At 69.4% G+C, this 54,121-nt stretch carries 60 protein-coding genes (1 of these 60 cut by a window edge); 22 read left to right on the plus strand and 38 right to left on the minus strand.

Annotation, left to right across the window (positions count from 1 at the left end):
- On the plus strand, window positions 1-318 hold a 318-nt coding region (locus RTY13_RS08160), incomplete at its 5' end, for a hypothetical protein (RefSeq protein ID WP_312782545.1).
- 134 nt (window positions 319-452) lie between these two features.
- Here RTY13_RS08160 and RTY13_RS08165 read toward each other — a convergent pair.
- Window positions 453-1,292, minus strand: coding sequence for a hypothetical protein (locus RTY13_RS08165; RefSeq protein WP_312782546.1), 840 nt, complete (start codon window positions 1,290-1,292; stop codon window positions 453-455).
- Window positions 1,293-1,384: 92 nt separating this feature from the next.
- On the opposite strand from RTY13_RS08165, the gene RTY13_RS08170 reads away from it, so the two are divergent.
- From RTY13_RS08170 to RTY13_RS08180, 3 genes are all read left to right on the plus strand, one after another.
- On the plus strand, window positions 1,385-1,717 hold the full coding sequence (locus tag RTY13_RS08170) for a DUF1491 family protein (protein ID WP_312782547.1): 333 nt from the start codon (window positions 1,385-1,387) through the stop codon (window positions 1,715-1,717).
- Window positions 1,718-1,984: 267 nt separating this feature from the next.
- Window positions 1,985-2,365, plus strand: coding sequence for a hypothetical protein (locus RTY13_RS08175; protein ID WP_312782548.1), 381 nt, complete (start codon window positions 1,985-1,987; stop codon window positions 2,363-2,365).
- Window positions 2,366-2,435: 70 nt separating this feature from the next.
- The gene (locus RTY13_RS08180) at window positions 2,436-4,010 is read left to right on the plus strand and encodes a tetratricopeptide repeat protein (RefSeq protein ID WP_312782549.1); all 1,575 of its coding nucleotides are present in this window, start codon (window positions 2,436-2,438) and stop codon (window positions 4,008-4,010) included.
- Between the two features lie 13 nt (window positions 4,011-4,023).
- Here the strand turns inward: RTY13_RS08180 and RTY13_RS08185 are convergent, their stop codons facing one another.
- The gene (locus RTY13_RS08185; protein WP_312782550.1) at window positions 4,024-4,161 is read right to left on the minus strand and encodes a hypothetical protein; all 138 of its coding nucleotides are present in this window, start codon (window positions 4,159-4,161) and stop codon (window positions 4,024-4,026) included.
- A gap of 145 nt (window positions 4,162-4,306) precedes the next feature.
- Here RTY13_RS08185 and RTY13_RS08190 point away from each other — a divergent pair, with 145 nt between their 5' ends.
- Window positions 4,307-5,953 carry a peptide chain release factor 3 gene (locus tag RTY13_RS08190; RefSeq protein ID WP_312782551.1) on the plus strand — a complete coding sequence of 549 codons (1,647 nt, stop codon included), beginning with the start codon at window positions 4,307-4,309 and terminating at the stop codon, window positions 5,951-5,953.
- 9 nt (window positions 5,954-5,962) lie between these two features.
- Here the strand turns inward: RTY13_RS08190 and RTY13_RS08195 are convergent, their stop codons facing one another.
- Window positions 5,963-6,448: a hypothetical protein gene (locus tag RTY13_RS08195; protein WP_312782552.1), complete on the minus strand. Its 486-nt coding sequence runs from the start codon at window positions 6,446-6,448 to the stop codon at window positions 5,963-5,965.
- A gap of 64 nt (window positions 6,449-6,512) precedes the next feature.
- Window positions 6,513-7,277, minus strand: coding sequence for an SDR family oxidoreductase (locus tag RTY13_RS08200; RefSeq protein WP_312782554.1), 765 nt, complete (start codon window positions 7,275-7,277; stop codon window positions 6,513-6,515).
- 150 nt (window positions 7,278-7,427) lie between these two features.
- Here RTY13_RS08200 and RTY13_RS08205 point away from each other — a divergent pair, with 150 nt between their 5' ends.
- A complete protein-coding gene (locus RTY13_RS08205) occupies window positions 7,428-8,936 on the plus strand; it encodes a DUF1570 domain-containing protein (RefSeq protein ID WP_312782556.1) in 1,509 nt (502 codons plus the stop codon).
- On the opposite strand, the gene RTY13_RS08210 is transcribed toward RTY13_RS08205, so the two are convergent.
- Entirely contained in the window at window positions 8,928-9,530 is a 603-nt protein-coding gene (locus RTY13_RS08210; RefSeq protein WP_312782558.1) for a hypothetical protein, read from the minus strand. The two genes, RTY13_RS08205 and RTY13_RS08210, sit on opposite strands and share 9 nt — an antisense overlap.
- 68 nt (window positions 9,531-9,598) lie before the next feature.
- Here RTY13_RS08210 and RTY13_RS08215 point away from each other — a divergent pair, with 68 nt between their 5' ends.
- Window positions 9,599-11,050 (plus strand): PLP-dependent aminotransferase family protein, encoded by a 1,452-nt coding sequence (locus RTY13_RS08215; protein WP_312782560.1) that lies wholly within the window; start codon window positions 9,599-9,601, stop codon window positions 11,048-11,050.
- Here RTY13_RS08215 and RTY13_RS08220 read toward each other — a convergent pair.
- The gene (locus RTY13_RS08220; protein WP_312782562.1) at window positions 11,047-12,192 is read right to left on the minus strand and encodes an MFS transporter; all 1,146 of its coding nucleotides are present in this window, start codon (window positions 12,190-12,192) and stop codon (window positions 11,047-11,049) included. The genes RTY13_RS08215 and RTY13_RS08220 overlap by 4 nt on opposite strands.
- Before the next feature lie 56 nt (window positions 12,193-12,248).
- Here RTY13_RS08220 and RTY13_RS08225 point away from each other — a divergent pair, with 56 nt between their 5' ends.
- The 5 genes from RTY13_RS08225 to RTY13_RS08245 all read left to right on the plus strand — a co-directional run bounded on the left by RTY13_RS08225 (window position 12,249) and on the right by RTY13_RS08245 (window position 15,908).
- Window positions 12,249-13,163 carry a LysR substrate-binding domain-containing protein gene (locus RTY13_RS08225; protein ID WP_312782564.1) on the plus strand — a complete coding sequence of 305 codons (915 nt, stop codon included), beginning with the start codon at window positions 12,249-12,251 and terminating at the stop codon, window positions 13,161-13,163.
- A 109-nt stretch (window positions 13,164-13,272) separates the two neighbouring features.
- A complete protein-coding gene (locus tag RTY13_RS08230; RefSeq protein WP_312782566.1) occupies window positions 13,273-13,638 on the plus strand; it encodes a hypothetical protein in 366 nt (121 codons plus the stop codon).
- 148 nt (window positions 13,639-13,786) lie between these two features.
- Window positions 13,787-15,037 carry a hypothetical protein gene (locus RTY13_RS08235; protein ID WP_312782567.1) on the plus strand — a complete coding sequence of 417 codons (1,251 nt, stop codon included), beginning with the start codon at window positions 13,787-13,789 and terminating at the stop codon, window positions 15,035-15,037.
- An 88-nt stretch (window positions 15,038-15,125) separates the two neighbouring features.
- On the plus strand, window positions 15,126-15,476 hold the full coding sequence (gene grxD / locus RTY13_RS08240; RefSeq protein ID WP_312783139.1) for a Grx4 family monothiol glutaredoxin: 351 nt from the start codon (window positions 15,126-15,128) through the stop codon (window positions 15,474-15,476).
- Window positions 15,477-15,482: 6 nt separating this feature from the next.
- Entirely contained in the window at window positions 15,483-15,908 is a 426-nt protein-coding gene (locus RTY13_RS08245; RefSeq protein WP_312782569.1) for a thioesterase family protein, read from the plus strand.
- A gap of 176 nt (window positions 15,909-16,084) precedes the next feature.
- Here the strand turns inward: RTY13_RS08245 and RTY13_RS08250 are convergent, their stop codons facing one another.
- Complete coding sequence (locus RTY13_RS08250) at window positions 16,085-16,480, minus strand: hypothetical protein (RefSeq protein ID WP_312782570.1); 396 nt, start codon at window positions 16,478-16,480, stop codon at window positions 16,085-16,087.
- Window positions 16,480-16,608, minus strand: a complete 129-nt coding sequence (locus RTY13_RS08255; RefSeq protein WP_312782571.1) for a hypothetical protein — start codon at window positions 16,606-16,608, stop codon at window positions 16,480-16,482. The genes RTY13_RS08250 and RTY13_RS08255 overlap by 1 nt, the downstream gene beginning before the upstream one ends.
- A gap of 146 nt (window positions 16,609-16,754) precedes the next feature.
- Here RTY13_RS08255 and RTY13_RS08260 point away from each other — a divergent pair, with 146 nt between their 5' ends.
- On the plus strand, window positions 16,755-17,870 hold the full coding sequence (locus tag RTY13_RS08260; protein ID WP_312782572.1) for an NADH:flavin oxidoreductase/NADH oxidase: 1,116 nt from the start codon (window positions 16,755-16,757) through the stop codon (window positions 17,868-17,870).
- Here RTY13_RS08260 and RTY13_RS08265 read toward each other — a convergent pair.
- From RTY13_RS08265 to RTY13_RS08280, 4 genes are all read right to left on the minus strand, one after another.
- Window positions 17,840-20,224, minus strand: a complete 2,385-nt coding sequence (locus RTY13_RS08265) for an EAL domain-containing protein (RefSeq protein WP_312782573.1) — start codon at window positions 20,222-20,224, stop codon at window positions 17,840-17,842. The two genes, RTY13_RS08260 and RTY13_RS08265, sit on opposite strands and share 31 nt — an antisense overlap.
- A 117-nt stretch (window positions 20,225-20,341) precedes the next feature.
- Window positions 20,342-20,731 carry a hypothetical protein gene (locus RTY13_RS08270; protein ID WP_312782574.1) on the minus strand — a complete coding sequence of 130 codons (390 nt, stop codon included), beginning with the start codon at window positions 20,729-20,731 and terminating at the stop codon, window positions 20,342-20,344.
- Window positions 20,732-20,870: 139 nt separating this feature from the next.
- Window positions 20,871-21,488, minus strand: coding sequence for a 30S ribosomal protein S4 (gene rpsD / locus RTY13_RS08275; protein WP_207825770.1), 618 nt, complete (start codon window positions 21,486-21,488; stop codon window positions 20,871-20,873).
- A gap of 168 nt (window positions 21,489-21,656) precedes the next feature.
- Window positions 21,657-22,268, minus strand: coding sequence for a superoxide dismutase (locus RTY13_RS08280; RefSeq protein WP_312782576.1), 612 nt, complete (start codon window positions 22,266-22,268; stop codon window positions 21,657-21,659).
- A 189-nt stretch (window positions 22,269-22,457) separates the two neighbouring features.
- Here RTY13_RS08280 and RTY13_RS08285 point away from each other — a divergent pair, with 189 nt between their 5' ends.
- From RTY13_RS08285 to RTY13_RS08295, 3 genes are all read left to right on the plus strand, one after another.
- Window positions 22,458-22,646, plus strand: coding sequence for a hypothetical protein (locus RTY13_RS08285; RefSeq protein WP_312782577.1), 189 nt, complete (start codon window positions 22,458-22,460; stop codon window positions 22,644-22,646).
- 317 nt (window positions 22,647-22,963) lie between these two features.
- Window positions 22,964-23,146: a hypothetical protein gene (locus RTY13_RS08290; RefSeq protein WP_312782579.1), complete on the plus strand. Its 183-nt coding sequence runs from the start codon at window positions 22,964-22,966 to the stop codon at window positions 23,144-23,146.
- A gap of 297 nt (window positions 23,147-23,443) precedes the next feature.
- Window positions 23,444-24,133 (plus strand): IPTL-CTERM sorting domain-containing protein, encoded by a 690-nt coding sequence (locus RTY13_RS08295; RefSeq protein WP_312782580.1) that lies wholly within the window; start codon window positions 23,444-23,446, stop codon window positions 24,131-24,133.
- A 156-nt stretch (window positions 24,134-24,289) separates the two neighbouring features.
- Here the strand turns inward: RTY13_RS08295 and cckA are convergent, their stop codons facing one another.
- The 4 genes from cckA to fliQ all read right to left on the minus strand — a co-directional run bounded on the left by cckA (window position 24,290) and on the right by fliQ (window position 28,726).
- The gene (gene cckA, locus RTY13_RS08300) at window positions 24,290-26,383 is read right to left on the minus strand and encodes a cell cycle histidine kinase CckA (protein ID WP_312782581.1); all 2,094 of its coding nucleotides are present in this window, start codon (window positions 26,381-26,383) and stop codon (window positions 24,290-24,292) included.
- Window positions 26,384-26,612: 229 nt separating this feature from the next.
- Entirely contained in the window at window positions 26,613-27,689 is a 1,077-nt protein-coding gene (flhB, locus tag RTY13_RS08305; protein ID WP_312782583.1) for a flagellar biosynthesis protein FlhB, read from the minus strand.
- Window positions 27,682-28,452, minus strand: coding sequence for a flagellar biosynthetic protein FliR (fliR, locus tag RTY13_RS08310; protein WP_312782585.1), 771 nt, complete (start codon window positions 28,450-28,452; stop codon window positions 27,682-27,684). The genes flhB and fliR overlap by 8 nt, the downstream gene beginning before the upstream one ends.
- A 7-nt stretch (window positions 28,453-28,459) precedes the next feature.
- Window positions 28,460-28,726, minus strand: a complete 267-nt coding sequence (gene fliQ / locus RTY13_RS08315; protein ID WP_199183609.1) for a flagellar biosynthesis protein FliQ — start codon at window positions 28,724-28,726, stop codon at window positions 28,460-28,462.
- 335 nt (window positions 28,727-29,061) lie between these two features.
- Between fliQ and folE the strand changes: the two genes are divergently transcribed.
- Window positions 29,062-29,649, plus strand: a complete 588-nt coding sequence (gene folE / locus RTY13_RS08320) for a GTP cyclohydrolase I FolE (protein ID WP_312782587.1) — start codon at window positions 29,062-29,064, stop codon at window positions 29,647-29,649.
- Window positions 29,650-29,658: 9 nt separating this feature from the next.
- Here the strand turns inward: folE and RTY13_RS08325 are convergent, their stop codons facing one another.
- Both RTY13_RS08325 and RTY13_RS08330 read right to left on the minus strand, forming a co-directional pair.
- Window positions 29,659-31,467: a M56 family metallopeptidase gene (locus tag RTY13_RS08325; RefSeq protein WP_312782589.1), complete on the minus strand. Its 1,809-nt coding sequence runs from the start codon at window positions 31,465-31,467 to the stop codon at window positions 29,659-29,661.
- Window positions 31,464-31,856: a BlaI/MecI/CopY family transcriptional regulator gene (locus tag RTY13_RS08330; protein WP_312782591.1), complete on the minus strand. Its 393-nt coding sequence runs from the start codon at window positions 31,854-31,856 to the stop codon at window positions 31,464-31,466. The genes RTY13_RS08325 and RTY13_RS08330 overlap by 4 nt, the downstream gene beginning before the upstream one ends.
- A 177-nt stretch (window positions 31,857-32,033) precedes the next feature.
- Here RTY13_RS08330 and RTY13_RS08335 point away from each other — a divergent pair, with 177 nt between their 5' ends.
- Complete coding sequence (locus RTY13_RS08335) at window positions 32,034-33,137, plus strand: acyltransferase (RefSeq protein WP_312782592.1); 1,104 nt, start codon at window positions 32,034-32,036, stop codon at window positions 33,135-33,137.
- A gap of 171 nt (window positions 33,138-33,308) precedes the next feature.
- Here RTY13_RS08335 and RTY13_RS08340 read toward each other — a convergent pair whose 3' ends face one another.
- The 4 genes from RTY13_RS08340 to flgB all read right to left on the minus strand — a co-directional run bounded on the left by RTY13_RS08340 (window position 33,309) and on the right by flgB (window position 35,062).
- Window positions 33,309-33,686 carry a VOC family protein gene (locus RTY13_RS08340; protein WP_312782593.1) on the minus strand — a complete coding sequence of 126 codons (378 nt, stop codon included), beginning with the start codon at window positions 33,684-33,686 and terminating at the stop codon, window positions 33,309-33,311.
- A gap of 201 nt (window positions 33,687-33,887) precedes the next feature.
- Window positions 33,888-34,199, minus strand: a complete 312-nt coding sequence (gene fliE / locus RTY13_RS08345; protein ID WP_312782594.1) for a flagellar hook-basal body complex protein FliE — start codon at window positions 34,197-34,199, stop codon at window positions 33,888-33,890.
- A 10-nt stretch (window positions 34,200-34,209) separates the two neighbouring features.
- A complete protein-coding gene (gene flgC, locus RTY13_RS08350) occupies window positions 34,210-34,644 on the minus strand; it encodes a flagellar basal body rod protein FlgC (protein WP_312782596.1) in 435 nt (144 codons plus the stop codon).
- Window positions 34,645-34,657: 13 nt separating this feature from the next.
- Window positions 34,658-35,062 carry a flagellar basal body rod protein FlgB gene (gene flgB / locus RTY13_RS08355; protein ID WP_312782598.1) on the minus strand — a complete coding sequence of 135 codons (405 nt, stop codon included), beginning with the start codon at window positions 35,060-35,062 and terminating at the stop codon, window positions 34,658-34,660.
- A gap of 144 nt (window positions 35,063-35,206) precedes the next feature.
- Between flgB and RTY13_RS08360 the strand changes: the two genes are divergently transcribed.
- From RTY13_RS08360 to RTY13_RS08370, 3 genes are all read left to right on the plus strand, one after another.
- The gene (locus tag RTY13_RS08360) at window positions 35,207-35,482 is read left to right on the plus strand and encodes a flagellar biosynthetic protein FliO (RefSeq protein ID WP_312782600.1); all 276 of its coding nucleotides are present in this window, start codon (window positions 35,207-35,209) and stop codon (window positions 35,480-35,482) included.
- Window positions 35,483-35,673: 191 nt separating this feature from the next.
- On the plus strand, window positions 35,674-36,483 hold the full coding sequence (fliP, locus tag RTY13_RS08365; RefSeq protein WP_312782602.1) for a flagellar type III secretion system pore protein FliP: 810 nt from the start codon (window positions 35,674-35,676) through the stop codon (window positions 36,481-36,483).
- Window positions 36,484-36,597: 114 nt separating this feature from the next.
- Window positions 36,598-36,876 carry an HU family DNA-binding protein gene (locus RTY13_RS08370; RefSeq protein ID WP_105564062.1) on the plus strand — a complete coding sequence of 93 codons (279 nt, stop codon included), beginning with the start codon at window positions 36,598-36,600 and terminating at the stop codon, window positions 36,874-36,876.
- 53 nt (window positions 36,877-36,929) lie between these two features.
- Here the strand turns inward: RTY13_RS08370 and RTY13_RS08375 are convergent, their stop codons facing one another.
- Window positions 36,930-39,830: a hypothetical protein gene (locus RTY13_RS08375; RefSeq protein WP_312782605.1), complete on the minus strand. Its 2,901-nt coding sequence runs from the start codon at window positions 39,828-39,830 to the stop codon at window positions 36,930-36,932.
- Window positions 39,831-40,001: 171 nt separating this feature from the next.
- Here RTY13_RS08375 and RTY13_RS08380 point away from each other — a divergent pair, with 171 nt between their 5' ends.
- Window positions 40,002-40,454, plus strand: coding sequence for a DUF983 domain-containing protein (locus RTY13_RS08380; protein WP_312782607.1), 453 nt, complete (start codon window positions 40,002-40,004; stop codon window positions 40,452-40,454).
- Window positions 40,455-40,615: 161 nt separating this feature from the next.
- Here RTY13_RS08380 and RTY13_RS08385 read toward each other — a convergent pair whose 3' ends face one another.
- The 15 genes from RTY13_RS08385 to RTY13_RS08455 all read right to left on the minus strand — a co-directional run.
- On the minus strand, window positions 40,616-42,991 hold the full coding sequence (locus RTY13_RS08385) for a TonB-dependent receptor (RefSeq protein WP_312782609.1): 2,376 nt from the start codon (window positions 42,989-42,991) through the stop codon (window positions 40,616-40,618).
- Window positions 42,992-43,132: 141 nt separating this feature from the next.
- On the minus strand, window positions 43,133-43,459 hold the full coding sequence (locus RTY13_RS08390; RefSeq protein ID WP_312782611.1) for a hypothetical protein: 327 nt from the start codon (window positions 43,457-43,459) through the stop codon (window positions 43,133-43,135).
- Window positions 43,404-43,880 (minus strand): hypothetical protein, encoded by a 477-nt coding sequence (locus RTY13_RS08395; protein WP_312782613.1) that lies wholly within the window; start codon window positions 43,878-43,880, stop codon window positions 43,404-43,406. Before RTY13_RS08395 ends, RTY13_RS08390 begins: the two co-directional genes overlap by 56 nt.
- 112 nt (window positions 43,881-43,992) lie before the next feature.
- Window positions 43,993-44,409 carry a helix-turn-helix domain-containing protein gene (locus RTY13_RS08400; protein WP_409450296.1) on the minus strand — a complete coding sequence of 139 codons (417 nt, stop codon included), beginning with the start codon at window positions 44,407-44,409 and terminating at the stop codon, window positions 43,993-43,995.
- 137 nt (window positions 44,410-44,546) lie between these two features.
- A complete protein-coding gene (gene gspM, locus RTY13_RS08405) occupies window positions 44,547-45,023 on the minus strand; it encodes a type II secretion system protein GspM (protein WP_312782616.1) in 477 nt (158 codons plus the stop codon).
- On the minus strand, window positions 45,023-46,111 hold the full coding sequence (gspL, locus tag RTY13_RS08410; protein ID WP_312782618.1) for a type II secretion system protein GspL: 1,089 nt from the start codon (window positions 46,109-46,111) through the stop codon (window positions 45,023-45,025). The genes gspM and gspL overlap by 1 nt, the downstream gene beginning before the upstream one ends.
- Window positions 46,108-47,094 (minus strand): type II secretion system minor pseudopilin GspK, encoded by a 987-nt coding sequence (gene gspK, locus RTY13_RS08415; protein WP_312782620.1) that lies wholly within the window; start codon window positions 47,092-47,094, stop codon window positions 46,108-46,110. The genes gspL and gspK overlap by 4 nt, the downstream gene beginning before the upstream one ends.
- Window positions 47,091-47,693 carry a type II secretion system minor pseudopilin GspJ gene (gene gspJ / locus RTY13_RS08420; protein ID WP_312782622.1) on the minus strand — a complete coding sequence of 201 codons (603 nt, stop codon included), beginning with the start codon at window positions 47,691-47,693 and terminating at the stop codon, window positions 47,091-47,093. The genes gspK and gspJ overlap by 4 nt, the downstream gene beginning before the upstream one ends.
- On the minus strand, window positions 47,690-48,064 hold the full coding sequence (gspI, locus tag RTY13_RS08425; protein WP_312782624.1) for a type II secretion system minor pseudopilin GspI: 375 nt from the start codon (window positions 48,062-48,064) through the stop codon (window positions 47,690-47,692). Before gspI ends, gspJ begins: the two co-directional genes overlap by 4 nt.
- Window positions 48,057-48,512: a GspH/FimT family pseudopilin gene (locus RTY13_RS08430; RefSeq protein ID WP_312782626.1), complete on the minus strand. Its 456-nt coding sequence runs from the start codon at window positions 48,510-48,512 to the stop codon at window positions 48,057-48,059. Before RTY13_RS08430 ends, gspI begins: the two co-directional genes overlap by 8 nt.
- A 175-nt stretch (window positions 48,513-48,687) precedes the next feature.
- Entirely contained in the window at window positions 48,688-49,221 is a 534-nt protein-coding gene (gene gspG / locus RTY13_RS08435; protein ID WP_312782628.1) for a type II secretion system major pseudopilin GspG, read from the minus strand.
- Between the two features lie 14 nt (window positions 49,222-49,235).
- Entirely contained in the window at window positions 49,236-50,450 is a 1,215-nt protein-coding gene (gene gspF, locus RTY13_RS08440; protein WP_312782630.1) for a type II secretion system inner membrane protein GspF, read from the minus strand.
- A complete protein-coding gene (gene gspE, locus RTY13_RS08445; RefSeq protein WP_312782633.1) occupies window positions 50,450-51,946 on the minus strand; it encodes a type II secretion system ATPase GspE in 1,497 nt (498 codons plus the stop codon). The genes gspF and gspE overlap by 1 nt, the downstream gene beginning before the upstream one ends.
- Before the next feature lie 5 nt (window positions 51,947-51,951).
- Window positions 51,952-54,072 (minus strand): type II secretion system secretin GspD, encoded by a 2,121-nt coding sequence (gene gspD / locus RTY13_RS08450; protein WP_312782635.1) that lies wholly within the window; start codon window positions 54,070-54,072, stop codon window positions 51,952-51,954.
- Window positions 54,072-54,121: the 3' end of a type II secretion system protein N gene (locus tag RTY13_RS08455; RefSeq protein ID WP_312782637.1), read on the minus strand. The gene runs 826 nt beyond the window's last position; the window shows 50 of its 876 coding nt (coding positions 827-876); its start codon lies off the right edge, out of view — the gene reads right to left on this strand; the stop codon is at window positions 54,072-54,074. The genes gspD and RTY13_RS08455 overlap by 1 nt, the downstream gene beginning before the upstream one ends.

A 54,121-nucleotide genomic window follows, 5' to 3' on the forward strand; every position in this document is an offset into this window, starting at 1 on the left:
CACGTGACCCTGACCGCGCCCCTCTGGTCGGGCGGGGTTCGGTTCCAGGGCTATGAGGCCAGCCCCTCAGCGGAGGCACTGGCCGACAAGCCCTTTGAGGTCCTGCCGGCCATGCCGACGGAAGATGATTTTGTGGCTCTCGCGCCGCGGTCGCAAATCCAGTTCGAAGCGCGCTTCGACCTCCCCCTTGATCTCGATCAGGCGGTCGTCGCCGTGGAGACGCCCGTGGCGGAAATTCATCTCCTGGCGCCCCTGTCGGGCGGGGAGTTCATGGCGCCCCAGGACCGCTGCAGCGACGACTGGCTGCTCGCCGGATGACAAACCCCCGCCGCTTGCGCGACGGGGGCCTACCCGCTGGCTGGCGGGCATGGACTGACGGGACCTTTGAAACGTCAGCCCGGGGATAGAATTCCGCCCCTTCGGCGACGGTTCCAAACAGCCGAGGTTGGCGCCTAGATCCCGCCCATGGCCAGGAAGGCCCGGCCGGCGGCGAAGTCGCCAGCCTCGAAGCGGGCCTCGGCCACGCTGTCGTCGCGGAACAGGAATTCGATCACGAAGGTCTCGCGCGGGTCCAACTGGGCCAGGGCCTCGGCGGCCTCGGCGGGAAAGATCCAGGCCTCGCCCTGGCGCGCGCCCTCGGTCAGCAGGCCGGGCGCAGCGGCGTGGGACCAGCCGGCGAAAAAGACACGGCGCACGGACTCGGGCGGCAGACCGCCTCCGGTCAGCCACACGCGCGGGGTCTTGTCGCGGTCGCGCATGACCAGCCGCGCCGCATAGGGCCGAGGCCGTCCGACGAAGGAGACGGCGGCGGTCGGCACGGTGACCTTGGGCCCCGTACCCGCCAGGCCGAAGCGAACGGGCGAGCCGCCGGTCGTGCTGTCCTGCACCAGCCGCCAGCCGGTCGCCTCGCTTTCATAGCGATCGCCGCGCCAGGCGGCGCGGTCGCCGGGGAAGCTCATTCGGGCAGCGCGCGACCAGCCGGCGAAGCCCGCCTGCACCCGCGCCTGAACCCGGCCCAGGTCGCCGTCGTCGCAGGCGGTGCGGGAGGCCTTGGACCGGGCACGCGCCGCCGCCGCCGTCAGGTCAGCCGCAGGCGTCCCTGCCCGCAGCGCCGCGTTGCGGGCCTGCAGGGCGGCGGCGTCCAGGGCGGCGATCAACTGGGGTTCGAACAGGTCGCACTTCTGATGCGCGGCCAGCATGAAGGCGCGATCATAGAAGGCGTCGGTCACCGCCGCGCGCGCCGCGCCGCTCGGCGCCGCCAGCATGGCCAGCAGGGCCGTCGCGGCCAGCATTCTGCTGGCGGATCGGGGGGAAAAGCCTATCCTCATGACCCCGACCTTAGGGCCGCATGGTTCCGGTCCCGTGTCCAAGCAGGGTTAGCGAATTGCTTCTTTCCACCGATGTCTGGGCCGGCGCCCTGATCCGCCGCGCCGAACTGGAGGGCGCCTACGCCACCGTGGTCAAGAAGGGCGACGCGCGCGGCGGGGCCGTAATCGTCAAGGCCTACAACACCGCTGATCGCTCGGCGCGGCTCTATACCGAGGCCACCGGCCAGGACGGCGAGCCCCTGTGGATCCAGCCCGTCGTCAGCGACACGGAGAGCGAGCTAGACGCCTATATCGAACGCCAGCGCCGCTATGACCCCGACCTCTGGGTGGTGGAGATCGAGGACCGCCAGGGCCGGCACTTCCTGACGGAGAAGGTGCAGGAGAGCTGACGCCTCACCCTCCCCGTTCGGGGAGGGTGGTCGCGCAGCGACCGGGTGGGGAGGGCGTGGCGATGCTGGGCGCGGCGCTTGATTTGCCTTGCCGCCCCCACCCGTCTGACGCTGCGCGTCAGCCACCCTCCCCATGAAGGGGAGGGAGAGACGTCAGCTCATCATCCCTAACCGCACGTTCACCGCGTTCGTGAACGGGACCGCAAGCGAGACGGCCGTAAACCTGTCTCATCGGGCCAGAAGGGCCTGGGTAGCGGTGGACGGCCCATGCTGTTTCTCTTGAACGACGTCGTGTTCGATCTGGACGAGGCCTGCCCGGCCCCGAGCCATGACGTGCGACGCTTCGAGAAGCTGGACTTCGACTATGTGCTGGAGATGGGCTGCGACCTGTTCGCCGAGGACCCCATGCTGCACCGGAACGATCCGGCCCGCGCCCGGCGTCTGGCCTGGCTGATCGCGCACAAGACCGAGGGCGTGAACGCCGCCCTGTTCGCCGCCCCTGACGCCGGCTGCGCGCCCGAACTGGTCGAGCCGCGGTTCTGCGCCCTGCCCGAAATGATCATGCGTCAGCTTCAGGCCCGCGCCGCCCACGGCCGCCTCAGCGCCGTCGCCGCCGACAAGGCCGTCTGGGGTCGCCTGGCGGCCTGACGCCGCAGCCCCTTTCGCAAGACAACGACGTTCGCTATCCCTGGACCATGGCTATTCCGGGGTGTCGGTCGTGAAGCTTTTCAATCCCTTACTGCAAGGCTTACGTCGCAGCGGCGCACTGGCGGCCTTCGCCCTCCTGGCCAATGCCCTGGCCGGGGCGGCGCCGGTCCATGCCGACTGGCTGAAGGCCGAGAGCGAGCGCTTCATCGTCTACAGCGACGGCGGCGAGGGCAAGCTGCGCGACTTCGTGCAGGAACTGGAGGCCTATGACCGTTTCCTGCGGCTGCGCATGGGGCTGGATGTCAATGAGGCGCCGCCGCGCAAGCTGCCCATCTATCTGGTCGCGTCACGGCGTGGACTGGCCCAGGTGCGCCCCGACCTGCCCGAAAACGTCGCGGGTTTCTACATGGCCACCGACGAGGACATCTTCGGCATCGCCCTGCGCGATCAGACCGTCGACACGCTGAAGCACGAATACGCGCATCACTTCATGATGCAGAACTTCTCCTACCCCTATCCGGGGTGGTTCGTGGAAGGCTTCGCCGAATACTACGCCACGGTCGAGGTCGAGAAGTCGCGGATTCTGGTCGGCAAGTACAATGAGAACCGCGCCTACTGGCTTCAGGCGGCGTCGTGGATGCCGATGGCCGAACTCTTGTCCAAACGTCCGCTCGAGCGCGCGCGCAACCGCGACACCTATTACCCCCTGGCCTGGCTCCTGACCCACTGGTTCATCGGCGACGCCGACCGGCAGAAGGCGCTGGACGCCTATCTGCGCGACGTCGGGGCGGGCGGCGATCCGGTCGAGGCCATGGAAAGGGCCACCGGGCTGAACCCGACCGACCTGCAACGCACCCTGCGCCGCTACATGAATGGACGGATCCCCTATCAGGCTGTCACCGTGGCCTACCCCCCGACGCCATTGACCGTGACCCGCCTGCCGCGGTCAGCCGACGACCTGCTGCTGCTGAACCAGAGGCTCAAGATCGGCGTGTCGGAAGACAAGCGGGCCGCCACCGCCGAGGAGGTGCGCCGCGCCGCCGCACGTCATCCTGACGATCCCCTGGCCCTGCTGGCGCTCGGCCACGCTGAACTGCATTTCGGCGATCCCGCCGCCGCCGAGGCGCCGCTTCAGCGCCTGCTGACGCTGGACCCCAACCATGTCGAGGCGCTGCAATACCTGGCCCGCGCCCGCTTGAAGGCCGCCGACGACGCCGAAAATCTGGAGGACAGCGATCGTCTGAACGCCGAGGCCCGCGCCTTCCTCGCCCGCGCCTATCGCGCCGACGACGCCAACTACGCGACCTTGTTGCTGATCGCCGAAAACCGGAACGGCGGGGAAGGCTATCCCAACGACAACGACGTCGCCGTGCTGGAACAGGCCTTCGCCCTGGCCCCGCAACTCGGAGAGGCCCGGATCAACCTGGCCCAGGTGCTGATGATCCGCGACCGCAACGCCGAGGCCGTGCCCCTGCTGGAGCCCCTGGTCAACGACCCGCACCGCCCCTCGGCGGGCGCCCGTGCCTTGCTGCTGCGCGCCAAGGGCATGACCGAGGCCGAGGCGGACGCCGAAGAGGCTGAAATCCTGCGCAAGGGCGAAGCCGAGGGCGAAGCCCCGCCGCAAGACCGTCCCGCCGCGGATTGAACCTGAGGAGGGGCTAGAGCAGTCCGAACAGGATATGCACCCCGGTCGCCAACAGGGCGATCAGGGCGAAGCCCGCCACAAGACAGATTGCAGGGTGAACCTCCCGTTCGCTGCGCGCGGGCGGGACCTTGCCCGGAAGCACCAGAGCCATGTCGTTTCCTTTCCCTTGCGGCGTCGATCTCATGGACCGGCGTCTCACAGAAACGAGCATGCCCCTAAAAGCTCCGCTTCGCGAAGGGTCTTTCACGGCATCGTGACAATCGACTTTCGGCGCTGCGCGCTGTAGGTCCCGCGCCATGTCGAAACTGACCCTGCCCGAAGAAGCTGCGCGTCGTCGCACCTTCGCCATCATCGCCCACCCGGACGCCGGCAAGACGACCCTGACCGAGCACATCCTGCTGGCGGGCGGCGCCGTGCGCGCGGCTGGCGCGGTCAAGGCGCGGGGCGACAACCGGCGCGCGCGCTCGGACTGGATGAAGATCGAGAAGGAACGGGGCATTTCGGTCACCGCCTCGGTCATGACGTTCGAGCACGACGGCAAGATGTTCAACCTGCTGGACACGCCGGGCCACGAAGACTTCTCGGAAGACACCTATCGCACCCTGACCGCCGCCGACTGCGCCATCATGGTGCTGGACGCCGCCAAGGGCATCGAGCCGCAGACGTTGAAGCTGTTCGAGGTCTGCCGCCTGCGCGACATCCCGATCATCACCTTCATCAACAAGCTGGACCGCGAAGCCCAGGACCCGATGGCCCTGCTGGACGAGATCGCCAACCGGCTGCAACTGGACCCCTCGCCCATCTGGTGGCCGGCCGAGAGCGGCAACCGCCTGCGCGGCATGGTCCAGGTCGGCGGCGATGGCCGCTTCCAGCCCTATGCGAAGAAGCCCGCCGGCTCGACGGAGGACGTCCCCCACCCCGCCGCCCTGCCCCTGGGCGAGGCGGAGCAGTATTTCGAAGGTTCGGAACAAGCCGACCTGACCGACGCCCTGGAGCTGGTCGAGGCCGGCTACAAGCCCTTCGACCGCCAGGCCTTCCTGGAAGGCCACATGACCCCCGTGCTGTGGGGCTCGGCCCTGCGCCACTTCGGCATCGAGGAACTGCTGAAGGCCATCGGCGAATGGGCCCCCGCGCCCAAGGTCATGTCGGCCCGCAAGGAGGCCCCGCCCGAAACCCGCAACGCCCCGACGCCCGAAGACATCACCGTCGAGCCGGGCCGCGACGAGGTGACGGGCTTCGTCTTCAAGGTCCAGGCCAATATGGACCCCAACCACCGCGACCGCATCGCCATGTTCCGCATGGCCTCGGGCAGCTTCAAGCGCGGCATGAAGCTGAAGGTGCAGAACACGGGCAAGTCGCTCAGCGTCAACGCCCCCATCATGTTCTTCGCCTCGGACCGTGAACTGGCCGAGGACGCCTTCGCCGGCGACGTGATCGGCATTCCCAACCACGGGGTCCTGCGCGTCGGCGACAGCCTGTCGGAAAGCGGTCTGGTGCGCTTCGCGGGCCTGCCCAACTTCGCCCCGGAAATCCTGCAGCGCGTCCGCGTCAAGGACCCGTTGAAGGCCAAGCACCTGAAGAAGGCGCTGGAAGGCCTGGCTGAGGAAGGCGTGACCCAGCTGTTCCGCCCCGAACTGGGCTCGGACTTCATCGTCGGCGCCGTCGGCCAGCTGCAGTTCGAGGTCATGGCCGACCGACTGGGCGAGGAATACAACCTCGACGTCGTCTTCGAGCCCAGCCCCTACGCCGAGGCTCGCTGGATCGCCCCCGCGGCGGACGGGACCAAGGCCGATCTGGAAGACTTCGCCAGCAAGTACCGCCCGCAGATGGCCGTCGACATCGACCAGAACCCGGTCTTCCTGGCCAAGTCGTCGTGGGAGACGGGCTATGTCGCCGAACGCTTCCCCAAGATCAGCCTGACCAAGACCAAGGAACGCGGCTGACGGCTCGCGTCAGCCGCCGACGATCAGGGCCTCAGGCACCTCGTAGCGCTCCTTTGTGCCGAGCGCGATCTTGTAGAGGTCCTCAACCTTCTCGACCTTGAAGCCCTGTGCGTCAGGGCCGTCGGCCTGGCTGACGTCGGCGCCCACCGCGCCTGTCCGGTCGAAGAAGAGGTTGCGCGAGCGACCATCGGGCCACTTGACCCTGACCACCGCCGTCCCGTCGGCGTTGCGGATCACACCGGCCTCGCACTGGCTCATCGGCTGGGCCGCCGCGAGGGCGCACGGCACCGTGCTGACCGCGTTGAACTCCGTCCCCGGCACCAGGGCGTCGCCAGACCCAGCCTGAACCGGCGCGGAGGGGACCGGCGGAGCCTCGGCGGTCTGCGCCGGGGTCGCCTCGATCGGCGCCGTCGCCTTGCCCTGATCGCCCTGGCCACAAGCCGCGAGGGCCAGAATCCCGATCACAGCCGCACTCGTTACGAGAATACGCTTCACGTCAGCCTCCTGCTTCACGGTGGAGAACCCAGCCTCCGCCTCCGCCGGAACCCCGTCAAGCGGCTCAGGTCTTGCTGATCGACACCCCGCCGTCGACCAGCATGGCCGTTCCCGTCATGAAGCTGGAAGCGTCGGACGCCAGGAACAGAGCGGCGCGGGCGATCTCTTCAGGCGTCGCCATCCGCTTGAGGGCGTGCATCCCTTCGACAAAGGCGATGATCTCGGGCGTGTGGGCGAACGCGCGCCCCGCCTCGGTGTCCGTGCCGCCGGGCAGCAGGCAGTTGCTGCGCACCCCGCGCGCCCCGAACTCGGCGGCGATGACCCGCGACAGGCCAACCAGACCCGCCTTGGCCGCCGCATAGGCCGCCATGCCGGGCATGCCGATGGCGTGACCGACGAAGGTCGAGGTGAAGATCAGCGAGCCGCCGCCGCGCGCCAGCATCGCCGGAATCTGATGCTTGGCGCCGAGGAAAGCCGCCGTCAGGTTGACGTCCAGGGTGTCCCGCCAGCGCTCCAGCGCGATCTCGGGCGTCGGCTCATTGGCGCCGATGGCGCCCGCATTGTTCAGGGCCACGTCCAGCCCGCCGAAGCGCTCGATCGCCGTGCTCACCAGCCGCTCGGCCAGGGCCTCGTCGCGGATGTCGCCCGGCACGGCGATGGCGCGCCCGTCCTCGGCCTCGATGGCCGCGACCAGGGCCGCAAGCTGGGCCTCGCGCCGGGCGGTGACGACCACCGCCGCCCCCTCCCGCGCAAACAGGCGGGCGGCGGCGGCCCCGATGCCGGAACTGGCTCCGGCGATGATGGCGACCTTGTCAGCGAGAGCAGGCATGACGACCTCGTGCGTGAAAGAGCTCGCCTTCCTTTCATGGCCCGACGCCTAGGTCTGGCGGTCTTCGGACGCGGCGTTCAGCCTGCGGCCAACCGTCGTTTTGCGATTGTCACGCGCGGTCGGTAATCTGTGAAACAGGGGGATGCCGACATGATGATTCAGCGAGATGGCGCGCGCGGCCGCCGGTCGGCCTCGGCCTGGCGCAGCCTGCTTCTGGGCGGCGCCGCCCTGCTGCTTTCGGCGCAAGCGGTTCAGGCCGAGTGGCGGCGCGCCGAGACGGCCAACTTCCTGGTCCATGGCGAGGGCTCCGAGGGCGACCTGCGTCGCCACGCCGAGCGGCTGGAACGGTTTGACGCCCTGCTGCGCCGCCAACTGAGCGTGCCGCCGATGGACGGGGCGAGAAAGCTGCCCGTCTATCTGGTCTATACCAACAAGGAGCTGCGGCAGGTGAACCCCAACCTGGCCGAAGGGGTCGCCGGCTATTCCGCCAGCGCGACCGACGTCTATGCCGTGCTGAACCGGCGCAGCGGCGACGACATCCTGTTCCACGAATACGCCCACCACTTCATGTTCCAGAACTTCCCCGGCGGCTATCCGGGCTGGTTCACCGAAGGCTTCGCCGAGTTCTTCATGACCGCCTCGGTCGATAACGCGGACAAGGTGACGGTCGGCTATTTCAATCCGGGCCGCCTTCGGACGTTGAACGAAGTCGACTGGATTCCGGTCGAGCAGTTGCTGACCAGTCGCCCCCGCGACCTTGAAAACCGACGCGCGCGCAGCGCCTTCTACGCCCAGTCCTGGCTGCTGACCCATTACATGTTCATGGACGCCGGGCGGCGACGGGGGCTGGACGCCTATCTGGCGGCCGTGGCGCGAGGAACGCCGCCGGTCGAGGCGCTTCAGACCCATCTGGGACACACGCCCGACAGTCTGGAGGCCGCGCTGAAGGCCTATCTGCGCGGAACCATGAACTATGCGGAGATCCGCATGGCTGAAACCGGTTCGGCGATGCGCTTCCAGACCCTGCCCGCCAGCGCCGACCGGATGCTGCTGGACAGCCTGAACATCCGCTATCCCAAGGACGAGGCCGAAGGTCAGGCCCTGCTGCAAAAGGTGCGCGCCGACGCCGCTCGCCATCCTGCCGACCGACTGGCCCTGGTCACCCTGGGGCGGGCAGAACTGAACTGGGGCGACGCCACCGCCGGCGAGGCCGCTCTGGAACAGGCGCTGGTGGTCGCGCCTGAAGATTCAGAAGCGCTGCAACTGCTGGCCGGCGCCCGCATCAAGGCCGGGAACGACGCCCCCGACATGCGGGCTCAGAGATACGTCGAGGCGCAAGCCTATCTGGCGCGGGCGCTGCAGGCCGACCCGACCGACTACCGCATCTACCTGGCCCTGGCCCGCATCCGGCGGATCTCGGACACCTATCCCAACGACAACGACCTGCAGACCTGGCGCCTCGCCGTGGCCTATGCGCCCCAGGTGATGAGCGCTCGCGCCCAGGCCGCCGACGCCCTGCTTCAAGTCGGGCGACGCGAGGAGGCGGCGGCCATGCTGACCCCGGTGGCCAACAACCCTCACGGCGGCGAGAATGTGGAGCGCGCCCGCGCCCTGCTGGATCAGATCCGAGCCGAGACGGACGAAGTCGCCTCAGACTGACGGCGCGAGCTCGGTCTCCCGCTTCGGGGCGATCTCGAAGCGGGCCATGAACCACTGGACTAGAGGCCCGTTGGCCAGGGCGTAGAGGACGGTGCCGACCCCGGCCACGCCGCCCAGCAGCCAGCCCATGGCCAGGACCGCCACCTCGATCGTCGTGCGCGCCCAGCCGATGCGCCAGCCGGTGATGCGCACCAGACCCGTGGTCAGGCCGTCGCGCGGACCGGGGCCGAGGCCTGCGCCGATATAGGCCGCCGTCGCTGCTCCGTTCAGCACGATGGCCGCGGCCAGGAAGGCGATCCGCAGCGCCATCCCCTCGATGGGCGGCAGGGCCCACAGGGCCACATCCGCCGCCGTGCCGATCAGCAGGACATTGCAGATGGTGCCCACGCCCGGCTTCTGGCGCAGCGGAATCCAGACCAGCAGGACCAGCAGTCCGACAAGGTTGACGATCATGCCGAGACTGATCCCCGTCCGCTCCGACAGGCCCTGATGCAGGACGCTCCATGGATTGAGGCCGAGATCGGCTCGGACCATGAGGGCCAGTGACGCCCCGTAGAGCAGAAGACCGATCTGAAGCTGGATGAAACGACGCATGAACATGGGGCGCCATACAGTCGATAATTGGCCTTGTTTTATAGAGCCGCTTTCGTGACGATGGCCTTATGCGCGACCTCCTCGTCAGTCCCGCCTCCTTGTCGCGTCAGCTGAACGGCTGGCGCGGGCCGGACGGCGAGCCCGCCTATCGCCGCCTGTCCGAGGCGCTGAAGCTGCTGATCCTGGACGGGCGGCTGTCGCTGAACGCGCGCCTGCCGGGCGAGCGGCGGCTGGCCGAGACGCTCGGCGTCAGCCGCATCACCGTCAGCGCGGCGCTGGACCGGCTGCGGGCCGAGGGCTTCGTCGTCAGCCGCACCGGCTCGGGCAGCGTCACCGCCCTGCCCGCCAGCGCCGCCTCGCGACCCGTGCGGCTGGACGGGCCGATGCAGGGCGACGACACGCCCGGCGTCATCGACATGGCCACCGCCTCCATGCCCGCCGACGAACAGGTCCACGCCGCCTACGCCCGGGCGCTGGAGGCCCTGCCCGCCCACCTGCCGGGCCGGGGCTATGAGCCGGTGGGGATCGAGGCCCTGCGCCGCGTCGTCGCCGACCGTTACGCCGCCGAGGGTCTGGCCACCGCCCCCGATCAGATCGTGGTCACGGCGGGGGCGCTGGGCGCTCTGGCCATCCTGCTGCGGGCGACCACCCGGCCCGGCGACCGGGTGGTGGTCGAGCATCCCGGCTATCCCCACGCGCTGGACGCCCTGGTGCAGGCGGGGCTGGACCTGACGCCGGTGGCCATGACGCCGCAGGGCTGGGACCTGGACGGGATGCTGGCGGCCATCGCCCGCGTCAGGCCCCGGCTGATCTATCTGATCGGGGCGCACCAGAACCCGACTGGCCACGTCCTGTCGGCTGCGGACGAGGCGGCCCTCGCGCTGGCGGCGTCCCGCGTCGGCGCGCTTCTGGTGCTGGACGACACCCTGCGCGAGCTGTGGTTCGACCGCCCGCCGCCGCCGCCCGTAGACCACGGCCCGCACGTGGTCCGGCTGGGCTCGACCAGCAAGCCCTACTGGGGCGGCCTCAGGGTCGGCTGGCTGCGCGCCCACGCCGACGTTATCGATGTGGTCATCCGCCGCCGCCCGTCGCTGGACCTCGGCGTGCCGGTCATGGAGCAGCTGGCCGCCGCCGTTCTGTTGAGCGGCGATCCCGCCCCGCTGGACGCCCGACGCCGGACCATCGCGCGGCAGGAGGCCCATCTGCGCGCCCGCCTGGCCGAGGCCCTGCCCGACTGGCGGACGCGCCGTCCCGAGGGCGGCCTGTCGCTCTGGGTCGAACTGCCCCGGGCCGACAGCACGCGGCTGGCGGTGGCCGCGCCGGAGCACGGGGTGCGCATAGCGCCGGGCGTGCGGTTCGGGATCAACGGGGCCTATGAGCGCTTCCTGCGCCTGCCCTTCAGCCGTCACGAAGCCGATCTGGACCGCGCCGTCGAAGGGCTGGCTGCTGCGTGGAACAGGCTGGACCGCCGCGCGCCGCGCTCGGCGGTGAAGCGCGTCGACGCCGAGCCGGTGATCTAGGCCCGCCGCTCCAGCCCGAAGGTCATGGCGAACATCAGGACGCAGACGGCGCTGGAGGCCGCCAGCGCCAACCCGGCCGAGCGGTCCAGCACCATGCCGTAGCTGAGCGGGGCCGCCGCCTGAAGGAAGCGGGCCGGGGTCAGGATCAGGGCCTGACGCGTGGCGTAGTTCTCCTTGCCGAACAGATGCAGCGGCAGGACGCCCGAGGCCACGGACAGCAGGCCGTTGCCCGCCCCCTGTCCCAGAGCCACCGCCCCGGCCAGCGACTTGCCGCCGAAGAAGGCGGTGGCTGCGCCCAGCGGGTGCAGCAGGGTGGCCAGCCTGAGGACCGCGACCGGCGAGCCCTTGCCCGACATCAGAAAGGACAGCAGCCGCACGACCACCGCCGCCCCGGCCATCAGGCTGGCCGCGCCCGCCGCCTGGGCCGGGTCCAGCCCCAGCCGTCCCAGCAGACGCGGCAGGTGGGCGCTCATGGCCGTGGCGATCCACCAGGCCCCGGCGAACAAGACCGCCAGCCGGATCATCCGCCCGTCCCAGCGCACCGGCTCGCCGATCGCCGAAGGGCGCGGCCCGGCGCGCCCGTCCGGCAGCAGGGTCAGATAGAGCGGCAGGCAGACCAGCAGGTGCAGCCCCGCCCAGCCGAAACAGGCCCCGCGCCAGCCGACCGTCTCGATCATTGCCAGGGTCATGGGCCAGCCCACGGCCCCGCCGAAGGCCCCGATCAGGGACACCGCCGTGATCGGCTTTTTCGCCTCCTCGCCGTGGATGGCGACCAGAACCGCGAAGGCGGGTCCATAGAAGCCGACGCCCATGCCGACCCCCAGCATCAGGATCGACGCGACCACGCTGACAGGGCCCTGCGACAGGCCCAGCCCCGCCAGCCCCGACGCAAAGACCACCGAGGCGACGGTCAGCACCTCGCGCCCGCCGCGCCGGTCGACCCAGCGCCCGCCGAAGGGACTGAGCGCCGCCGAGACCAGAAAGGCCCCCGACAGCCCGGCGAACACCAGAGACGGCGTGGTCCCCGTCCCTGCCGCCAGCGGCTCGGCCAGCACCCCCAGCAGGTAGTAGCTGGAGGCGAAGGCGACGATCAGGCCGAAGCCGAGGACGGGAACGATCAGGCGAGAAGCAGGGGACGACATGGGCCGCTCTGATCCCCGCATTGCCGTCCGCGCGAAAGCGACCTATCGGAAGAGGCATGTTCGAAAACCTCACACCCGGCGCCGCCCTGCCCTCGCTGAACGCGCTGCGGGCCTTCGAGGCCATGGCGCGAACCGGCAGCGCCACCCTGGCGGCGGCTGAACTGAACGTGACCCACAGCGCCGTCAGCCGTCAGGTCAAGGCGTTGGAGGCCCAGATGGGAGTGCGGCTGTTCGAGGGGCCGCGCCACGCCCTGACGCTGACGCGGGCGGGCCGCGACCTGCTGCCCGGCCTGACCGCCGCCTTCGACGGGCTGGCCGCCGCCGTGGCGCGCGCCCGCAGCGAGGGTCAGGACCTGCACGTCGCCGTCAACGCCAGCCTGTCGGTCAAGTGGCTGATCCCGCGCCTGGCCGACTTCGGACGGCGCCACCCCGAGATCCGGGTGCATCTGGTCGAACTGGCGCCTCATGCGGTCAGCCGACGCGGGGCCGACGTGGTGCTGCGCCTGCTGGACCCCGACCGGATCGAGACGTTGCACGCCGAGCGGATCATCCCCAACGCCGTCGGTCCGGTCATCGCGCCTTCTCTGGTCGGGGCTCTGACGGGCGATGACCCGCGCGCGGCGGTGCTGCACGCGCCGCGCCTTGTGGCCCGGACCCACCTCAGCGGCTGGAAGGACTGGGCCGAGCTCAGCGGCCATCGCTCGACCGCCCCCTCCGAACGCCCCGTCGCCCATCTGCATTTCGCGCTGGACGCGGCCCTGGCCGGCTGGGGCGCAGCGGTCCTGCCCTGGGTGCTGGCGACGGAGGCGGTCGAAGACGGGCGGCTGCTGGCCCCCTTCGGATTTCAGGCCGACAGCGGGGCGGTTGCGGCCATCCCCGGCGCCGGCGAGCCGTCGCGAGCCCGGCGCGCATTCGTCCGCTGGCTGGTCGAACAGGGCCGCGCCACGCCGTCCGCCCCGCCGCCGAACTGAGCGCAACCTGAAGTTTGGCTGAACGCGTCTTTCATCCGACACATGACCGTGGTTCTCTACGGAGCATGCGGCGCCGGGTTCACCTCGTCGGGGCGTCGTGGAGTCCTTGATGTTCATCGCTGTCGTCACCGCCGCCCTTGCGGTTCTGGGTCCGCCCCAGAGTCTGGCCCAAAATCCGGTCCAGACGACCCGGCTCGTCTCCTATGACGAGGCGGTGCGGTGCGCCGGGTTGACCCAGGCGGCGTCTGAATTGGAAGGCGGCGAGAGCCGCTATGGCCGCAGCCTTTACGACGCCGCCCTCTACTGGTCGCTGGCGGCCATGCAGGCGGCCACCGCCGCCGGACGCCATCCGAACGCCGCCGAAAACGACCAGACGCGCGCCCGCGTCGATTCGGTGAAGCGCCTGTCCGCCGGCGAGGCCGAGGCCCGCGCCGTCCTGGCGCGCTGCCGTCAGAAGACCCCGCGCCTGGGGTAGGACCGCCCCTGCCGGCGGGAAAGGCTTGAGGCGCGTCGCCTCAGTGTCCCCAATATAGTGAAGCCGAACCCTTCCGGCGGCGCTGCGTTTGCTTGTGCGTCTGCAGGATCGCCCTCGCGATCCCGAAGCGGGACGATGAAGGCCAGCGATGTTCGAATTCGGCAGAGATCTGCGACGGCTGTTCGAGAAGGCGCGCGACAGCGACGATCTCGGCTGGCTGGAGCTGATCGGCGTCGGCCTGGTCGAGGTCGAGGCCCGACAGCAGTCGGTCGACGCCGGCCGCGTCTCCTGCGCGCGGCCCCACGAGGCGGCGCTGCGCGCCTCGGCCCTATGGCGCGAGCACGCGCGCCGCTGCGGCGCCGCGTCCAGTTTGGACAAGGCCGAAGCCGCCGCTCGCGACGCCGCCCGCCATTCCCGCAACGACGACGAGACCATCCGCGCCGCGCTGGAACTGGCCCAAACCGGGATGCTGGCCTTCGACCTGTGCGGCGAGCCCGCGCGTCTGGACGCCGTCCTGGCTCTGCTGGTCGCCCTGCCTGCGGCTCGACGCAGCGACACGGCGTCGGCCGTCGCCGCCCTGCACGCCCGGCTGCGGGCGCGTCAGGCGTCGATCGCAGGCGAGACCGTCGCCCTTCAGGACGCCGCCGCCCTGTTGGACGGCGCTCTGCACGGATTGAAGGGCCAGCAACGCCCGCTGGAGGACGAGTTGCGGCTGGACCGCGCCGCCCTGATGCTGGAGGCCGGGCTGGCCGCGCGCGACCCACGGATGCTGGATCAGGCCGGCGCTGACCTGCGGGTTCTGGTCGAGTCCGCCACGCCGGAGCAGCGCCCGCTCAGCCGCGCCCGCGCCCTGGCCCTGTGCGCGGCGGGCATGGCGGCGCTCGCGGCCATCGCCGACGACGTTCTGGCCCGCGATCAGGCCCAGGCGTTGTTCGACGCCGCCGCCGACCAGTTCACCCCCGACCACAGCCCGCTGGACTGGGCCGCCATCCAGGTGCTGCGCGCCGAACGCGAGACCCTGCCCCTGCTGGTTCTGGTCCAGGCCGAAGCCCTGACCGAGGGCGGCGGGCTGGTGCTGGGCGCCCTGGCCCATGAACGCCGCGTGGCTCAGGAAGCGTCGCGCGCCGGGTCGGTCGGCGACCTTTCGGCCCTGCTGGAGATCGAAAGCGGCCTGCGTCGCCGCCTGACCCGCCCCTCGGTGCTGGCCACGCCGCTGGACTGGGCCTCGGACCAGATCGGCATGGCGCGGATCGCCCTGGCCCGCGCGCGCTGGACCGGCCAGCCTCCACGAGAACTGGGGCTGGTCCTGACCGAGGCCGCCGCCACGGCCCGCGAATACGGCGCGCCCGCCCTGGCCCAGCGCGCCGAACGCCTGGCCCGGGCGCCGGAAACCGCCTGAGTTCTTACGCCGCAGCGGCCTTGACCCGGCCCCATTGGGCGCCTAGCTGACGGGCTTCGCTGAAAGGCCCCTTACCGTGACCGATCAAATGACTGCAGACGCCGCCGCCGACCCCGTCCACGCCTTCATCGCCCAGACCGTGGCCGAGCATGACGTGGTCCTGTTCATGAAGGGCACGCCGGATTCGCCGCGCTGCGGCTTCTCCTCGCTGGCGGTTCAGATCCTCGACCACGTGGGCGCGGCCTTCGTCGGCGTCGACGTGCTTCAGGACGAAGCCCTGCGCGACGGCATCAAGAGCTTCACCGACTGGCCGACAATCCCCCAGCTCTACGTCAAGGGCGAGTTCGTCGGCGGTTCGGACATCGTGCGCGAGATGTTCCAGGCCGGCGAACTGCAGGCCCTGATGGTCGAGAAGGGCGTCGCCCTCGGCGAGGCTTAAAGCCGGATGGCCCGGCCGCAACTGACCCCGCGTGAAGACCGCGAGGTCTTCGTCGTCCCTCTGGACGTGCGGCCGGAGCACATCGACGAGAACAACCACGTCAACAACGTCGTCTATGTCGGCTGGCTGCAGGACGTCGGGACGGCCCACTGGAACGCGCGCTTCGACGAAGCGACGCGGGCGAAGTGGTCCTGGGTCGCCCTGAGACACGAGATCGACTACCTGCGCGCCATCGCGCCCGGCGCTGTCGGCGTCATCGCCCGCACCTGGGTCGGCGACCCGCAGGGACCGCGCTTCAACCGCTATGTCCGCATCGAGGACGGCGAAGGCCGCCTGTGCGCGCAAGGCGTGTCGGAATGGTGCCTGGTCGACGCCGCCACCCTGCGCCCCGCCCGCATCCCGACGGAGATGCTGGGAGCGTTTGCGGCCTGATTCCCTTCCCCCCTTGAGGGAGAAGGTGGCCCGTCAGGGCCGGATGAGGGGTGTCGGCTCCACGGCCGACCATCTGACAATCAGGCGGCGAAGCCTTCACAGGATGCGAGGCGCTGACACCCCTCATCCGTCAGGCTTCGCCTGCCACCTTCTCCCTCAGGGGTAGAAGGACTTTCTTACAGACTGACCGGGTTCAGCACGCGCACGTGCTGGCCGGTGTTCAGGCCCAGCTCGGCGTAGGTCCAGCTGACGGCGACGCCTTCGCGGACGATGGCCTTGCACAGGTCAGGGGCGCGGCGGATCAGGCTGAGCTCGGCCGGATCCGTGTCCTTGATCTTGACCTCGAAGCTGGACGCCTCGGTGCAGCCGTTGGAGCCGACCACGACGGTCAGCTTCTGACCGTCGAAATCGACCTTGCGGACAGCTTCCAGGGCTTCGGTCTCGGCGACGGCGTCGGCGGAGTTGATGTTGATCTTCCGCTCGCCGCCCTCGTTCGAATAGATGACGCAGCCGCCCAGCAGCGGCAACAGGGCGACGGCCGCGACGGCTGCCCTGATGCTGGCCTGGCGCATCAGTTGGCCTCGGCCGGCGTCGAGTGGATGACGCGGGTGGTCGGCTTGTCGCTGGCGATGATGATGCAGCCCGACAGCATGGGCGCGGCGATGGCGGCGACGGCGAGAGCGATGACGATACGGCGCATAGGTATTCCCCTTCTTGGCTGGCCGGAAACTGCCAGCGTCGCCGTTCCAGATCACGTGAATAATCGGAAAGGCGGGACTTGAACGGAACCGCCACAGTCATAGCTACTGTGGCCGCCTCCCCGGGACATCATCGAAAGATCATTGCATGAGCCTGCTGTTCACCCCGCGCGCCGTCGGACCGCTGACGCTGAAGAACCGCATCGTCGTCGCCCCCATGTGCATGTACTCGGCCGTGGACGGCGTGCCCCAGCCCTGGCACGCTCAGCACATCGGCCGCATGGCCCTGTCGGGCGCCGGACTGGTGGTGATCGAGGCCACGGGCGTCGAGGCGGCGGGCCGCATTTCGTGGGCCGACACCGGCCTGTGGAACGACGAGCAGGAAGCCGCCTTCGCCCGGATCATCCGTGACATCCGCACCTATTCGGACACCCCCATCGGCGTCCAGCTGGCCCACGCCGGGCGCAAGGCCTCGACCAATCCGCCGTGGATCGACCGGGGCGGCCCCGCGCCGGAGGACAAGGCGTGGGAGACGTTTTCCGCCTCAGCCCAGGCCTTCAAGGCCGACTGGCACAGGCCGAGCGCGCTGGACGCTGCTGGCATGGACCGGGTGGTCGCCGCCTTCGTAGACTCGGCCAAGCGCGCCGACCGGGCCGGGTTTGATCTGGTCGAGTTGCACGCCGCCCACGGCTATCTGCTGACCCAGTTCCTGTCGCCCCTGTCGAACGAACGGACGGATGAGTTCGGCGGCTCGCTGGAGAACCGGATGCGCTTCCCCCTGCGCGTGGCTCAGGCCCTGCGCGACGCCTGGCCCCGGACCAAGGCGCTCGGCGTGCGCTTCAACGGCTCGGACTGGACCGAGGGCGGCATCACGGTCGAGGAGGCGCAGGTGTTCGGCGCGGCGCTGCACGCCATGGGCTACGACTATCTGCACCTGACCAGCGGCGGCAATGTCGCCACGGCCCGCATCCCCGGCGATCAGCCCAATTATCAGGTCGCCTTCGCCGAGGCGGTCAAGGCGGCGGTCCCCGAGGCCAACGTCATGGCCGTCGGCATGATCGTCACCCCGCAACAGGCCGAGGCCCTGCTGGCGGAAGGCAAGGCCGACCTGATCGCCGTCGCCCGCGCCGTGCTGGACGATCCCAACTGGGGACACCACGCCGCCGTGACCCTGGGCCAGCCGGAGGACCTCCCCGTCCAGTACGAACGGGCCGGCGCGACACACTGGCCGGGTTATGCGGCGGCGCGCGCCCCTGCGGCCTGACCTTCACCTGACAACGGTGTCGCAACTTGAGCTGCGCCATTGGTCAAGGCGTCGGCTTCGGGCTGGGGGCGGCCCAGCAGATAGCCCTGGACCTCGTTGCAGCCCTGGGCGCGCAGGAAGGCCAGCTGTTCCGCCGTCTCCACCCCCTCGGCCAGGACCGGGATCGACAGGCTCTCGCCGATGGTCAAAACGGCGCGGATGATGGCCTGGGACTGCGGCTCGTCGCCGTCCAGCTCGGTCATGAAGGAGCGGTCCAGCTTGATCTTGTCGAAGGGGAAGGCCCGCAGGGTCGACAGCGAGGAATAGCCGGTGCCGAAGTCGTCCATGGCGATGGTGACGCCCAGGGCCTTCAGCTGACGCAGGACATGGGTGGTGCGCGCCATGTCGCTGATCATGGCCGTCTCGGTGATCTCCAGCTCCAGGCGAGAGGCGTCCAGGCCCGTCTCCTTCAGAACCTGCTCGACCAGACCCGGCAGGTCCACATGACCCAGTTGCACCGGCGACAGGTTGACCGCGATCTTGTGCGGTTCGGACCAGGCGGCGGCCTGCCTGCAGGCCTGACGCAGAACCCATTCGCCGATCGGCAGGATCAGCCCGGTCTCTTCCGCCACCGGAATGAAGTCGGCCGGCGAGATGTAGCGGCCGTCCTCGTCCTTCCAGCGCAGCAGGACCTCATAGCCCGTCGCCTTGCCGGTCTGGACCGAGGCCTGGACCTGATAGTGCAGCTCGAAGCGCTGGTTATCGATGGCCTCGCGCAGGGCCTGGGTGACCCGGCGGCGCGCACGAACCGCCTGATCCATGTCCGCCTCGTAGAAGCAGATATCCTGGGTCAGTGAAGCCTTGGCGCGATACATGGCCAGGTCGGCGTTGTTGATCAGGGTCGACAGGTCGTCGGCGTCCTCGGGCCACAGGGAGACGCCGATGCTGGCGCCGCACGACAGGTCGGCGTGTTCGATGGTCACCGGACGGATGACGGCGGCGCGCAGGCGACGGGCCACGGCCTCGGCCTCGGCGCGCGACGACACCGGCGCCATGGCGACGAACTCGTCGCCGCCCTGACGGGCGATGAACTCGCCCTCATGCAGGACCTCGCGCAGGTGGTCCGAGATACGGCACAGCAGCTGGTCGCCGACGGCGTGGCCATAGAGGTCGTTGACCTCCTTGAACCGGTTCAGGTCCAGGGCGAACAGGGCCAGGGTCTCGCCCGGCTTGATGGTGTCGGTCTGACGGGTCAGGCGTTCCAGAAAGGAGGCCCGGTTGGGCAGGCCGGTCAGGCTGTCGTTGCGCGCCAGGTGGGCGATGCGGCGTTCCTGGGCCTGACGCGCGCGCAGGTCGCGCACCGCGTAGAGCATGACCTCGCCTTCGCTGCCGTGGTCGCGCTTGGCCGCCAGTTCGATCGGCAGGACCTCGCCCGCCTCGGTGGTCAGGGACGACTGCACCATGTCGCCGTCGCTCAGACGCGCCACATCCTCGGCCCAACGCGACAGCGTCTGGCCAAGCAGGGCCTGGCGCTCGACGCCGATCAGCTTCAGCAGGGCGCTGTTGACGCCGACGATGACGCCGTCACGCTCAACCGCCATGCCGTCCACCCCGCCCTCGATCAGGTGTTGCAGGCGGACTTCGGCCTGGCTGCGCGACTGGGTGTCCAGAACATAGCTGGCGGCGCCGGCGCCCAGGACCAGCAGGCCCACGCCCGCCACGCCGATGGCGATGGCCTGATGCGCGTCATCGCCGGTCAGGACGCCGTCCTGCGGGGCGAAGGGCAGGATGGTCATGGCCGACATGGCCGTGAAATGCAGGACGACGATGCCCAGAACCATGAGCAGAACCGCCAGCCCGCTGCCGCGCGCCGTGGTGGACAGCTTCTCGGCCTTGAAGGCGGCTGCCCCAAACAGGACCGAGCCGGCGACGGCCACCGCCACATAGACGCTGGACCAATGAATCACGGCGTCGACCGCAAAGGCCGCCATGCCGATGAAATGCATCCCGGCCACAGTCATGCCGAACAGCGCGCCCCCGACCAGGGCGGAGCCGTTGAACCGTTGCGCCCCCGTCATCAACGCCACCCCGCTGCCCGCGATAGCGACAAACAGGGACAGGCCCGTCAATCCGGGTTCGTAGGTGACCTGCACCCCCGGCTCATAGGCGATCATGGCGACGAAGTGGGTGCACCAGACCGTCGCCCCGCCGGCGACCGAGCCCAGGAAGACCCAGGCGGCGCGCGTTCCGGTTCGCGTGCTGCGAACCCGCTTCAGCAGGCTTACGGTAATCCAGCTGCCCAGGACGCAGATCAGGGCGGCCAGGGCGACCAGCGCCAGGTTATGGGCATTGGTCAGGCAGTCGACGATACGCATGAAAACCGAACGGAAAATGCGACAGGGGGATTACGTCCCTACCCGTCCATTTCTTAAGCCGCGGTCGTCTGACATGGTTAACTTGATATATTCAAGATAAGCGAACCACGATAGACTTTACAAATTGTCGTTCGACTTTACAATTTGAGGCATCATATAGGGGTTATTGACAGTAACCTGAGCGCCCGGCTCAAGCCCAAGCTCCTCAAAGGTCCACTGCACCTGCACCCCGTCGGCCCGGGGTTCAGCACAACGATCTTCGTCCACCCGCCGCAGGGTGATGACCGCGCTGTCGCGCAGGCGGGTGATGAAGGGCTTGACGTCCGCCTTGCTGGTGCAGCCGTTTGAACTGACCCAGAAGACCGCCAGGTCGCGGGTGAAGGCGGCCGCGTGGATCGGTTCCAGCTGTCCCGGCATGCCCGCGGTGGACACGTTCGGCGCGTCAGTCGTGGCGCAGCCTCCGACCAGGGCGGCGGCGGCGGCGTAAAGGGCGGCGGTGCGTCTCATCTCGGCCTTCCGGGGCGAAGCCAGTCCACCCGGTCAGAATGCGCTGCTTCCTTCCCCAAGGGAACAGCAGATGCTGAATAAGAAAGAAGCCCCGGTTTGCACCGGGGCTTCCATCAACTCTATCGTCGATCGCCTGAAATCAGGACGAGTAGTATTCGACGACCAGGTTCGGTTCCATCTTGACCGGGTACGGCACGTCCGACAGCTCGGGAACGCGGACGTAACGGATCGAGAAGCCGCGATCACCCTGTTCCAGGTAGTCGGGGATGTCGCGTTCCGACGACTGCTGGGCTTCGAGCACCAGAGCCATGTTGCGCGACTTTTCCTTGACCTCGATGACCTGGCCCGGCTTGACGCGGTACGAACCGATGTCGACCTTCTTGCCGTCGACGGTCACGTGGCCGTGGCTGACGAACTGGCGAGCGGCCCAGACGGTCGGGACGAACTTGGCGCGGTAGACGATGGCGTCCAGGCGCGATTCCAGCAGACCGATCAGGTTTTCCGAGGTGTTGCCCTTGCGGCGGCCGGCTTCGGCGTAGATGGCCGAGAATTGCTTCTCGGTGATGTTGCCGTAGTAGCCCTTGAGCTTCTGCTTGGCCTTCAGCTGCAGGCCGAAGTCCGAAACCTTCGACTTACGACGCTGGCCGTGCTGGCCCGGGCCGTACGAACGCTTGTTGACCGGCGACTTGGCGCGGCCCCACAGGTTTTCACCCATGGCGCGGTCGATTTTGTACTTGGCGCTATGGCGCTTGGACATAGGTCACTCTTCATGCTGATGCGGCCCGGCCCCTCCCCGATTGGAGCGGCGATCTCAACGGCGGTCCACGCATCGTCCGTAGTCAGTTCGCGCCTCGGGCCGAAACCCGATGCGAGAAGGGCGGGCTTATGAAGGCCCGCCCCTCCAGAGTCAAGCCAGACGGGCGTTTCAGCCCTTGGCGGCCGCGAACAGCTCGTTGACCTTGTTCCAGTTCACGATGGACCAGAAGGCGGCCAGGAACTCGGCGCGGCGGTTCTGGTACTTCAGGTAGTAGGCGTGCTCCCAGACGTCGGCGACGAGCAGGGGCGCGCCCTTCTCCTCGGCGAAGTCCATCAGGGAGTTGTCCTGGTTCGGCGTCGAGATGATCTTCAGCTTGCCGTCCTGCACGATCAGCCAGGCCCAGCCCGAACCGAAGCGGCCCAGGCCCGCCGCGTTGAAGGCCTCCTTGAAGGCGTCCATGCCGCCCAGGTCGGCGTCGATGGCGGCGGCCAGTTCAGCCGAGGGCGCGCCGCCCGTGCCGACGGGGGCCAGGCCTTCCCAGAAGAAGGTGTGGTTCCACACGCCGCCGGCGTTGTTGCGCACCGCGACCGGCAGGGTCGACATCTTGGCGAACAGTTCGTCGAACGACTGGCCTTCGACGCCCGCGGCGGCCACGGCCTTGTTCAGGTTGTCGACATAGGTCTGGTGGTGCTTGTCGTAGTGGAAGCTCATCGTCTCCTTGTCGATTGCGGGCTCCAGGCCGTCGTGGGCGTAGGGCAGCGGGGGCAGGGTGAAGGCCATGGGAACTTCCTCTCCGGGAGTTATGATTCGTCTGGCCCCTATCTAGGGCCGCGCACGAAAGACCCAAGCCTTTACGGCGGAGTTTGTTCAGTTTTTCACTGAATGTGGCCCGATCTGGAACCGGAACGAGGAAACAACCGTTTTCAGAAGTCGCCTCACCTCCCCGAGGCGCTCTGATGGAGGATCGCCGTGCCTGCCCGATCCGCCCGCCGAACGGCGCCGCTGAGCGACGTGGAGGTCGAGACCTTGCGGCTGCAACTGCTGGAGATCATCCCGCGCCTGCGCCGGCACCACATGCTGGATCTGGCCGACACCCTCTACGACGCCGCCCGGGAGCGCCGCGACGGGGAACCGCGCCATTTCGACGTGAGGGCGTGAGACTTCTTTTCCTTCCCATTTCATGGGGAGGTGGATCGGACGCGACAGCGGCCGAGACGGAGGGGGCGGCGCCGCGCTGTCCAATCTGCGCATCCCATCGGCAGCCGGCGCGTCGCCCCCTCCACCACTTCGTGGTCCCCCTCCCCATGGAATGGGGAGGAAAAGACGAGACCGACCTGCCGATACTTGTCGGCCGCGCCAGGTCTAGCAGACTGGCTCAGACTGGAGTTGGGAAGGTCGTCACCATGCTGCGATTCTGCACCGTCCTTGCGACCGGGCTGGCGCTATCCGCCTGCGCGACCGGCCCTTCGGAATCCATGCGCGCAGCAGAAACCGCCGCCAGCGAACGATGCAGGACCACCCAACAGCCGGGCGGCGGCTCCTCGATCGACTGCACTGTGTGGGAGCGGACCACCACGACAACCACCACCACGACCACCGGGCCGAACGGTGAGCGCACCACGACGGTGGAACGCACCCGGACGGGCGGCGACGCCTAGTCAGACTTCCAGTCGCGAGGCGTTTGGCCTGCTCCCGCCGCGCTTGGAGGAAGGGAAGAGTCGACAGCGGCTGCGTCGAATGTCCGCCGAGGGTGGGGACGCAGTCATCGATGGGGCTGTCCATCAAACCGCCTGTCTGAACGGCGTTACATTGGCAGCAAAGTCCGATAGTAGGCTTTGCTGTAAGATCGCTTTCGGCCGCCCCCACGGCCCAGCGATCTGACGCCAATTACATAGCCAGTCTGTTCCACCATGACCGTCCACGTTTCAAGACATCCGCTGCATCGTCGGCTACACTTGGCGTTGGCCCTTGGCCTGACGATCGGCATCGGGGCCATCGCCGGCGCCGCTTCCGCGCAGCACGCCTATGTCGCCAACGCCAACTCCGGCACCGTCTCGGTGATCGACACCGCCACGCGCGCCTTCGTCGGATCCCCCATCGCTGTGGGCTCAAGCCCCGTGAGCATCGCGGTATCGCCCAACGGCGCCTACGCCTATGTCGCCAACGCCAACTCCGACACAGTCTCGGTGATCGACACCGCCACGCACAGCGTCGTGGGATCACCTATCACTGTGGGAGGGATCCCCAACAGCATCGCGGTCTCGCCCGATGGCGCATACGCCTATGTCGTCAACGCCGGCTCTGACAACGTCTCGGTGATCGACACCGCCACGCGCGCCGTCGTCGGATCACCTATCGCTGTGGGGGGAATCCCCAACAGCATCGCGATCTCGCCCGATGGCGCATACGCCTATGTCGCCAACACCGGCGCCAACACCGTCTCGGTGATCGACACGGCCACGCGCGCCGTCGTCGGATCGCCCATCGCCGTGGGGGTAGGCCCCTCGAGCATCGCGTTTGCGCCAGCGCCGCCCCCCGCACCGGCCACGGTCCCGACCCTGTCGGAATGGGCCATGATCCTGCTCGCCCTCATGCTCGCAGGCGGGGCCATGGTCGTCATCCAGCAGCGCCGCAGCGCAACCTGAAGAAACGGAGCCGTCAGAGGGCTTGGAGACCAGCCCTCTGACGCCGTGACGGAGGGGGTGGCGCCGTCGTTTCCGATCAGCGTCTCACCTACAGACGTCTCGCCCCCTCCACCGCTACGCGGTCCCCCTCCCCATGGAATGGGAAGGAAAAGAAGATCAGCCCGCGTGGAGTTCCTGTTTCACGCGCTCGGCCAGGGTCTTGATGTCGAGCGGCTTGGGCAGGAAGGAGACGCCCGTCTCGTCCTGCAGCAGGTCCGAGAAGTCGCTCTCGGCATAACCCGAGATGAACATGACAGGGGCGTCGCCGAGGAAGGGCCGCGCCTTCCTCAGCAGGGACGGACCGTCCAGCCCCGGCATGATGACGTCGGAGATCATCATGTCGATCTGACCGGCCCATTCCTCGGCCAGGATCAGGGCCTCCTCGCCGTCGGCGGCCTCGATCACCTCATAGCCGCGCTGGCGCAGCAGGCGGGCGGCGATGCCGCGCACGGCGGCCTCGTCCTCGACGAACAGGATGCGGCCCGCGCCCGACAGGTCGCGCGGCGCGGCCTTGACCGCCTTTTCGACCACCGGGGCGGCGACCAGTTCCTCGGCCGAGGCGGCGGGCAGGAAGATGCGGAAGGCGGCCCCGGCGTCGTCGATGTTCGAGACGCTGATGTGGCCGCCCGCCTGCTGGACGATGCCGTAGACGGTGGCCAGGCCCATGCCGGTGCCCTCGTTGACCGCCTTGGTGGTGAAGAAGGGCTCGAAGATCTTGTCCAGCAGTTCAGGCGGCACGCCGGGGCCGGTGTCCGACACCTCGATCAGGGCGATCTCGCCCTTGGCCTCGCGCCAGCCCATGTCGCGGGCCTGGCCCTCGGTCAGGCGGCGGGTCTTGATGGTGACCACGCCCCCGCCCGGCTCGACCACGCCGCGCATGGCGTCGCGGGCGTTGACCGCCAGGTTCATGACGGCCGTTTCCAACTGGCTCTTGTCGGCCAGGACCAGCGGCATGTCGCGGCCGTAGTCGGTCTCCAGACGCACGTCCTCGCGCAGCAGGCGGCGCAGCAGGACGGCGAACTCGCCGACCAGTTCGCCCAGGTCCAGACGCTCGCGCCGCACCGTCGACTTGCGCGAGAAGGCCAGCAGCTTGCGCACCAGATCGGCGGCGCGGATGCCGGTCTGGCGTATCTGGTTCAGGCCGTCATAGGAGGGGTCGCCGACCGGGTGACGCTCCAGCAGTTCGGATAGCTGCATCTGGATGGCGGTCAGCAGGTTGTTGAAATCGTGCGCCACGCCGCCGGCCAGCTGGCCCACGGCCTGCATCTTCTGGGCCTGCGACAGCTGCAGCTCCATCGACTTCTGCGACGAGACGTCGAACAGCCAGACGCGGCGCTTGTCGCCCTCGGGCGCGACATAGAGGTGCAGGTGGCGGTCGGGATAGGCGCGGGCCACCAGCTCGATCGGGCCCGAAGACCCGGCGGCCAGCTTGGCCTTGGCCTCGGTCACACCCGCCAGATCGAACAGGTGGCCGAAGGCGGCGTCGCCCGAGGCGGCGGGGCCGGTCAGGACGGCCAGGGCGGCGTTGGAATCCTCGGCCTTGCCCGCGAACAGGTCGTCGCCGGCGATGACGGTCGAACCGAAGGGGGCGCCGGCGGCCATGGCGCGGGCCTCGCCGCTGACCTTGGCGGGTGCGGCGGCGGGGGCGGCCTGCGGCACCGGCAGGACGGCGTCGGGCGCGGCGCGGACCAGGAAACGCCCCTGCCCCGCCTGACCGATCAGGACCTCGATCTCGCGGGCGCCGATCTGGACGATGGCGCGGCCCTGATGACCCTCGCGGGCCTGGGCGAAGGCCATGTAGAGGGCTTGCGCCGACTTGCCGCGCGGCAGGGCCGTGACGGCGCCGTTCTCCTCGGCCCAGGCGCCGTTGTAGGCCAGCACCTGACCGGACGGCCAGACCAGGGCGGCGGGCTCGGCCATGGCGTCCAGCATCTCGACCGCCGTGTCGCCGTGGGCGCGGCGCATCTCGGCCCGACCAAAGGCGAACAGCCAGATCAGGGCCGTGGCCCCCGCCGCGAAGATCAGGATCAGCCCCGGCGCCGTGAAGGCGTTGGCGCGGAACGCCGGATAGACCATGGCCGCGACCGCCAGGGCGAAGCCCAGGGCCATCACCACCAGCAGGGGATCAAAGGTCGGACGGCGCGTCGCCGCCGCTCTGGTCTTGGAAACGGTCATGGCGCCTCGCCCGCGCGAATCAGTGGTGGTCAGCATATCGGAGCTCCGGTCTGCGCCATAACGGGACGCCTCTCCCTCCCCTTCATGGGGAGGGTGGTCGCCCCCGGGTCTCGCCACAGGCGAGCCCGAGGACAGGCTGCGCGACCGGGTGGGGAGGGCCGGGTGACACGGACGCCGCGCTTGATCAGCCAAAGCGCCCCCACCCGACCTCGGCTACGCCTCGGCCACCCTCCCCATGAAGGGGAGGGAGAATCCTGGCGACCGATCACCGCCGTTTCCGTCCCTGCATGACGAAGCCGATCACCTTGGCCGCCGCCTCGAAGTGTTCGCGCGGGATGACCTCGTCGACATCGACCGTGGCGTAGAGGGCGCGAGCCAGGGGCACGTTCTCGACGATCGGCACGCCGCTCTCCTTGGCCAGCTCGCGGATGCGCAGGGCCACCGCGTCCACGCCCTTGGCGACGCAGATCGGGGCGCCGTCGCCCTGATCGGGCTCATAGCGCAGGGCCACCGAATAGTGGGTCGGGTTGGTGACGATGACGGTGGCGGTCGGCACGGCCTGCATCATGCGCTGACGGCTGCGCTGCATGCGGATCTGACGCAGCTTGCCCTTCACATGGGGGTCGCCTTCGGTCTGCTTGTAGTCTTCCTTGGTCTCTTCCTTGGTCATCCGCATCCGCTTGGCGAAGCGGAACTTCTGCCAGATGAAGTCGGCGCCGGCGGTGAAGCCCAGGAAGATCAGGGCGGCGATCATCAGCGATCCCGCCAGATCGCGCGCGAAGGGCAGGATCATGGCGGGGCTCATGGCGGCCAGGTTCTCGAACTCGCGCGTGTGCGGCTTCAGCACCCACCAGCAGACGGCGCCGATGGCGATCAGCTTGAGAAAGGTCTTGATGAACTGGACGATGCCGTCCGGGCCGAAGATGCGCTTGAAGCCCGACAGCGGGCTGACCGCCGACCACTTGGGCTTGATCTTCTCGGCGGTGAACAGGAAGCCCGACTGGGCCAGGTTGCCCCCCACCCCGCCGATGACGACCGCCAGCATCAGGGCCGCCAGAAAGGGCGTCACGGCCCAGACGGCGCGCATGCCGATCTCGATCCCGGCGCCGGCCTCCAGCCCGCCGATCATGGCGTGGGGCTCGGCCAGGAAGGGCAGCATGTCCTCGGCCATCTGCTGCGAGAAATAGCCGCCCCCGATCAGCAGGACCGCGACCGCCCCGGCCAGGGACATGGCCGCCGCCACGTCCGGCGACTTGGCGACGTCGCCCTTTTTTCGGGCCTCCTCAAGCTTTCGCGGGGTGGCCTCTTCGGTTTTCGACTCGGGATCGGCGCCTTCAGCCAAGGCTCCCTCCCGTGAACACCCGCGCCAGGGCGCGATAGCGGTCGATGAAGATGGTCCCCATCACGCCCAGACTCAGCGCGAAGATCGACAGGCCCAGAAGGACGCTGAGCGGGGCGGCGGCGAAATAGACCTGAAACGCCGGCATGACCCGCGCGATCAGGCCCGAGGCCAGGTTGAAGATCAGGGCGAAGACCAGGACCGGCGCCGACAGCTGGACCCCCAGCATGAAGCTCTGGCCCAGGGTCTTGACGGCCAAGGCGGCGAAATCGGAGGCGATCATCGGCTTGGCCGGAGAAATGGCCTCGTAGGACCCCAGGATGCCGGCGATGAAGAGGTGATGGGTGTTGGTGGCGAAGATCAGGGTCACGCCCAGCAACATCAGGAAGGCCGACAGGGTCGAGCCGGGCGAGGCCTGCAGCGGATTGGCGGTCTGGGCGAAACCGAGCGTCGTCTGCTGCGAGATGATCTCGCCCGCCGTGACCAGGGCCGTCATGAAGCTGCGCAGGATGACGCCGATGGCCAGGCCGGTCAGAACCTCGCGGATGATCCAGCCCACCATGCCGCCCAGGGTCGGCGGCAGGGCCGGCAGGGTCCCGGCCACCAGCGGCCACATGACCAGCGACAGCAGCAGGGCCAGCGACAGGCGCACGCGCGGCGGCACATAGGATTCACCAATGCCGGGAATGGTCATCAGGATCGCGCCGATGCGCGCGAAGATCAGCCCGCCGGCCCAGATCTGTTCGGCGGTGGCGTAGGACTCCACGTGCGGCCTACATGCCGGCGATGCGGGCGGCGATCTCGCGCATGAAGCCGCCCAGCAGCGCGCCCATCAGCGGCAGGAACAGCAGCAGGGAGACGAAGATGGCGATGATCTTGGGCGCATAGATCAGGGTCTGTTCCTGAATCTGCGTCAGGGCCTGAAACAGGCCGATGACCACACCGACCACCAGGCCGACCACGAGCACGGGGGCGCACAGCTGGATCGTCAGCCAGATGGCGTCACGGCCAATATCCAGAACTTCCGCGCCGCTCATCACCACTCCCGGGAACTGGGCAGAAAATGCCGACAGGATGGTTAACAGGGCGTTTACCTCGAGCGATAGGCGCGCACTCCCCTCCTCCGTCATCCTCCGGCGAGCGGAGCGAGACCGGGGGACCTAGCGGCGCCGAAGGCGATCTTCTCACGCCGCGCTCGGGACAGGGTCGCGCTCACGCGCGCCGCTGGGTCCCCCGGTCTGCGCCGCTGCGCGGCTTGCCGGAGGATGACGGCGAAGGGAAGATCGCCCGCTGTCCGCCGCGGCGCACGGTCCGTTTCGCCCCATCGTCCATCTACGGCTGGATTGATCGGCCCGTCCGGCTATATGGACAAGCCATGACCGACCACGCGCACAAACCCTCCGTCTCGCAGGCCGAAGCCGAAGCCGCCGTTCGCACCCTGATCCAGTGGGCGGGCGACAATCCCGACCGCGAGGGCCTGCTGGAAACGCCCAAGCGCGTGGCCAAGTCCTATCGCGAGCTGTTCCAGGGCTATGAAGTCGAGCCGCGCGAGTATCTGGAAAAGACCTTCGAGGAGGTCGGCGGCTACGACGAACTGGTGGTTCTGAAGAACATCCGCTTCGTCAGCTTCTGCGAACACCACATGCTGCCGGTCGTCGGCGTGGCCCACGTCGGCTATCTGCCCACCGACCGGGTCGTCGGCATCTCCAAGCTGGCCCGCGTGGTGCGCGGCTTCGCCCGTCGCCTGCAGATCCAGGAAAAGATGACCTCGGAAATCGCCCACGCCATCCAGGACGTGCTGCGCCCCCACGGCGTCGGCGTGGTCATCGAGGCCGAGCACAGCTGCATGACCATGCGGGGCGTCGACGTCCCCGGCGCCAGCCTGTCCACCAGCTGCCTGCTGGGCACCGTCCGCGAAGACCCCCGCACCCGCGAGGAGTTCCTGCGGCTGGTGCGGGGCTAGAAACCCGGTTCAGAAAGCCGGCCGCAGGATCAGCTCCGGCCTCATCCTCATGGCCTGCCGCTGGGACCCCGGCGCCAGACGCAGGGTCGTAGGCTCCGACACATAGGCCAGCCGCCCGTCCGCGCCCCGGATTTCCGCCTTCAGCTCATAGGCGCGGCCCGGCATCCGCGAAGGGAAGAAGCGGTCGTCCAGGTCGAGGAAGACCTGGCTGGGCAGGCCGTAGGCGCTCAGGACCGGCGCCTCCATCACCTTTGACAGGCCCTCGCCCTCGCCTTCGCCGACCAGCGACACCTTCAGAACGTCGCCGCCTCCGAGGATGAAGGGGCGGTTGTCGCCCTGGCGGATATCGACGGCTAGCCGGGTCCTGCTGGCGGGCGTGTCTGGGCTGCGGACCGCAGCCGCTTCGCGCGGCTTCACCTGAACACGGATCGAACCGTCGCCCTGCTGATCGGTTTGCTCCACCTGGTCGCCCTTGAGCGACGCCAGTCCCACGCCGTCCGGCAGCCGCGCGCCGTTGACATAGACGGGCGGCGAAGCCGTCAACGGGACGATGAAGTCGAGCGACGCCCCGCCGACAGCCTCCGCCGTTTGAACATCGACCCTGTCGGCGGCCAGCGCCCAGTAGGGGAAGCCCGCCGCCACCGGAACGCCGTTGATCATCAGCTTCGGCGACTCGCCGAGTTTCACCGTCTTGGGCGCTTGCGCCGCCTGAAGCGCCTCGGAAGCCAGCGGCGCAGACGCCGGAGCCATGGTCGAGGTCGCCATGATCGCGACTGGCGGCGCCTCCACGAGAACCGGCGCCGACGAGGCCTGTCGCTGGCTGGCGAGGGCGGCGGTTCCCAGGCCGCTCAGGGCCAGGAGCGCCAGGCCCGCGCCCCAGGCCGTCAGGCGGGCCCGCGCGCCCGCAGCGGACGGAGGCGTCAGAATGGATTGCAGGCGACGCATGGCTCGGCTCCTTGGATTTCCAGTGAAGGTCAGGGCAGGCGTAGGCGAAGGGTCTAGGTGCGAGCCCAGGGCTTCGATCAGGGCCTGGGCATAGGCGCGGCGCGTCTCGGCGGTCTGGCCGCTCAGGGCCAGGGCGTCGCACGCCTCCTCCCGTGCGGCGGCGCGACGCGCGCGGACGAAGGGCAGGACCGGGTTGAAGGCCAAAAGCGCGAGAAGAACCTCCTCTCGCCAGACTGTGCGATGGTCGCCGCGTTTCAGGTGCGCCAGTTCGTGAGCGATGACGGCGCGGGCCACGGGCGCGTTCGACGCTTCGGCCAGGCGCGCCGGCAGGATCAGCACGGGCCGCGCCAGTCCGGTCAGCCAGGCCTCCGTCCCGCTGGCGCAGACCCGCACCTGGGGCGCGGCCACACCCATGCGCCGGGCCGTGATCGTCACCGCCTGCAGCGTCGAGGAAGACGCCGGGACAGCGCTGGCGCACAGCCGCTTCACCCGCCGCGCGCGCCGCGCCAGAACGACCAGGCGGGCCAGGGTCAGCAGCAGGGCTGCCGTCAGAACAATCAGGGCCGCGTGACCGCCGTCGAGATTGAACCCCTCGGCGGCCGGGGCGATTTCCACGAGGTCGAACGCCGTCGCCGTGGCCTCGGCCGTCGATGCGGTCATGACCGGAGCGGGCTGCACCGGCGCGGGCGTCAGCAGGAGCAGGGCCGTGACGAGCGGCGGCAGGACCGGCAGAAACAGGGCCGCGTCCCAGAGGCGCTCTCTCAGCCCAGCGTCGCCGCAGGCGCGCTCCAGCCCCGACGCACCCAGCCACCCCAGGGCCGCAACCCCGACCGAGGCCGCCAGGGACAGGCCCAGCAGTTCGACGGGGGTCATGCCTGGCCCTCCGGCTCGCTCGGTGCGTCCGTCTTCAGCGCCGCTTCGAGGGCCGCGATATCCTCGGCATCGAGAATCTGGCTGCCCGAGAAGGCTGCGACCGGCAGGGCGCCGTCGATTTCCAACAGAGCCCCCAGGCGGCGCATCAGCACGCCGATCACGGCCACCTTGGGCTGGGTCGTCGAATAGACCGCCATGCCGTGCACGTCGCGCCGCCCCAGCAGCTTCTTGGCCCGCATCCGTTCCAACACGGTGCGCGTGGTGGACGAGGTCCAGCCCTGCTCGACGCCGATGCGGTCCTGCACCTCGCGCGCGGACAGGTCGCCGTCGCGCCAGAAGCACTTCAGGATGCTCAGCTCGGCGTCGCTGGGGGCGGAGGGTTGCGACATGACGGCCTCGAAAAGATTTGATGTCGCAAGTACGCTACAATTGTCACCAATGCGCGTCAACTACACCAACCCTTGTTCTTCAATCGGACCGGCCCCCTTCTTGCGTTGTCCTTCCTGAAGGGAGCCTTCGTCATGGGCTGGACTGCGTTTTCGTCTCACAATGAGCCACCGCCGATCATGCGCGGCGGATGGCTGGACGCGCTGCGTTTCATCGTGGCGTCGCTGATCATCCTGCACCATTTCCAGGCCTCGGCGCCCCACGCCCTGGCCGAGGCGGTGCATCCGGTGTTCGAGCGGGGCGGCTTCCTGCTGACCAACTTCTTCCTGATCGACAGCGGCTATGTGCTGATGCGGGTTTACGCCTCATCGGTCGCAAGCGGGCGGATGTCGAAGACGGACTTCTTCCTGAAGCGCTCGCTGCGGGTGTTTCCGGCCCATCTGATCATGCTGGGCCTGCTGGTGGCCATGGTGCTGCTGGGGACGGCCATCGGCCTGCCGCCGACCCACCCCGAGTGGTTCGCCTGGGACCAGTTGCCGGCGCAGGTGGCGCTGGTGCAGTCGTTCGGCGTGCATGGCGGTCTGGGCTGGAACGCGCCCAGCTGGTCGATCTCGGCCCTGCTGGGCTGCTATCTCGCCTTCCCCTGGGTGCTGCGCGGGCTGACGCGGGTCGGGCCGTGGATGGCGCTGGGGCTGGTGGTCATCGGCTATCTGGCGGCCAATGAGCTGTGCTGGGCCATCCTGAAATATCCCGTCTATCAGATGCCTCTGGCGCTCGGCATATGGCGCGCCCTGCCCCTGTTCGTCCTAGGCATGGGACTGGCCTGGTTCGCCCAGGGCGTCTGGATCAACCCGCGTCTGGCGGGCTGGGCCCTGCTGCTGGCCTCCGCAGCGCTGGCCGTGGTGCAGTATTTCGACAAGCACGCCCTGATCTCGCTGACCCTCATCTCCATCATCATCCTGGCGGCGGGGGCCGTGCCGGTGAACAAGCCGTCGAAGCTGGTCGAGCAGGCGGCGGTCGTCTCCTTCGCCATGTTCATCTCGAACGAGGTGGTCCGCATCGGCTGGTTCGGCCTGGCCGAGGCCACGGCCAACAAGCTGAACCTGGGCGAGACGGCGCGCTGGGCGCTGTGGTTCATGGGCGTGGGCGCGGCCTTCGTCTTCGCCTTCCTGTTCCACTACGGCGTCGACAATCCGATCCAGAAACGCATCCGCGCCTGGCTGAAGAAGCGCGGACACGCCCGGGCGGTGATCGAGGAGCCAGTGGTCTCGCTGGAGGGCTGAAGTTGATCCTCCCTTGTCGCGAAGCGACGGGGGAGGGGGACCGCCGAAGGCGGTGGAGGGGGCGAGCGTCGCGCGCCATCCTCTAGTCTTTCAGAGTCGGTCCTGCCTCGCCCCCTCCACCATGCTGCGCATGGTCCCCCTCCCCCGCTTCGCAAGGGAGGATCGCCCATTTCACCCCGTCGAGCCGACCAGATGCAGGATGTTGCCGTCAGGGTCCTTGAACCAGGCCAGACGCAGCGAGCCGCAGACATGGATGTCGCCCTGACGGCCCATGTCGTCATAATGCTCGAACGCCACCCCCTTGGCTTTCAGCCCCGCCACGATGTCGTCCAGTTCGACGCCGACGTCCCAGGTCACGGCATTGGCCTGATTGGTCCCGGCGAAGTCGGATTTATAGACCGTCAGCCAGGTCGAGCCGGTGCGATAGCCCAGCATCCCCTCGTTCGAGGTGTCGGCCAGATTCAGCTCCAGTACGTCGGAATAGAAGGCCTTGGCGCGATCCAGATCCTTCACCGCCACGATGGCCGAGGAGTTCTTGTTCTTGAGCATGGGGTCTCTCCGTGATGCGGAGAGAACCACTGAGGGCGGGGTTCGATCCGAACGCCCTCTCCTGCCGTCATCCCGGACGGAGCGCAGCGACGATCCGGGACCCAGACGTTTCAGCAAGAACCGGCGAGGACTGCAGATGCACGACCGCCTGGGTCCCGGGTTCCGCTGCGCGGCCCCGGGATGACGGAAGGGGCGGCGCCGTCAGATCGGCATCCGCATGATTTCCTGATAGGCCGAGATGACCTGGTCGCGCACCGCCATGACGGTTTCCAGCGAGGCCTCGGCGGAGGAGACGGCGGTGACGACGTCGATCAGGCTGCCCTGGCCCTGAACCATCTGGGCCATCTGGGTTTCGGCGCCGCGCGTTTGCTGCGCCGTCGAGTTCATCACGCCTTGCAGCAGTTCCGAGAAACCCGGTCCCTGCGCCGCCGAGGCCGCGCTGGGGGGCGTGGCGGTCGGCATGGCCCCGCCCTGAACCGCTGCATAGGCCTTGGCCGCCATCATGGGGTTCATGGCCTAGCCCCTATTTCTTGATGATGTCGAGGGTGCGGGACTCCATGTTCCGCGCCGTCTCGATGACGTTCAGGTTGGCCTCATAGGCCCGCTGCGCCTCGCGCATGTCCATGGCCTCGACCAGGGTGTCGACGTTGGGCCGCTGGACGTAGCCCTCGGCGTTGGCCGCGGGGTGCGAGGGGTCGTATTCCATGCGGAAGGGGCTCTGGTCCGGGCGGACCTCGGCCAGGACCACGCCGGTGGCGCCGTCGACCTTGCGCGCCTGAAACACGGGGGTCTGGCGGCGATAGGGCTCGCCGCCCGCGACCGTGGCCGTCGACTGGGCGTTGGCGATGTTCTCGGCGATGATGCGCATGCGCGACTGCTGCGCCTTCAGGGCGCCGGCGGCGACGCCCATGGCGGTGTTGCGCGGGGTGACGGGTCGGCCGTTGACGGAATCAGGCATGGCTCAGCCTCCTTCAGGCGCCGGGCTTGCGGGCGGCCATGCGGATCATCTGCATGGACTTCTGGTAGAAGCCGATGGCGGCGTCATAGGCCATGCGGCTTTCGGCCATCTTGAGCATCTGCTCCTCGACCACGACCGAGTTGCCGTCCAGCGTGGTCTCCGAATCCGGCGCGTTCAGCGACTCGAAGCGGGCGGTCTGTCCCGCCGGCGAGATGTGGCGGGCGTTGGTGGCGACCATCTTCAGACCGCCGCCGGTGCGCATCGCCTCGGCGAAGTCGGTCGGCGCCTTCAGGTCTCGGGCCATGAAGCCGGGTGTGTCGGAGTTGGCGACGTTCTGGGCGATCACGCGCTGACGATCGTCGAGCCATCCGAGACGGCCCTTGATCTGGTTCAGCAGCGGAATGTCGGTGACGGACACGAAGGACCCTCGAACGATGGACCGGCAGAATTTGCCGCCTGCATGGTTAATATTCCGTGTTTCTAAACGCCGCGTTAACCACGAGCCGCGAAACGTGCGGGCGAAGCGGGGCACTTGTGCGCACCGTTGGGGCCTCGAAACCGCATGAATTTCCTCGACCTGTTCCGGGCGGTGTTCGGCCTGGCGATCACCCTGGGCCTGATCGGCCTGGCCGCCTGGGCGGCGCGTCGCTATGCGCCCCAGGTGCTGGCCAGGTTCCAGGCCGAGCGCGGCGCGCGCCGGCTGCAGGTCCTTGAGACCCTGGTGCTGGACCCGGCCCGGCGTCTGGTCCTGGTGCGGGTGGACGCCGAGGAGCGGCTGATCCTTCTGGGCGAAGGGCGCGAACTGATCGAACCGCGTGGTCAGGGAGAAGTGAAATGAGCTGCTGTAACGCTTCTCAACATCAAGAAGCCCCCCCCCTCGAGGGGGGAGGGTTGGGTGGGGGTGTTCGCACCGGTTCCGCCGATCAGGCGCCGGTGACGGCGACGGTCGCGCCTCCCGCGCGCATGCGTCTCGCCTCGCGCGCGCACCCCCATCCCCGACCCTTCCCCCCTCGAGGGGGAAGGGAGAGCGTGTTCGCCCTGCCCTCACACGCCGAACTGAAGCGCGCTGCCCTGCTGTCGCTGATCACCACCGCCCTGTGTCTGGTCTGGCCCCTGGGGGCGCTGGCGCAGGAAGCGGCCCAGGCGGCCCAGAGCGGATCGGCCATCAATATCGACCTGGGCACCGGCGCGGGCCTGACCCAACGGGTGGTGCAACTGGTCGGGCTGATGACCGTCCTGTCGCTGGCGCCCTCCATCGTCATCATGACCACCAGCTTCGTGCGAATCATCGTGGTGCTTTCCCTGCTCCGCACCGCCCTGGGGATGCAGCAGTCGCCGCCCAACGCCGTGCTGGTGTCCCTGGCCCTGTTCCTGAGCGCCATCGTCATGGCCCCGACCTGGCAGGACGCCTATGATTCGGGCATCCGGCCGCTGATGGATCAGCAGATGGAGCTGCCCCAGGCCTTCGATGCGGCCTCCGAACCGGTGAAGACCTTCATGCTGGCCCAGGTGGATCGCGGCGACCTGGCCCTGTTCACCCGACTGTCGAAAATCGAGCCGCCCCAGGACGTGCAGGAACTGCCCCTGCGGGTGGTCACCCCGGCCTTCATGATCAGTGAATTGAAGAAGGCCTTCACGATCGGATTTCTTCTTTTCGTTCCGTTCCTTGTGATCGATCTGGTGGTCGCCAGCGTGCTCATGTCCATGGGTATGATGATGCTGCCGCCGGTGGTCATTTCCCTGCCGTTCAAGCTGATCTTCTTCGTCCTGGTGGACGGCTGGAGGCTGGTCGCGGGCAGCCTCGTGGAGAGCTTCCAGAGAGCGGCCGGCGGGGGATAAGTCCCCAGCCTCAGGGGCTTTCAGCGTCATGCGGGCTTGCCAAGCTGCGCCAAACGCGTGTTGATCCTCCGGTCTTCGCCCGGGAATCGGGCGACCACCTTTGGGAAAACCCTTATGACCACTCAAGCCGAACTGATCGCCGCCGTCGCCAAGGACGCAGGTGTCTCGCAGGCCGACGCCGGCCGCGTCCTCGACGCGATCGTCAAGAACATCCACAAGAGCCTGGTTTCGGGTTCGGACGTCCGCATCTCGAACCTGGGCGTCTTCGACACCGCCGAGCGCGCCGAGCGCGAAGGCCGCAACCCGGCCACGGGCGCGACCATCAAGATCGCTGCTTCGAAGGCTGTGCGCTTCCGCGTGTCCAAGCCGCTGAAGGACGCCGTCAACGGCTAAGCCTTTCGCCCCCCACGGGGGTCCAGGCGCCTCTCATCGCAGAGGCTGAACCATCAGGCGGCAGCAGGTCTTGCCGCCGCCGGGGGTTGATTTCGGGCGGGGGTCGCAGGGCGGTCCCCGCCCGTTTTCTGTCTGAACTCGGCCTTGGTGGCCGCGATCCAGCCGGCATAGGTGTCGGCCCCGGCGCTGAGGGTGGCGAAGTCCTGCGGCCGGCCTGAACCGTCGGCCCCGTCCAGACCCGCAAGCGCGATACGGATGCCGCCCGGCGAGCGGGCCTTGTCGGCGAAGCCCGAATAGTTGGCCGACAGACGGTTCAGAGCGCCCGCGTCGCGCGCCAGCGAATAGCCGACCCCGGCGCGGATCAGGCGATTCTCCTCGTCCGCCGTCAGCGGGATGACCGTATCGCGATAGCGAGCGCCCAACTGCTGTTCGTAGATCGCCGCCGCCGCGCCCCACTGCTGCTGCTTCCAGAAGATCTCGGCGCGCACGTCGCGACCGGCGGGCGAGGCGTCCTTGCCCAGAACCTCCAGCGCGTGGTCGTAACGACCCAACTCCATCAGGGCGCGGGCCTCCAGCGCCCGGCGCTCGGTGTTCATGGCGGTGGGCAGAAGCGTGGTGCGCGAGCTCCAGAGAGCCTGCAGGGCCTGTTCAGGCTGGCGGTTCATCAGATAGACGGCGGCCAGGTTGGTCGAGACCTGGGCCTTGGCCACGCCGTCCAGGCGGTTGTCGGCCTGATACTTCAGCAACTCGGCCGCCTGATCCAGCAGATCCACGTCGATCAGACGCCGGGCCAGGCGACGCACCATCTCGTCGCCGTCGGCGCCGACCGGGGTGAGTTCGCGGAAGTCGAAGAAGAGGGCGAGCGCCTGAACCGGTTGCAGGCCATCGGCCGCCCCGTCGAGGAAGAGGGCGCGGAAGGCGTTGTCCAGATCGGACTGCAGCTTGTCGCCGCCGGGCAGGACCACGATCTTGCGGCCCGCGGCCTTCAGCGTGGTCAGGGCCTCGCGATAGCGGCCCTGGGACAGATAGAGTTCGCCCAGGCTGCGGATCACGGCCAGTTCGACGCCGTCGCCGCGCCAGCGCCATTTCAGGGCCTCCAGCTGGGCGGCGGCCTGATCGGGCTTCAGCGTCCCCTTGGCCATCTCCAGACGCACCACGCCGAGGCGGGCGGGGGTCGAGATGCCGTCCAGCGGGGCGCGGGCGACGGCCTTGTAGAGGGCCAGGGCCTGGGCCGGCTTCTGCTCCAGCTCGAACAGCCGGGCCTGCACCAGACGGGCGGTCAGCTGGTCCGCCGCTGAAATCCCCGGCTGGCTGAAGACATAGGCCAGCAGCTCGCGCGCGGCGTCCAGATCGCCGGTCTCGACGGCGGCCAGGGCATGGGCCGTGCCGAAGCGGGCGCGCCACTCGGGGGTGAAGTTGTCGACCACGCCCGCGCCGGCGGCGAAGGCCTGACGCGCCGTGGTCCAGTCGCTGCGCTGGGCGGCGATATAGCCCTGCCAGACGCGGGTCGAGGGATCGCCGGCCAGAGCCCCGGACGAGAAGTCGGCCTCGGCCTCGGCGTAGCGGCCGATGGCGGCGCGGGCGGCGCCGCGCAGGCCGCGCACCTCGGCCACGCCCTGCATGGCGGGGGTCTGCCTGACCAGGGCGTTCAGCACCCCGATCGCCTCATAGCCCAGCCCCTGCCCCACCAGGAAACGGGCAAAGGCCAGACGGCCCTCGATGGGGGCGCGCGGGTCCTCGGCGGCGCGACCGCTTTCCAGCTCGGCCGCGACCTGAAGCGCGCGATGGCGGTCGTTGAAGCTGTCGCCGCCCAGGTCGGCCCAGTCGGAAATGATCAGGGCCGGGCGGACGGCGGCGCGCGGCGCGCGGGCCTCGGCGGCGGCGGTCTCCAGCCCGACGGTGGGCGGGGACAGGCGCAGGCCCCTGGGCCGCGACAGGGTGACGATGTCGCCCTCGGCCTTGACGGTCAGGTCGTCGGTCGGGGTCTCGACCGCCAGACCATGGGCGGTGGGCAGCAGGGCCAGGTCGACGGTGCGCCGCCCGGTCCTCAGCCCCTTGCCAGGGGCCAGGGCGGTGACGGCGGCGAAGCGGTCGCCGACCATGGGATCGGTCAGCCAGACGGTCTTGGTCGCCCCGGCCATGCGCGCGGTCAGGGCGGTCTGGACGCTGTCGTCGCGACCGATCTCGACGCCCGTCACACTGGTTGCGGCGCCGCCCAGGGTGACGGTCCAGGCCGCGCCGTCGGCCCGCGCCGAAACGGCCACGCCCTCGGCGGCGGGAATGCGGATGGCGGTGAAGTCGGGGCCGGCGGCCCAGCGCGCCTTGCCCGCCAGGCCGGCCTTGGCGGCGGCGGGCATGTTCATGCGGGCGGCGGCGTCGAACACCACCCAGACCGCATCGCCGCGCCGGAAGACGGCGGCTCCAACAGGGGCGGCCCAGGCGAAGGTCAGGCGGGTCGTCTCGTCCTTGACCTCGGCGGCGACGGGCACGGCGCCGCCGGCGGGCACGACCGAGGGCTTGGCGCCCTCGGGCACGGCGCCGGGCGCATAGAGGTTGAGCCAGACCGCGCCGTCGGCGGCGCCGGAGCGGACGCCCGCCCCCTCGGCCAGGGTCAGGACCAGTTCGGTCGCGCCCTGGACAGCGCGGGTCTCGACCTTGTCGACCCCCTTGGGCGGGTCGACCCTGAGACGACTGACGTCGGGGGCGGCGGTCGTGCCGATGCGGATGATGACGGCTCGGCCGTCCTGGCGCACCCGGGCGCGCGAGCCCACGGCCCCGGCGAATTCCACCTTGGTGAAGCCGGCGTTGGCGCCGACGCGGATCTCGACCGGATCGCCCGAACGCGGCCCTGCGCCCTCGGCGTGCGGGGCCAGGGGCGCGAACACGACGACGCCCGCCGCGGCGGCCGCCACGGTCGTCTTCAGAACACGCTTGCTGGCGGTGGCCCCGGACATACGCGCGCATGCTCGCGCGAAAGGGCTTTAATCACAGTTAACGCCGGTTAAAGAGGCGACGGAAAAACCTTACCGCCTGGGTAGGACAAATCACCCGCTTGCGGCGCGGGCGCGAAAGGCCGACATCGGCGGTATCGACGTTATCGTCACCGTATTTCGTCAGGTGCTGCCGTGTCCGACCCCGTCTATCCGCCCCTCAGCCCGCTGAAGACAGGCATCCGCTGCCGCTGCCCGCGCTGCGGCGAGGGGGCGCTGTTCCAGGGCTATCTGACCATCCGCAAGGCATGCACGAACTGCGGTCTGGACTACGGCTTCGCCGACCCGGCGGACGGCCCGGCCTTCTTCGTCATGTCGGCGGTCGGCGTCGTCGGCATGATCGGCTTCATGATCTTCGAGTTCAACGTCCACCCGCCGGTCTGGGTGCATTTCGTCGTCACCCTGCCGATCCTGGCCCTGATGTGCCTGGGCGTGCTGCGCCCCTTCAAGGGCTGGATGGTGGCCGAGCAGTATTTCCACAAGGCCGAGGAAGCGACCTTCGTCAGCGTCGGCAAGCACGGCGAGGGCTACGGCTGGCGCGGCCAGGCCGAGCGCGCGGCCAGGGACGAGGCGCGCGACAAGGGGTAACGTGTTTCCTTCTCCCCTTGAGGGAGAAGGTGGCCCGTCAGGGCCGGATGAGGGGTGTCAGCACTGAGGTTTGACGTGAGGCGGGGGTGCGAATGTCCTCGCACCCCTCATCCGTCTTGCTCCGCAAGCCACCTTCTCCCTCAAGGGGAGAAGGAAGAAGGTTAGCGCGCCACCCGCAGCGTCACGCCCACCGTGCGCGGCGCGCCGAGGAAGGCGCCGAGCGTGCCCGACTGGAAGGGCGCGCCGAAGGCTACCTGGCGGTAGTCCTGATCGAACAGGTTGCGGCCCCACAGCTCGACGCTCCAGGCCTCATCCTTCGCCAGGGCCACGCGACCATCGACCAGCCAGAAGCCGGGCTGGCTCTTGGCCGGGTCCAGATCCGAGCCGGTGTTGTATTCCGACGAATACTTGGCCGCGAGGGTGATGCGACCGGTCAGGCCCCCACCCACCGGACGCTCATAGGTCCCGGCCAGCGAGCCGCTCCACAGGGGGGCGAAGTTCAGGCGGCGTCCGGCCAGCAAGGGCAGACCGGCGATGGGGTCATGGCCGTATTCGGTCTGGGCGTAGGTCACGCCGCCCTGCACCGACAGGCCCTCGAACGGCAGGACCATGAAGTCCGCCTCGACGCCCTTGGCGCGGACCTGCGGGATCGAACGCACCAGGAAGGTGGTGCCCAGGAAGGTGTTCAGCTGGAAGTCGTCATAGGTCTGGCGGAAGGCGGCGGCGCCGACCAGCAGGCGGCGCTCCAGCAGCACGCTCTTGACCCCGGCCTCCCAGGCGTCGGCGGTTTCGGCGCCAAAGGCGCGCGAGGCGTCGGGCACGCGGTTGGTCTGACCCCGGTCCAGGTTGAAGCCGCCGTTCTTGCGACCGCGCGACCACGAGGCGTAGAGGCGCGTTCCTTCGCTGGCCTTGAACTCGGCGCGGGCCAGGCCGGTCCAGGCCTCGTCCTTGACCGTCTCGGAAGATCTCAGGCCGTTGAAGGCCGGGTTGGACCAGGGCAGGCACAGGGTGCCGTTGACCACGCCCCGCGCCAGGGCGGCGGCGCAGGCGCGGCCGTCGTCGGTGTTTTCATAGGCCGCGCTCATGTCCTTGGTCTCATGGGTGCGGCGCAGACCCCCGGTCAGGGTCAGGCGATCAGTGACGGCGTAGGAGGCCTGCGCGAACAGGGCCGCGCTCTGCGTCGTCTGCCAGTAGCGGTCCTTCTGGCCTTCGCCCTCGACGAAGCTCTGGCCGACGGCCAGACCGGTCAGGGTCGAGACGTAGTTGGGATCGCCCAGCGGATTGGCGCTGGTGCGCGACAGCAGGCGACTGACGTAACCCTCGTAGTCGGCCCCGTAGAAGAGGCTGTCGCGACGGGTCAGCTTTTCGTCCGACAGGAAGAGCCCCGCCGACCAGTCCAGCCGGTCGCGGCGGCCCGACAGGCGAACCTCCTGCGTCAGGGTGCGGAAGCGGTTGGACCAGCTGCCGTCATCGGGGCGATAGGCCAGGTCGGCCGAGGTGAAGTCCCAGTCCTGGCTGATGACGCCGCGCCAGTCCCGCACCGCCGTGGTGCTGTCCAGCTTCGCCCACCCGAGGTCGGCGGTCAGGTGCAGGGCCAGGCCCTTGTCGCGGATGCGGGTGTTGGTGTCGCGGTTGGAATAGGCCACCCGCGCCCAGGGGTTGGGCGTGGCCGCCACCCCGCCGTCGGGCGCAAAGGTGGCCAGAAGCGGCGCCGTGCCGCCGGTCACAAGCTGCACGCCGACGCAGCAGCGCTCGTCACGCTCGGTCCAGTCGGCGGTCAGGCGGGCGGTCAGGTCGGGCGTGGCGCGCCACAGCAGCTGGCCGCGCACGGTGTCGTAGTGCTCGTTCTGATCATCGGTTTCGGTGCGCGGGCCGTCGCCCGTCTTGACGTCATAGAGGCCGTCGCGGCGGCGCGCGGCCACATAGAGCCGCCCGGCCAGAACCTCGTCCACGATCGGGCCGGTCAGGGAGACCGAGCCGCCTTGCGTCCCGTAGTCGCCGAAGGTCGCCTCGCCCGCCATCCGGGGCGTGAAGGACGGGGCGGCGGTGACGACGTTGATCACGCCGGCCGAGGTGTTCTTGCCGAACAGGGTGGCCTGCGGCCCCTTCAAGACCTCGATGCGTTCGACCTCGCCGAGGTCGCCCAGGGCCACGCCGTTCCGCGGGCGATAGACCCCGTCGATCATGACGCCGACCGAGCTTTCCAGCCCCGGATTGTCGCCCACCGTGCCGACGCCGCGAATGCGGGCGGTGGTGAAGGTCTGGTTCGAGGTCGAGGCCACGATCAGGCCCGGCGTCAGGATCTGCAGATCCTTGATGTCGCGCACGCCGACGTCGTTCAGCAGGGGCTGGGCCGCAACCGTCAGCGACAGGGGCGTGGCCGCCAGCGGGGCCTCGCGCCGCTGGGCCGTCACCACGATCTCGGACACCTGGGTCGGCCCCTCGGTCGCCGCGTCCTCCGCGAAGGCAGGCGCGGCGAAAACGAGCAGGGGCAAGGCGACGGACGCGAGATACGCGGCGCGGACAGGGAAGTTCATGAAAGGAGAAACCGCTTTGCGGAGCGACGGCGCACGGCCTTTGTCGCGGACAGAAGCCGCGCTCTAGCAGTCGGTTCCGGCCGTTGAAAGCCTTACCTTAGGTCAGCAATCGGTGACTTTTCGTCAGCCCACGATGACTTTTCAGGCCCGACCGGCCAAGGGACCGGAGGCCTGAGGCGCGAAGCTGACCTCGACCCGACTGCCGTGTCGGCCAATGTCGTTGCGCACCGCGCCTCCGACCCGGCATAGGCCGCCTAGGTCGTCCGCGGCTCCGGCTTCATGCGCCGCGATCAACTCCAGAAGCCGCTCGGCCTCGGCCAGCGAGGCTGGCTTCTGGTCCAGCAGCCAGGTTTCGAGCGCGTCCAGATCGACCGACAGTCCGCCCGCGCGGACAACGCTGTCGACCTTGCGGCTAGTCCACTGACGCAGCAGCGCGCGCGCCGCCCCTATGGTCCATTCCTGCGCCATCACGTCCCTCCCGGGCGAAGCGCCGGGCGAACGACGCCTCCCAGACCCCGACGAAGACGCATAGGCTGTCCAGCGCCCAGATCGCCCAGTTCACGCTGATCACGGCCCATTCCAGCCGCTGCCAGGCGAAGAAGGGCGCCAGATAGGCGACCACGGCGATGAACTGGAACCCGGCCAGGGCGACGATCCACCACCGCCCGCCGCGCTCGGCCAGAGCCCAGAACGCAAGGAACAGCAGGACGTCCAGAACGGCGGCCCAGATCATCAGGCCGGGCACGTGCAGCAGTTGCAACAGGCTGGTCACCGCGACCACGGCGACCAGAGCCAGGGTCGCAGCGCGATCGATCCATTCCCCTCGCCACAGGATCAGGCCCAACCCGAGCAGGTTGGCGCTCAGCAGGAAGATGTGAAAGGGGTGCACGGCTAGGTATCAATCCGCGCATGACGGACGCCCGCCCTTGGCGAATGCTCCGGCCTGCGCCGAGCGCCTCTGGTTTCGGATCGGCATCGCCGGCGAGCCTCCTGCGTGAACATCACCGCAGGCGCTGGACGGACTCGAGAACGGGATTGGCGAGGCTGGCGCCGACCGCGGCGATCACGAGCCAGGTCAGAGACCAGCCAAGGATCAGCCACAGCAGGGAGCCCCCCAGCTTCCTGGGTCGGCGCCATCCATCCAGCGCGACATACCGCTCATAGAGCGAACGCCCCGCCTTCCCGCCCCCAAGCGCCGTCGAAGGCGCCGCAGAGACTGGCTCCATTGGCGCAACCGGAGCCGCGGCGGATAGGGGGATTGATCCCCCTGAGTAGTTTTCACTCAGTCGGCGCGCAGCCTGTAACCGGTCGGAAACGCCCAGCTTTTCATAGGCGCGATGCAGATGGTTCTGCACAGTGCGGGGCGACAGGTTCAACTGCTGCGCGATCTCCTTGTCGCCCAGGCGTTGGCCCGCCAACTGGACGACTTCCAGTTCACGCTGCGTCAGTCTGGGAACTGCGGATTTCTGTGACACCCTCTAGGGTTAACGAATGAAGGCGGGTGGCGTCCAGAGTGTAAATCTCCACCCGTCCGCCTGTCGTTTTGGCGCCACGCCTAACCGCCGATGCGCCCGCTGGCGTCCAGGCTGGCGTCGGCGTTCTCGATGACTGTGAGACCCCGAGTTTCCACCCCATACTCAGCCTTCAGCGCCGCCAGCCAGCCGAACAGGGCCGCCGAAGTCACGCCCGAGGCGTCGAAACCGATCGCCCCCGCCTCGTCCGCCGTCAGCGCGACAGTCAGGCCCGCCGCCTCGGCCGCCGCGCGCGCCGCCTGCTCGACGTCGGCCAGGGGCATGGGCGTCGCGGCCTTTGCCGGCGTCCGCGCGGCCAGACCGGCCTCAATGCGGGTCAGGCTGGCGCTCGCCTCGACCCGTCGTTCCGCCGCCGCCTCGCGCCAGGCGAAGGCGGGGCGCACGATCAGCAGCCAGATCAGGACCGCGGCGATCAGCAGCCCCATGACCGCCAGCATTCGCTGCTCACGCACCGAGCGCCCGCCCCACCACAGGCCGATCGACTGGATCATCGCGTTCATCAGGCGCCTCCCACGCGGACTTCCGAGACGACCTTGCCCTGGTCGTCGACGGTGCTTTCATCGGTCAGCGACATGCCATGCTCCGCCATGGCCTGCTGCAGGGCGTCGAGGTCCTGATAGGCGGCGTAGGTGACAGTGGCGCGCACGCCGTTCTCGTCGGCGGTCAGACTGTCAAGCTCCGCGCCCTCGACGCTCTCGACAGCGGCGAACAGGGCGGCGGCCGCCGCCGTCGCTCCGCCTGGCGGCGGGGCCGTGGTCAGGCGACGCGTCGCCTCGGCGATGGCGTCAGCGTTCGCTTCGATGTCGGGGAAGGCCCGACGCGCGGCGGCCTCGGCGCGATGCTCGGCGTCGCGGGCGCGCCACTCGTCATGCCCGGCGGCGGCGAGGGTCAGGATCAGCGGCGAGACGACCAGGGCCGCCGCCAGCGCCCCCGCCCGCTTCCAGCCGCGCCGGTCGGCCTCGACGCGCCGTCGCGCCCCGGCCAAAAGGTTGATCGGCGGATTAAGGGCGGCGGCGGCCAGCAGGCGCTCGATCTCGTCGGCGCGGCCGATGCGGTCCAGCACGCGCCCGGCGGCCACGGCCTCGGCCAGATCGGGCTGAACGCTGAGCGCCAGCTCGCGCCCGCGCAGGGCCAGGTCGGCGCCGAAGACGGCGGCCGACAGCGCCCCCTCCTCCGTCGGTTCCGGCAGGATCAGGCTGTCGGGGATCATGACGTCGGCCCTCAGGCCGAGGCTCGACAGATAGTCGCCCCAGGCCTGCAGCAGCGAATGGCTGACCACTGCGACCAGCCGCCGCTCTCCCGCCGAACCCAGCGCCGCCCGCAACCGCTCGGCGGGCGCGGCCAGGTCGTCGCGCAGCAGATGCAGGGCCGCCGCCGCGACCTGGGCCGGACTGCCGGACGGCAGCTCCAGCCAGCGGATCAGGACGTCGGCGCCGGGAACCACCGCCACCGTGCGCATCGGCTCGGGCGCGGGTCCACCCAGTTCCACGACGCCGCGCGTCAGCACGCTCCCTTGCGCATCCAGCGTCAGGCAGGACGCCGGCAGGGCCGCCGAGGGCGGGATCAGGATCAGTCGGATGCGGCTCATTCGTCCAGGGTCCAGCGTTGGATGACGGTGCGCGCGGGACCGGCCGGGGGCAGCTCGATCAGGGCGGTGCGGACGGCGCGGCTTCCGCCGAACTCCACGTCCACGCGCAGGTTGAAGAAACGGGTCAGGACCGTCAGCTGGTCCTGCACCGTGGTCGGCAATGGAACAGCCGCCATCGGCCCCTGCATCAGGAAGGCGTTGGCGTCGCTCCAGCCGCTGGCGGGCCGGGCGGCGATGGCGGCGCGGGCCGAGGCCAGGCTCAGCTTGCCGTCCGCCAGCATGACCAGCAGCGGCGCCTGGTCCTGCCTCAGCGTATTGGGATTGATCGGCGACAGGTCCGTGGTCGGCAGGGCGCAGAGGTAGGGTCGCAAAGCGGCATAGGTCGCGGCGTCCACGCCCTTGACCGCGCGCAGCTCGCTGACCTCGGCCAGCAGGGTCCCGGCGGTGCGATAGGGTTGACTCTGCCCGGCGTAGGCGGCGTCCTCGCCGCCTTGCGCGCGCGGCGTCGCATCCGTGTCGATCCAGTCGATCAGGGCGTCGGCGATGGTCCGCATCCGCCTCTCGGGCAGGTTCAGGGCCCGCCCCAGAGCCACGAACTGCTGGATGCCCAGCGGCCGGGCGACATAGACCTCCAGCTGGCCCTCGACCACGCTGTTGAGGTTGAAACAAACCTGACCGTCGGTCAGTCGAGCGGTGATCGAGCCGTCCTCGACCGGGAAGGTCAGCACGCGGCCGTTCCAGTCCGGCTGGATCGGCGTCTTCACGGGATCAAGATCGCGCAGGCGGTCGATCTGACGCCGCGCCAAGGCCTCCGCCCCGGCCGCGTACCACTGGGCCTGGCTCTGGGTTTCCGCATTCATGGTCCGGCGAACCGAAAAGCGGATGTCGTCCAGCACCAGCACCGCCACCGCCGCCATCACCGCGACCAGCAGCAGGACGGTCAGCAGGGCCATGCCCTCGCGGTCCTTCAAGCGCGCCTTCATCGCCCGCCCCCGACGACGAACAGCTGGCGCACCGGGCCGTAACCCTCCAGCGTCAGGTCCAGACGCACCGCGTCCGGCAGGGGCCGATCCGGCGAGGGAACGAAGCGCGGGGTCTCGGCGCCCGCGCTGATGAAGGTCAGCATCGGAGCGCTAACGCCTTGATAGAGGACCTGCGGCGGGCCGGGCCGGGCGCCGTCCAGATAGGGATAGACCCGCCGTTCCAGCCGGTCCTCGACCAGCCGGTATTCGACGCGTTGCAGCGAGGCGCGCGGGCGCCCGTCCGGGTTGCTCCACCCGGCGCGGACCAGGACCAGCAGCGGATCGCCCGGCGCCTCGGCGGCCAGGATGGGCGAGGTCGCGGGCTGGCCGTTGGCGGCGCGCACCCGGCGCGGCGCGGCCTGGCCCAGATCGGCGCGCAGGGTCGCGCGCAAGCGCTGCAGCTCGGCGGTGCGGTCGGTCGCGGCCTTGACCACGAAGCGGTTGTCGATGCTCTGGCTCAGCACCAGCACCCCCGCCGCCGCCAGCAGGGCGAAGATCGCCAACGCGATCATCACCTCGATCAGGGTGAAGCCGCTTCTTGCCGTCGGTCGCCGCGTCATGACCCGACCGCCCGGAACAGGACGCGCTCGGCCGCCTGCCCCTCGTCGTCGGAGACGCGGATGTCGATGCGCAGGATGTCGGGATCGTCGGTCGCCGTGACCGCGCGGGTCCAGCGCCAGTCACGACCGGCCAGCGGCTGCGCGCCGTCGCTGTCGCCGGGCGGCGGGGTGGGCTGGGCGGTCATGGCCTCGACCGCCAGGTTCTCGGCCACGATGCCGCCCAGGGTCCGCGTCTCGGCGCGCGCCGCAGAGCGGGTGTTCTCGCCGCCGAGGTTCAGCAGGGCGAGCGCCGCGAGGCTGAACACCGCCAGCGCCACCAGAAGCTCGATCAGGGTGAAGCCGGCCCGACTCTTTCTCGCTCCTTCAGCCATCGACCCGCACCTCGCCCGCCGCGTCGACGGCGACGGTCACGGCGCGGGGGCCGCGCGACAGGGTCAGGCGGGCCGCGTCGGTCACGCCCGTCGGGTCGAAGACGACGCGCAGGGACGCATCGGCGGACTGGCCCTCGGGGCGAGCGGCGGTGTCCTCGGCCCAGCGTTCCTCGCCGAACGGGCCGTCCGTCAGGGGCGACCACTGCACGCCGTCGAAGCTGGAAAAGGCGTAGCCCTCAGGTGTCGCCTCGACCGCCACGACGCGATTGGTCAGCAGGGCCTCCTCGCGCGCCCGCACCAGCCGCGCGGCGAAGCGTTCGGCCTCGTCGCCAACAGGCGGGCGCGGGTCGGGCACCGCCAGAACCACCGCCGAGGCCGCCAGCCCCATGATGGCGACCACCATCAGAAGTTCCACGAGCGTGAAGCCGGAGCGTGGGCGCTGAACCATGCCTGCCCCCTTCCCGTTGGCGGAGGGGGGAAGGGTCGGGGATGGGGGTGTGTGCGCCGCGTGGCGAGGCTCGGACGCATGGGACGCGACGCCTCCCGTGCCTCGATCATGACCCCGCCTGCCTGCACCCCCTCCCGACCCTCCCCCCTCGAGGGGAAGGGCTTTGGCGGACGCTTCAGCCCTGCCAGTTGCCGATGTCCGCATCATTCCCCTCGCCCCCTTCCTTGCCGTCGGCGCCGAAGGAGAAGACGTCGAACTGGCCGCCGTGAGCGGAGGGGCGGCGGTACTGGTAGGCGTTGCCCCAGGGATCTTCCGGCAGACGGCGGATATAGCCGCCCTCGCGGTAGCGTTCCGGGCGGGCCAGACCGGCGGGCGGCGAGGTCAGAGCCTGCAAGCCGCTCTGCGTGTCGGGGAAGGTGAGATTGTCGAGGCGATAGGTCTCGATCGCCTGTTCCAGCGTCGAGATGTCGGCCCGCGCCTTGCCGATCATGGCCTTGTCCTGGGTCGGCAGGACGTTGATCGCCACCACCGTCGCCAGCAGGCCGATGATGACGATGACGACCATAAGCTCCACGAGCGTAAAGCCCTGCCGGGCTTTGCGCTGTAGAGCGCTATCGCGAGCGACGCGGTCGCTCGCTGCTTGAGCGCAGACACAGGCGCTGCCGGTTGCGACGGGCTCGGCGGAATGTTGCGGCTTGATTTCGGTCATGGCGGGTTCCGTTCTCACCCCATCGCCAGGGTGTTGATCTGAAGGATGGGCAGAAGGATCGACAGGACGATCAGGGCGACCACGCCGCCCATGACGACGATGATCGCGGGCTCGAGGAAACTGAGCATGACGGCGGTGAAGGCGCTGAACTCGCGCTCCAGATAGTCGGCGGCGCGCTCCATCATCGGCTCCAGCCGACCGCTGGCCTCGCCGGACGCCGTCATGTGGACGAGGATGGGCGGGAAGACGTCGGCGCGGCGCATGGCGGCCGACAGGCCCCCGCCCTCGCGCACGGCCTCGGCCATCATCTCGGTCGAGGCGCGCAGGGCGCGGTTAGAGACGGTGCGGGCGGTGATGGTCAGGCCTTCCAGCACCGGCAGGCCCGCCGCGATCATGGTCGACAGGGTGCGGGCCATGCGCGCCCCGTGCAGGTCGCGGATCAGCCGTCCGACGACGGGCAGGCGCAGCATCCGGCGATCCACCGCCAGCCGGAAGCCCGGGTTCCTCATCCCCACGACGAAGCCGCCGATCCCGCCCGCCAGCAGCAGGGCGATCAGCCAACCCCAGTTTCGCATCAGGCCCGAGACCCCGATCACCGCCCGCGTCAGCAGGGGCAGGGTCTGGTTCATGCTGTCGAACTGGTCGACCACCTTGGGCACGACGAAGACCATCAGGGCCGTCACCACCCCGAGCGCCACCAGGGCCAGGACCGCGGGATAGACCAGGGCCGTGATCACCTTGCCGCGCACCTGCTGGTCGCGCTCCAGCCCCTCGGCCAGACGCTCCAGAATAGGGCCGAGCGCGCCGGACGCCTCGCCCGCCGCCACAGTGGCGCGATAGAGGGGCGGAAAGGCCGCACCCTGCCGGGCCATGGCCTCGGACAGGCGCTGGCCTTCGACCACGCCCGCATGGACCCCCGACAGGACGACGCGCACGTCGGGCCGTTCAGCCTGAAGCATCAAGGTGCGCAGGGCCTCGTCCACCGGGGCGACGGTGATCAGGGTGGCCAGCTGGCGCGTGGTCAAAGCCAGGGTCCGCGACGATAGCTTGCGGCTGCGACGCGGCGTCTTCTCACTCGCGGCGGCGGCGCCCGAGGCGCGGTTGAGCGACAGAGGCATCAGACGGCGACGGGCCAGCGCCGTCTTCGCCGCCGCCTCGTCCGGCGCGGTCAGCACGCCCGCGACGGTGCGGCCCGCGACGTCCACGGCGCTGTAGTCGAAGGCGGGCATCAGGCCGCGCTTTCCGAAAGGGGATGGGCTTCAGGCGTTTCCTGACGCGTCACGCGCACCGCCTCCTCGACCGAGGTCACGCCCGCCAGCACCAGGGCCCGCGCCCGGTCCGACAGGGTTCCGCCCTGCGGGAAGGCGGCGGCGATCAGAGCCTCTTCGTCCGCCTCGGCGGCGATCAGACGGCGGACCCTGTCGTCGATCTTCAGCGTCTCATAAACGCCGACGCGGCCGACATAGCCGGTGTGGTTGCACGATCCGCAGCCCTGAGCGCGCCAGACGGTTGCGCCCTCGCTCACGCCGCACAGGCGCGCGGTGGCGGCGTCGGCGGCTTCGGACTGACGGCACCCGCCGCACAGGCGGCGCACCAGCCGCTGGGCCACGATCAGCCGCAGGGTCGAGGCCAGAAGAAAGGGCTCCACACCCATGTCGCGCAGGCGCGTCACGGCCCCGGCGGCGTCGTTGGTGTGGACGGTGGACAGGACCAGGTGGCCGGTCAGCGAGGCCTGAACCGCGACGCTGGCCGTCTCCACGTCGCGGATCTCACCGACCATGACCACGTCCGGGTCCTGACGCAGGATGGCGCGCAGGCCCGCCGCGAAGGTCATGCCGACCTTGGGGTTGACCTGGGTCTGGCCAACGCCGTCGATGGCGTATTCGACCGGGTCCTCGACCGTCAGGATGTTGCGGGTCGCGTCGTTGAGCAGTGACAGACCGGCATAGAGGCTGGTCGTCTTGCCCGATCCGGTCGGGCCGGTGACGAGGATGATGCCGTTGGGCTCGCGCAGAGCCGTGCGGAAGGCGTCATGCGCGTCCGCGTCCATGCCCAGCTGATCCAGGGACAGGCCCGCCTGATCCTTGTCCAGAATCCGCAGCACCACCCGCTCGCCCGCCCGCGACGGCAGGGTCGAGACGCGCACGTCCAACGTCTTGCCGCCCAGCGCCAGAGGGATGCGACCGTCCTGCGGTACGCGCTTCTCGGCGATGTCGAGCCGGGCCATGACCTTGATGCGCGACACCAGCAGGGGCGTGATGCGCGGGTTCAGGCTCAAGGCTTCACGCAGGACGCCGTCGACCCGCATCCGCACGATCAGGGCGCTCTCATAAGGCTCCAGGTGGATGTCCGAGGCGCCCGCGCGCACGGCCTCGGCGATGACGCCGTTGATCATGCGGATGACCGGGGCGTCGTCGGCGGAATCCAGCAGGTCGGCGGCGGCGGGCAGGTCCTCGATCAGACCGTCGAGGCCCGACGGCATGTCCATCGGCTCATCCGCGCTCAGGTCGCCCGCATAGACGTCGGACAGGCGGCGGTCGAACTCGGCCTGATCCATCGACTGGACCTGCAGGGGCCGCCCCAGGGCCCGGCGCGTCTCGATCAGGGCCAGGGGGTCGGCGCCGTCGCGCAGGCCCACCACGGCGATGTCGCCCGCGTCCAGCAGGATGACGCCGTTCCGCTTGGCGAAGCCATAGGGCAACGTCGGATTGACCAGGGTGATCATGGCCCTCAGCCCTGCGGCGGAACGGCGTTGGCGGCGGGGGCCAGCGGGCTGATGGTCACGTCCCCGACCGGCGCCGCCACGCCCGGCGCCGGGTTGTCGATGGCGCGCGGCGCGACCGGGGCCTGGGTCCGCATATAGTCGCGCAGCATCTCGTCCAGGCTGGGCTCGACGCCCGGCTGCGACCGCAGTTGCTCGCCGCGCATATAGCCCCAGCGGTCGGCGCTCAGCTGTTGCGCGTCGCCCGGCGTGCGGATGATGGTCGGGCGGATGAAGACCATCAGATTGGTGCGCCCGCGCTGGCGGCTGGTGGACTTGAACAGGTTGCCGAGCACCGGGACGTCGCCCAGCCCCGGCACCTTGTCGACCGACAGGCGGTCGTTCTGATCCAGCAGGCCGCCGGCGACGGCGATCTCTCCGTCGTCCACGACCAGGGTCGTCTCCAGCTCGCGTTTGTTCAGCACCAGATCCGAGGCGCTGTTGGTCAGGACGCCGTTGATGCTGGACACCTCCTGCCGCAGGAACAGGGTGATGGAGCCGCCGGCGTTGATCTGCGGCTTGACGATCAGCTTGACCCCGATGTCCTGACGCTGGGTCGTGCGGAAGGGGTTGGAGTTGCCGTCCAGCAGGGCCTCGCCGGTGGTGATCGGCACCTCCTGCCCGACCAGGATGGTGGCCTCCTCGTTGTCCAGCGTCATCAGCGACGGGGTCTGAAGCAGGTTCGAGCCCTCGTCCGACTTGGCCGCATTGATGATGAAGCCGAACAGGCCGTCCGAACCGATGCGCCCGCCGCCCCCGCCGATGAAGCCGTTGGCGCCGACCAGACTGTTAAGAGCCAGATCCTGTAGCTGCTTGCGCAGCGGGTCGTCCTTGTCCAGCTGACCCGCGGCGGCCCCGCCCGCGATGGGAACCAGAGGGGCGGCGCGGTCGGAATAGTTGGTCAGGCCGATGGGCGTGCCGTCCGATCCCGCCAGCAGCCACTGGACCCCCAGCTCGCGCACGGCGGTGTCGCCCAGTTCGACGACGATGGCTTCGATCAGGACCTGCTGGCGGCGGCTGTCCAGCTGACGGATGACCTCCGCCAGCATCCGCTGGGTGTCGGACGAAGCGGAGATGACCAGGGCGTTGGCGCCGGGGAAGCGGGCGATGCTGGCCTTCTGGCCCGGCGCCGTCTGGGTCGTGCCGGTGGAAACGGGCTGAGGCGTCGTCGCCTCGCCGCCGCCCGTTCCGGGACGGGCGATGGCCGGGGTCGCGGCGGCCGGAGCCGTCACCGGCTGGCCGACGATCTGTTGCAGCACGGGCAGCAGCTGTTCGGCGTTGGCATGCTGCAGGAAGACGACCTTCACGTCATCGGCCGAGCGGGCGCGGCGGTCCAGATCCTCGACCAGAGGCCGCACGCGGGCCACGGCGGCGGGGTCGCCGCGCAGGATGACGGAGTTGGAGCTGGCCACCGGCGTCACCGACACCATCCCCTGCCCCGGCTGGCCGCCGGGCGGGGCCAGGACCTGGGCCAGAACCCCCGCGATCTCGGCGGCGGAGGAGTTCTCCAGCGTCACCACGTCGAACGACGCCCGGTCCACGTCGATGCGCTGGATCAGGCTGCGGATACGGTTCAGGTTGTCGGCGAAGTCGGCGACCACCACGCTGTTGCCGCTGGGGTTGGCCAGCACCTGCCCTTGCGCCCCGACCAGAGGCCGGATGGTCTCGGCGGCCGAGGCGGCGTCGATGTTGCGCAGTTGGAAGACCTGGGTCGAGAAGCGCTCGGACCCGACCGTGGCCGGTCCCTGCGCCGCGCCCTGGGCCGGGCTGATGCGATAGGCGCCGGAACTGGTCGGCGTCACCACCAGTCCGTTGGCGCGCAGGGTGGACAGGAAGACCTCGAACAGCTCGGTCTTGGTCAGCGCCCGCTGGCTGGTCACGGTGACGTTGCCCGTTACGGCGGGGTCGACGATGAAGGTGCGGCCCGTGGTGCGGGCCACGTCCTGGATGAAGGCGCGGATGTCGGCGCCCTGGACGTTCAGGGTCTGACGCCCCCCCTCCTGAGCCAGAACCGGCGAGGCCAGAAGCGGTCCCTGGGCGGCGATCAGGACCGACAGGGCGACGGCGGCGAAAGAGCGGTGAAGGCGCATCACTGGCCGGTCCTTATGGTGGTGGTCTGCACCCGGCCGTTCCGCTCGA

Origin of the sequence: Brevundimonas sp., from assembly GCF_032055285.1 — a bacterium.
Lineage (GTDB): Bacteria > Pseudomonadota > Alphaproteobacteria > Caulobacterales > Caulobacteraceae > Brevundimonas.

Bases quoted from the DNA above. Each gene is read 5' to 3' on its own strand.
- RTY13_RS08165 (WP_312782546.1), bottom strand. From the start codon at position 1,292: ATGCTGGCCGCGACGGCCCTGCTGGCCATGCTGGCGGCGCCGAGCGGC.
- RTY13_RS08175 (WP_312782548.1), top strand. From the start codon at position 1,985: ATGCTGTTTCTCTTGAACGACGTCGTGTTCGATCTGGACGAGGCCTGC.
- RTY13_RS08185 (WP_312782550.1), bottom strand. From the start codon at position 4,161: ATGGCTCTGGTGCTTCCGGGCAAGGTCCCGCCCGCGCGCAGCGAACGG.
- RTY13_RS08190 (WP_312782551.1), top strand. From the start codon at position 4,307: ATGTCGAAACTGACCCTGCCCGAAGAAGCTGCGCGTCGTCGCACCTTC.
- RTY13_RS08200 (WP_312782554.1), bottom strand. From the start codon at position 7,277: ATGCCTGCTCTCGCTGACAAGGTCGCCATCATCGCCGGAGCCAGTTCC.
- RTY13_RS08205 (WP_312782556.1), top strand. From the start codon at position 7,428: ATGATGATTCAGCGAGATGGCGCGCGCGGCCGCCGGTCGGCCTCGGCC.
- RTY13_RS08210 (WP_312782558.1), bottom strand. From the start codon at position 9,530: ATGCGTCGTTTCATCCAGCTTCAGATCGGTCTTCTGCTCTACGGGGCG.
- RTY13_RS08215 (WP_312782560.1), top strand. From the start codon at position 9,599: ATGCGCGACCTCCTCGTCAGTCCCGCCTCCTTGTCGCGTCAGCTGAAC.
- RTY13_RS08220 (WP_312782562.1), bottom strand. From the start codon at position 12,192: ATGTCGTCCCCTGCTTCTCGCCTGATCGTTCCCGTCCTCGGCTTCGGC.
- RTY13_RS08225 (WP_312782564.1), top strand. From the start codon at position 12,249: ATGTTCGAAAACCTCACACCCGGCGCCGCCCTGCCCTCGCTGAACGCG.
- RTY13_RS08230 (WP_312782566.1), top strand. From the start codon at position 13,273: ATGTTCATCGCTGTCGTCACCGCCGCCCTTGCGGTTCTGGGTCCGCCC.
- RTY13_RS08235 (WP_312782567.1), top strand. From the start codon at position 13,787: ATGTTCGAATTCGGCAGAGATCTGCGACGGCTGTTCGAGAAGGCGCGC.
- grxD (WP_312783139.1), top strand. From the start codon at position 15,126: ATGACTGCAGACGCCGCCGCCGACCCCGTCCACGCCTTCATCGCCCAG.
- RTY13_RS08245 (WP_312782569.1), top strand. From the start codon at position 15,483: ATGGCCCGGCCGCAACTGACCCCGCGTGAAGACCGCGAGGTCTTCGTC.
- RTY13_RS08250 (WP_312782570.1), bottom strand. From the start codon at position 16,480: ATGCGCCAGGCCAGCATCAGGGCAGCCGTCGCGGCCGTCGCCCTGTTG.
- RTY13_RS08255 (WP_312782571.1), bottom strand. From the start codon at position 16,608: ATGCGCCGTATCGTCATCGCTCTCGCCGTCGCCGCCATCGCCGCGCCC.
- RTY13_RS08260 (WP_312782572.1), top strand. From the start codon at position 16,755: ATGAGCCTGCTGTTCACCCCGCGCGCCGTCGGACCGCTGACGCTGAAG.
- RTY13_RS08265 (WP_312782573.1), bottom strand. From the start codon at position 20,224: ATGCGTATCGTCGACTGCCTGACCAATGCCCATAACCTGGCGCTGGTC.
- RTY13_RS08270 (WP_312782574.1), bottom strand. From the start codon at position 20,731: ATGAGACGCACCGCCGCCCTTTACGCCGCCGCCGCCGCCCTGGTCGGA.
- rpsD (WP_207825770.1), bottom strand. From the start codon at position 21,488: ATGTCCAAGCGCCATAGCGCCAAGTACAAAATCGACCGCGCCATGGGT.
- RTY13_RS08280 (WP_312782576.1), bottom strand. From the start codon at position 22,268: ATGGCCTTCACCCTGCCCCCGCTGCCCTACGCCCACGACGGCCTGGAG.
- RTY13_RS08290 (WP_312782579.1), top strand. From the start codon at position 22,964: ATGCGCGCAGCAGAAACCGCCGCCAGCGAACGATGCAGGACCACCCAA.
- cckA (WP_312782581.1), bottom strand. From the start codon at position 26,383: ATGCTGACCACCACTGATTCGCGCGGGCGAGGCGCCATGACCGTTTCC.
- folE (WP_312782587.1), top strand. From the start codon at position 29,062: ATGACCGACCACGCGCACAAACCCTCCGTCTCGCAGGCCGAAGCCGAA.
- RTY13_RS08325 (WP_312782589.1), bottom strand. From the start codon at position 31,467: ATGACCCCCGTCGAACTGCTGGGCCTGTCCCTGGCGGCCTCGGTCGGG.
- RTY13_RS08330 (WP_312782591.1), bottom strand. From the start codon at position 31,856: ATGTCGCAACCCTCCGCCCCCAGCGACGCCGAGCTGAGCATCCTGAAG.
- RTY13_RS08335 (WP_312782592.1), top strand. From the start codon at position 32,034: ATGCGCGGCGGATGGCTGGACGCGCTGCGTTTCATCGTGGCGTCGCTG.
- RTY13_RS08340 (WP_312782593.1), bottom strand. From the start codon at position 33,686: ATGCTCAAGAACAAGAACTCCTCGGCCATCGTGGCGGTGAAGGATCTG.
- fliE (WP_312782594.1), bottom strand. From the start codon at position 34,199: ATGAACCCCATGATGGCGGCCAAGGCCTATGCAGCGGTTCAGGGCGGG.
- flgC (WP_312782596.1), bottom strand. From the start codon at position 34,644: ATGCCTGATTCCGTCAACGGCCGACCCGTCACCCCGCGCAACACCGCC.
- RTY13_RS08360 (WP_312782600.1), top strand. From the start codon at position 35,207: ATGAATTTCCTCGACCTGTTCCGGGCGGTGTTCGGCCTGGCGATCACC.
- RTY13_RS08370 (WP_105564062.1), top strand. From the start codon at position 36,598: ATGACCACTCAAGCCGAACTGATCGCCGCCGTCGCCAAGGACGCAGGT.
- RTY13_RS08375 (WP_312782605.1), bottom strand. From the start codon at position 39,830: ATGTCCGGGGCCACCGCCAGCAAGCGTGTTCTGAAGACGACCGTGGCG.
- RTY13_RS08385 (WP_312782609.1), bottom strand. From the start codon at position 42,991: ATGAACTTCCCTGTCCGCGCCGCGTATCTCGCGTCCGTCGCCTTGCCC.
- RTY13_RS08390 (WP_312782611.1), bottom strand. From the start codon at position 43,459: ATGGCGCAGGAATGGACCATAGGGGCGGCGCGCGCGCTGCTGCGTCAG.
- gspM (WP_312782616.1), bottom strand. From the start codon at position 45,023: ATGAACGCGATGATCCAGTCGATCGGCCTGTGGTGGGGCGGGCGCTCG.
- gspL (WP_312782618.1), bottom strand. From the start codon at position 46,111: ATGAGCCGCATCCGACTGATCCTGATCCCGCCCTCGGCGGCCCTGCCG.
- gspK (WP_312782620.1), bottom strand. From the start codon at position 47,094: ATGAAGGCGCGCTTGAAGGACCGCGAGGGCATGGCCCTGCTGACCGTC.
- gspJ (WP_312782622.1), bottom strand. From the start codon at position 47,693: ATGACGCGGCGACCGACGGCAAGAAGCGGCTTCACCCTGATCGAGGTG.
- gspI (WP_312782624.1), bottom strand. From the start codon at position 48,064: ATGGCTGAAGGAGCGAGAAAGAGTCGGGCCGGCTTCACCCTGATCGAG.
- RTY13_RS08430 (WP_312782626.1), bottom strand. From the start codon at position 48,512: ATGGTTCAGCGCCCACGCTCCGGCTTCACGCTCGTGGAACTTCTGATG.
- gspG (WP_312782628.1), bottom strand. From the start codon at position 49,221: ATGACCGAAATCAAGCCGCAACATTCCGCCGAGCCCGTCGCAACCGGC.
- gspF (WP_312782630.1), bottom strand. From the start codon at position 50,450: ATGCCCGCCTTCGACTACAGCGCCGTGGACGTCGCGGGCCGCACCGTC.
- gspE (WP_312782633.1), bottom strand. From the start codon at position 51,946: ATGATCACCCTGGTCAATCCGACGTTGCCCTATGGCTTCGCCAAGCGG.
- gspD (WP_312782635.1), bottom strand. From the start codon at position 54,072: ATGCGCCTTCACCGCTCTTTCGCCGCCGTCGCCCTGTCGGTCCTGATC.